Here is a 53,500-nt window from a genome sequence, read left to right as displayed (position 1 = left end):
GAATTTGATATAGCTCTTGAAAATGACGAAGCTTGCGCTTCATTCAAAAATTGTAAAACTTTTTTTGCCTCATCGTTCAGTTTTCAAAGACCAATTCGTTGTCGTGTTAGCGACTTTTTAATAATAGCGATTTGATTTTTAAAAGTCAATCACTTTTTATTATTTTTTTCACTCACTTTCTGTTGTCCCGAATGGAACAGCAGCGACGTTTATTAATATATCAGCGCCTCTAATATTCGTCAACTGTTTTTCTAAAAAAACTTTATTGTTTTTTGAATTTCTTCCGCTCGGCCATTTCTGTAGCAAAAAAAAGGAAACCGTCCAATTGGACGTTCCCTTTTTCGTTAAGACGATTTCGATGCTACACGTTTTTTTGTTTTGTTCGAACCTTTTTGCTGCCGCTCTTCGACCGGAGTCTCAACAGGCGCCTGGAATCGATGAAGCATTAACACTTGATATGCATTCGCGAACACAAGCGTCGCTAAGGCCGGCCAAAGAAGCGCGACCTCATCTGTCGTTTGAAGTGCAGGAATCCATTCAATCAACGTGATGACAATCATTAAGAAAAGTGTCGGGATAAACGCACTCGCATTCGTTTGTCTCGCCTTGCTCGTCGCGACAACCCAAGAGACGATGACCAATACGACCATCTCTCCGATATACCGCCACATATGATCGTTACTAAACGCGAGCATACGAAGATAGACAGCATCAAATAACGCAAACGCGATTAAGAGCACTTGGACACGATTCCAAAGTCTCGGGCCGCGAAACAAGTCAAGTCCGACCCGGTGCACAATTAAATAAGCAAAGAACCCCATCATGCTGATCCCCGTCCATGTGCTTGAATAACTGAGCGCCGTCACAATGGCGGCCCATGACTGACTTACTAAATAGCCCGGATTCGCTAATAAGTTCATTACGAACCCAAATAACGTCCCGAAGACGAGTGTCGTCCAAAATAACCGTAAAAAACCTTGTACTTTCATCTGTTAACCATTCACCCTTCTATTTGTTCAATCACCGCTTGTGCCAATTCATCGTAAGTTGCTTCAAACGGGTGGCCATCACGGTAAACCGACGGCGCAAAGTCTTCTTCGTTCGCGTACGGTTGACCGAGTGGGATTTGGGCGAGCAATTTACTCTTCAACGCTTCAGACAGTTTCTCGCCACCGCCATAACCGAAGACGTATTCTTTCTCCCCTGTTACCTTACTCTCAAAGTAAGCCATGTTCTCGATGATCCCAAGTACTTTATGGTTTGTCTTGATCGCCATCGCACCAGCACGAGCTGCGACGAACGCTGCCGTAGCGTGAGGCGTCGTCACGATCAACTCCTGACAGGCCGGAAGCATCGAGTGGATATCAAGCGCGACGTCCCCTGTTCCTGGTGGTAAGTCGAGGAGCAAGTAATCGAGGTCGCCCCACTCGACGTCGTTAAAGAAGTTATTAAGCATCTTTCCAAGCATTGGTCCCCGCCAAATGACCGGCGCATTGTCCTCGACGAAGAAGCCCATCGAAATGACTTTGACACCAAACCGCTCGACCGGAATAATCTTCTCGCCACGGACGACCGGACGCTCTTCGATCCCAAGCATGTCTGGCACACTGAACCCATAAATATCCGCGTCAATGAGCCCAACTTTTTTACCCGCTCGCGCGAGTGCGACAGCCAAGTTGACGGATACGGTCGATTTACCAACGCCGCCTTTACCTGAGGCGATGGCGATAAACGTCGTTCCTGAGTTTTCACGCAAGATAGCCGGTTTCGTCGCTTCTTTCAAACTCTCGTCATTGAGCGCCTCAAAGCGAAGGCCGACCGTCTTGAAGCCTTTCCCTTTTAAGAGTGTCACAATCTCTTGCTGCAATTGCAACTGTTCGCCGCTCCCGGTTTGACCGAGCGCCACTTTCACACTCACGTAATCTTCTTTGATTCGGATGTCTCTCACACCAGCTGTATCTCCAAGCGTACGGTTAATTGTCGGATCGACTAACCCCGCCAATTCTTCACGAACTTGTTCGACTGTAAGCATGTCATTTCCCCCTAATTTCTGTCTCGCTAACAGTATATCAAAAAAAGCGTTTTCTTGAGGGGACAGAAATCGGCGAATTTGTATACAAAAAAACTCTCCCCCAAAAGGAGGAGAGGAAAGACCAACTTGCCCGAAGATTAACGCTTCGAGAATTGTGGTGCGCGACGTGCTGCTTTAAGACCGTATTTTTTACGCTCTTTCATACGTGCGTCACGAGTCAAGAAGCCTTTTTCTTTGAGGCCTGGACGGAATTCTGGGTCCGCTTGAAGAAGCGCACGTGATACGCCGTGGCGAATCGCTCCAGCTTGTCCAGTGTATCCACCACCGTTAACGTTAACGATTACATCGTATTTACCTTCTGTTTCAGTCAATACGAGTGGTGATTTAGCCATCATGATCAAAGTCTCATGACCGAAGTATTCTGAGATATCACGGCCATTTACAACAACTTTACCGTCACCTGCAACGAGGTGAACGCGAGCCACCGAGTGTTTGCGGCGGCCTGTTCCGTAGTAACGTACATCTGCCATCGTTTAGTTCCTCCCTGTGTCCCGATTAACCGCGAAGTTCGTAAACTTCTGGTTTTTGTGCTTCGTGCTTGTGCTCAGCTCCAGCGTAAACGTGGAGTTTGTTGAATGATTGACGACCGAGTGATCCTTTTGGAAGCATCCCTTTGATCGCGAGTTCAAGCATACGCTCTGGACGTTTTGCAAGAAGCTCTTTTGCAGTTTGTGATTTCAAACCGCCTGGATGACCTGAATGACGGTAGTAGATCTTGTCATTCAACTTGTTACCAGTTAAGTGGATTTTCTCAGCGTTGATGATGATGACGTGGTCTCCGCAATCAACGTGTGGTGTGAAAGTCGGCTTGTGCTTACCGCGAAGAAGTGATGCTACTTCACTAGTCAAACGACCAAGTGTTTTGCCTTCTGCGTCGATAAGGAGCCATTTGCGTTCTACTTCAGATGCTTTTGCCATGAATGTCGTGCGCATGTGGAATACCTCCTAAAATGTCTGTTCGCTTAATTTTTTACTGCTTGGGTGATGCTTTATCATAATCCTAGTTTACGGGGCTAAGATTGTGGTTCATCTCTCAATATTGAAAATGAAATGCCAATGAATATAATACGATTTTATAAGGGGAATGTCAATCTACTTTTTCATAATTCACATTCCATAAGTAAAGGCCATGCGGCGGAGCTGTAATTCCAGCAACGCGACGGTCTTTTTCCACTAACATCCGCTCGATGTCGGAGGGCTCATACTTTCCTCGGCCCACTTCCAACACGGTTCCGACCATGATGCGGACCTGATTGTATAGAAAACCTGATCCGATGAATCGGAAGTACATCTCTTCTCCGCTTTTAATAAGCTCCGCCTCATAGATGGTCCGGACACGATCCTCGACTTCCGCCTTCGTCACTGAGAACGAGGTGAAGTCATGCGTCCCAACCAAATGAGCGAGTGCTTGTCGCATCCGTTCGACGTCAAGCGGATATGTCACCGTCACGGCATGGTGCCGACGGAACGGGTCCACGTCTTGACGGATGACGTACCGATATTCCTTACGCTTCGCTCCGTAACGAGCATGAAAGGATGAATCCGTCTCTACAGCCGAACAAGCATGGATGTCGTCCGGTAGCATCGCGTTCAACGCTTTGACGAACCGGTCGGCAGGCATTTGTAAATGCGTGTCAAAATGGATCACTTGTCCTTTAGCGTGAACACGCGCGTCGGTGCGGCCTGAGGCCACGACTTTCACAGGTCGCCCATGCATCCGCGCTAGTACGGCCTCGACCTCGGCTTGAATCGTGTTCCCGTTCGGTTGCACTTGATAGCCCGCATAGTTCGTCCCATCATATGCGAGCGTCAATTTAATCCGTCTCATCCAATCCCTCGCAATCCTAGTAAGATGAGTGTCAACACGACGAACGCAACGAGTAATCCTGTATCACGGCGATGCCACGTCATCTCACGCCATCTCGTCCGTCCTTCCCCCCCACGGTACCCGCGAGCCTCCATCGCCGTAGCGAGGTCCTCAGCCCGTTTAAACGCCGAAACGAATAACGGAATCATAAGTGGGACGACCGCCTTTAACCGATCTTTAACCGGTCCGCTCTTTAAGTCGACCCCTCGTGCTTGCTGGGCTTTCATGATGCGATCGGTCTCGTCGGCGAGCGTCGGCAAGAAACGAAGCGAGATGGATAACATGAGGGCAATCTCATGGGCTGGCACTTTGAACCGTTCGAGCGGACGGAGTCCGGCCTCGATTGAGTCGGTCAGTTCCATCGGTGTCGTCGTGAGCGTCACAAGCGTCGTCAGCATAACGAGATAGAAGAAACGGAGCGAGACGATCATGCCCATCCGAATCCCTTCGGAGTAAATCGAAAACGGACCGAACGCAACGAGCAATTCTCCATCTCGATTAAAAAATAGTTGGAGGAATAACGTAAAGATAATTAAAAAGAGAATCATCTTTAAACCGTTCCATAAGAACCGCCATGACAATTGCGATAGCTTGACGGCGAATAACGTGAACGTAAGCAAAAACATGTTCGTCCATAAATTATCCGCCAAGAAGACGATCGGGATAAAGAGTAGGACGAATAACGTCTTCGCTCGGGCATCGAGCGAATGAAGCCACGAGTGCCCCGGGATATATTGTCCGATAATCAATTAGTCCCCCTCCTTCCGAAGGTTCATCGCAATCCAGTCAGCGAGTTCCGTCTCGGTGCGAAGCGCAGGAGGAATCGGTCCGAACGTCGACTCGAACGCTTGGGCCATCCGAAGCACGTTCGGGACGTCGAGTTGTAACGACGTGACGAGTGCTTCATCGCGGAATAAATCGAACGGGTCGCCATCAAAAGCTACAGCACCGCGTTCCATGACGACGACACGCTCGGCATACGTCAACACGTCATCCATATCATGCGACACGAGGATGAGCGTCAAGTCGAGTTCTTGCTTTAAGCGTTTAAACAAACTGAGCATGTCGCGACGTCCAAGCGGATCGAGTCCTGCTGTCGGTTCATCGACGACAAGGACGTCTGGACGGCTTGCAAGTACGCCTGCAATCGCCACACGGCGCATTTGGCCTCCCGACAAGTCGAATGGCGAACGCGTCCACAGCGCCTCGTCTAGCCCGACGAGACGTAAGGCAGCATGGGCTCGCTCTTTCGCTTCGGCCTCGGTCGCGCCAAAATTGCGCGGCCCAAACATGACGTCGCGTTCGACCGTCTCTTCGAACAGCTGATGTTCGGGATATTGAAAGACGAGCCCAACGCGGCGCCGAAGCGGCAATAAGCTTTCTTTTTTGTCACGACGTTTCGTAATGGGACGGACTTCGATGTCATCGACGACGACACGCCCTTTTGTCGGACGCAACAGGCCGTTTAAGTGTTGAACGAGTGTCGACTTCCCTGAGCCGGTATGTCCAAGAAACGCAACAAGCGCTCCCGACGGAATGGATACATTCACATCGCGCAGCGCGGTTCGTTCAAACGGAGTATTCAATTGGTAAAGATACGTCACTTCTTCAATGCTAATCGGCATAGATGATTCACCAACTCCGAATGTTGTAGCATCAGACGATCGAGTGGAATGCCTCGTTCCTTCAGTTCGAGTTGCATCCTGACGATGAACGGCACATCCAGCTGAATGGCTCGTAATGCGTCCGGACGTTGAAACACGTCTTCAGGAGTGCCTGTCATGGCGATTTCACCTTTAGACAAGGCAATAATACGGTCGGCAAACAACACTTCGTCGAGCTCGTGGGTAATGGCGACAACGGTCATCCCTTCTGAGACGAGCTGTCGTACCGTTTGTAACACCTCTTTGCGCCCAATCGGGTCAAGCATCGAGGTCGCTTCATCGAGCACGAGGACATGCGGGCGCATTGCAAGAGCCGAAGCAATTGCAACGCGCTGCTTTTGTCCACCGGATAACTGATGCGGTTCACGGTCCGCTAGTTCCGATAATCCAACGCGCGCTAGACTGTCATCAATTCGACGAACCATTTCTTGACGTGGAAGTCCCATGTTTTCGAGAGAGAATGCCACATCATCGCGCACGGTCGCCCCGACAAACTGGTTGTCAGGATTTTGGAAGACGACACCGACCCGCTTCCGGACGTCCCACACGTCTGTGGCGTCCGTCGGATCGAGTGTCTCTACCCGGACTTCTCCTTCTTGAGGAAGCAAAAGCCCGTTCCACAATTTCGTTAAAGTCGACTTGCCCGAACCGTTATGGCCGACGATGGCGAGCCATTCCCCTTTGTATACATCGAGCGACAACCCGTTAAGGGCGGGCTCGGTTTGTCCCGGGTAACGAAACACGATATCGCGTACCATAATTTGAGGTTCCATGGGCCGACTCCTTTCGATGTGGAAACAGGGCAATACGTCACCGCATGCCCTGTTGACTGCCTAATGAATTAGACGAGTTCGATGATTACAACTTCTGCTCCATCACCGCGGCGTGGGCCGACTTTCATGATGCGCGTGTATCCACCTTGACGTTCAGCGTAGCGTGGTGCCACGTCTTCGAACAATTTTTGGATTGCGTCTTTTTCTCCAGCGTTCTCTTTGCGAACGAATGAAGCGACTTGACGACGGGCGTGAAGATCGCCACGTTTCCCAAGAGTGATCAATTTTTCAACGACTGGGCGAAGTTCTTTCGCTTTTTGTTCAGTTGTTTGAATGCGCTCGTTGATAATAAGGTCAGTTGCAAGATCACGCAAGAGTGCCTTACGTTGCGAGCTTGTACGGCCAAGTTTCGAATAAGCCATTACATTTCCCTCCTTCGGTTGAACTTAGTCTTCTTTACGCAAGCCCAAACCGAGCTCGTCCAACTTGAGTTGAACTTCTTCGAGTGATTTCCGTCCGAGGTTACGAACTTTCATCATCTCTTCCTCTGATTTGTTTGCGAGTTCTTGAACAGTGTTGATGCCAGCGCGCTTCAAGCAGTTGTACGAGCGAACTGAGAGATCGAGTTCTTCAATCGTCATTTCGAGTACTTTTTCTTTTTGGTCTTCTTCTTTCTCGACCATGATTTCTGCATTGAGAGCTTCGTCAGTCAAGCCAACAAAAATGTTCAAGTGTTCTGTCAAAATTTTCGCCCCGAGCGATACCGCTTCTTCCGGACGGATTGAACCATCTGTCCACACGTCTAATAGAAGCTTATCGAAGCTAGCGTCTTGACCGACACGTGTTTTGTCTACTTCGTAGTTTACACGTTGAATCGGCGTGTAGATCGAATCGATTGGAATGACCCCAATCGGCATATCATCACGTTTGTTGTCTTCTGCCTGGACGTAACCACGACCACGGCGAGCAGTCAAACGCATGCGAAGCGTCGCGTTGTCAGCGAGAGTCGCGATGTGGAGCTCAGGATTCAAGATTTCAACGTCGCTATCATGGGTAATGTCTGCCGCAGTGACAGCACCGGCACTTGAAACATTAATCTCAAGCGTCTTCTCTTCGTCCGAGTACACTTTGAGCGCTAACTTCTTCAGGTTTAATACGATTTGTGTGACGTCTTCGACGACACCGTCAATCGTAGAGAACTCGTGAAGCACGCCATCGATTTGAACTGCCGTTACCGCTGCACCAGGAAGCGATGACAATAAAATCCGACGTAGTGAGTTACCGAGAGTCGTGCCATATCCACGTTCAAGCGGTTCGACTACGAATTTACCAAACGTAGCATCCTCGCTGATTTCGACCGTTTCGATCTTTGGTTTTTCAATCTCGATCATCTGAACCCCTCCTTGAGTGTATCCTGCCATGCAGCTTGCACTGCATTGTATATGCTGTCCGTGCTAGGAATGCCCATCACACGCTCAAGCGATTATACGCGGCGACGTTTTGGAGGGCGGCAACCGTTGTGCGGAACTGGTGTTACGTCACGGATTGCAGTTACTTCAAGACCAGTAGCTTGGAGGGCACGGATAGCCGCTTCACGTCCAGCACCAGGACCTTTAACGTTAACTTCTACTGTGCGCATACCGTTGTCCATTGCAACTTTCGCTGCAGTTTCAGCAGCCAATTGTGCTGCGAACGGAGTCGATTTACGTGATCCTTTAAATCCAAGGTTACCAGAAGTAGCCCATGAGATCGCGTTACCTTGCGTATCAGTGATTGTGATGATTGTGTTGTTGAATGTAGAACGGATGTGGACCACACCAGATTCAACATGTTTTTTAACTTTACGTTTAGAACGTACGTTTTGCTTACGTTTCGCCATTGTTCAATTCCCTCCTTTACTTCTTCTTGTTCGCTACTGTACGGCGTGGGCCTTTACGAGTACGCGAGTTGTTCTTCGTGTTTTGACCGCGAACAGGGAGACTACGACGGTGACGAACACCGCGATATGCGCCGATTTCGATCAAACGCTTAATGTTGAGTGAAACTTCACGACGAAGGTCACCTTCAACTTTGATTCCGTCAATTGCTTCACGGATGCGGTTGATTTCGTCCTCTGTCAAATCACGTGTGCGTGAATCTTCAGATACGTTTGCAGCCTTCAAAATTTCTTGTGCTCTTGTTTTACCAATACCAAAGATGTATGTGAGCGAAATAACGATACGTTTTTCGCGTGGAATATCTACACCAGCAATACGTGCCATGTGTGCACCTCCTCTTAGATTAACCTTGTTTTTGTTTGTGTTTCGGGTTTTCGCAAATTACCATTACTTTACCCTTACGGCGAATAACTTTACATTTTTCGCAAATCGGTTTTACCGACGGTCTTACTTTCATGATTATACCCTCCTCCTGGAAAAATCGGAGTTACTTGTAACGGTACGTAATCCGCCCGCGAGTCAAGTCATACGGAGACAACTCGACAGTTACGCGGTCACCTGGAAGGATTCGAATGTAGTGCATCCGAATTTTCCCTGAGACGTGCGCGAGCACCGTGTGGCCGTTTTCTAACTCCACTTTAAACATTGCGTTTGGAAGTGGTTCGACAACAGTGCCTTCCACTTCAATGACATCTTGTTTCGCCATCATTTATTCCCCTTTCTATATGAAGATATTTAGGAGCACAGACGATCTATCGCATTGTACTGTGAGAGAAGGATCCATTATGGATCAGCACGAAGCAATAGAGCCTCATTCACCGGAATCGAGTTTCGTTAAAATCTCGTATCCATCGTCTGTGATGGCGATGGTGTGCTCAAAGTGGGCGCACATGCTACCGTCCACTGTCACAACTGTCCAGTTGTCAGCCAGTGTTCGAACATAGCGTTGACCAGCGTTCACCATCGGTTCGATAGCTAACGTCATTCCAGTCTTCAGGCGTGGCCCTTTCCCCGGTGGACCATAGTGCGGGATTTGCGGTTCTTCATGCAAATTTTGACCGACACCATGACCGACGTATTCGCGGACGACAGAAAAATCGTGTGCTTCCACATACGTTTGAATCGCATGGGAGATATCCGTTAATCGCTGTCCAGCCTTGGCGTGCTCCAATCCTTTATACAGACTTTCTTCGGTTACGTCAAGTAACCGCTGCGTCTCGTCCGAGATTGTTCCGACTGGATAAGTCCAGGCAGAGTCTCCATGGTATCCGTTAAAGTGAGCACCGATGTCGATAGAGATGATATCTCCGTCGTTCAATACCCGTTCTCCCGGAATGCCATGAACAAGCTCTTCATTCACCGACGCACAAACGCTACCGGTAAACCCGTTGTAGCCTTTGAACGAAGGTGTGGCACCTTGGCTGCGAATGTATTCTTCCGCAATCCGGTCGAGCTCAAGCGTCGTAATTCCTGGTTTGATGTGCTGTTTAAGCACCTGGTGTGTTCGAGCAACAATTTGCCCAGCCTCACGCATAATCGCAATTTCACGAGGCGTCTTCGTGATGATCATTCAGTATCACCGAGTAACGCTTTGACATCGGCATAAACGACATCGATTGGACGATCTCCATCCAATGTACGAAGATACCCTTTTTCAGCGTAAAAGTCAATGAGTGGTTTTGATTGCTCGATGTTGACGTCAAGGCGACGGCGAACCGTTTTCTCTTTATCGTCTTCACGTTGCATAAGCGCCGACCCATCCACATCACAAATTCCTTCCACTTTTGGTGGGTTGAAGATTACGTGGTATGTCGCACCGCACGTCGGGCAGATCCAACGACCTGTCAAACGCGGGACGAGAATTTCCGCATCCACATCGATGTTCACGACATGGTCAATCTGTTTTCCCAAATCTTTAAGCAAACTTTCGAGTGCCTCTGCTTGAGCAACAGTACGCGGGAATCCATCGAGTAGGAAGCCGTTTTTCGTGTCATCTTGACTTAAGCGTTCCCGTACGATTCCGATTGTTACCTCATCCGGTACGAGTTCACCTTTGTCCATGAACGATTTTGCTTCTTTTCCGAGTGGCGTTCCGCCTTTGATTGCCGCACGAAACATGTCGCCTGTCGAAATGTGTGGGATTTGGTACTCTTCGACGATTTTAGCCGCTTGAGTCCCTTTCCCTGCACCCGGTAAGCCCATGAGTACTAGATTCATCTCAGTTAGCCTCCAGTTTTGTTTTTCACGAACTAGTCGTAACACGACAGGAAGGAAGGGTTTACCCTTCCTTCCGCTTTAACGGATAAAGCCTTTGTAGTGTCGTTTTACGAGTTGGCTTTCGATTTGTTTCATCGTTTCGAGGGCTACCCCGATGACGATCAACAAGCTCGTTCCTCCGATTTGCACCGAAGTTGGGAGACCGGCAAGCTTAATGAAGATTGTCGGCATGATCGCGACGACCGATAAGAAGATCGCCCCGAAGAATGTCAATCGATAAAGCAACTTCGTGATGTACTGTTCTGTTTGCGCCCCAGGACGAATCCCAGGGATATAACCACCTTGCTTCTGCAAGTTTTCTGCCATCTGTTCTGGGTTGACCTGAACAAATGTATAGAAGTAAGCGAACGCGATGATGAGCGCAACATAGATGGACATTCCGATTGGAGCTGTCGTATCGAAGTACGTCTGCAACTTTTGCGTCGTTTCAGGAGAAGCAATGAAGCTTGCAACAGTTGGCGGTGTCACCATGAAGGAAATCGCGAAGATAACCGGGATAACACCAGCCGCGTTTAGCTTGATTGGCAAGTGCGTTGACTGACCGCCCACAGGGGTGCGGTTCGCCGTGCGCTTCGCATATTGAATCGGGATTTTGCGTGCCGCTTGTTGAACATAAATGATCCCAACCGTCACAGCCAAAATAACGAGTGCCAATACAACCAAGTAAACAATGTTAATGAATAACGCGTCTCCAGCATTTTGGAGCTTCGTCTCATAAATCTGCGTGAAGATTCTTGGGAACCCAGCGACGATACCAGCGAAGATGATGATGGAAATACCATTTCCAACACCTCTCTCCGTTGTCATCTCACCTAAGAACATCAAGAACGCTGTACCTGCAGTGAGTACAATCGCGATCACAAAGTAGGTAGCCGTTCCCCACGTCTCATTGACGAGACCTGGGTAGAGGCGGTTGAATCCAAACGACAACGATGTCGCTTGAATGAATCCTAAGATGATCGTTCCATAGCGCGTGACCGTCGCTAACTTCTTACGGCCCGCCTCTCCTTGTTTCGCCCATTCGGCAAACTTCGGAACGACGTCCATTTGTAAGAGTTGCACGACGATCGATGCCGTGATGTACGGCATGATCCCCATTGCGAACAGGGAGAAGTTCTGTAAAGCATTTCCTCCAAACAAGTTCAAGAAGTCAAGCAGACCTCCTGAGTCAAAACGCAACACATCCGTATTCACCATCGGCACCGGGATATGGGCCCCGATGCGGAAAATGATGATGATTGCGAGTGTGAAGAGAATACGCTGTCGAATATCTTTCACGCGCCACATATTGGAGATCGTCTGAAACATCAGATCACCTCAACTGAACCGCCAGCTGCTTCGATCGCTTCTTTCGCTGCACCCGAGAATTTGTTGGCTTTTACAGTCAATTTCGTTTCAAGCTTGCCGTTAGCAAGTACTTTGATCCCGTCTTTAGCAGAGCTGACAACACCAGTCTCGATTAAGAGTTCTGGAGTTACTTCAGTACCTGCCTCGAAACGGTTAAGCGTGTCTAGGGATACAACTGCGTACTCTTTACGAGTCGGGTTGTTGAAACCGCGTTTTGGAAGACGACGGTAGAGTGGGTTTTGCCCACCTTCAAATCCTGGACGAACGCCACCGCCCGAACGAGCTTTTTGACCTTTGTGTCCACGGCCAGAAGTTTTACCGTTACCAGTCGCCATACCGCGACCGACACGGTTGCGTTCGTGACGTGAACCTGGAGTTGGCTTCAATTCATGGAGTTTCATAGTGGCACCTCCTTATTTAATAAGATCTTTGATTATTCGTTGATTTCTTTTACAGTCACAAGGTGCGACACTTTTTTAGCCATTCCGCGCATCGCGACGTTGTCAGGGACAACGACTGTCTGATGCATTTTGCGAAGACCAAGTGTACGCACTGTTACACGCTGATCCTCAGGACGGCCAATAATGCTGCGTGTGAGGGTGATTGCGAGTTTCGCCATGTCTAGTTCCCTCCCTTATTTAAGAAGTTCTTCTACGCTTTTACCGCGTAGTTTAGCAACTTCCTCTGCTTTTTTGAGCTCTGTCAAGCCTTGTACCGTCGCGCGGACGATGTTGATTGGTGTGTTTGAACCTAACGATTTCGAAAGGATGTCACCTACACCTGCAAGTTCGAGTACGGCACGAACCGGACCACCTGCGATAACCCCAGTACCTTCAGAAGCTGGTTTCATGAATACACGACCTGCTCCGAATACTCCTGTGATTTCGTGTGGAATTGTTGTACCGACCATTGGTACTTGAACCATGTTTTTCTTAGCGGCTTCAATAGCCTTACGGATCGCTTCTGGCACCTCTTGTGCCTTACCTGTACCGAAACCGACGTGACCATTTTTGTCACCTACGACGACGAGAGCGGCGAAACGGAAGCGACGGCCACCTTTCACGACTTTCGCGACGCGGTTTACGGTAACAACGCGTTCTTCGAGTTGTTCCAAGTTAACGTCTAACTGGCGCATCGAGTGTCCCCTCCTTTTTCTTAGAATTTAAGACCTGCTTCACGAGCTGCTTCAGCAACAGCTTTGACGCGGCCATGATAGAGGTATCCACCACGGTCGAACACAACTGTGTCGATACCTTTCTCGAGTGCACGTTCAGCAGCAAGTTTACCAACAGCTTTCGCTGCTTCAACGTTACCACCGTTTGTAAGATCGAGAGCTTTATCTTTCGAAGATGCTGACACAAGCGTTGTTTGTGCCGCGTCATCGATGAGTTGTACGTAAATGTGTTTGCTTGAGCGGAAGACGTTCAAACGTGGACGAGCTGCTGTCCCCGTGATCGTACGACGTACACGAGCATGACGCTTTTTACGAACTGCATTTTTATCTGCTTTTGTGATCATTTATGCCACTCCTTTCCGTTCATTTCGTGACGAATTACTTACCAGTCTTACCTTCTTTACGGCGAATACGTTCATCAGAGTAACGAACACCTTTACCTTTGTAAGGTTCTGGAGCACGGTACGAGCGGATTTGAGCAGCAACGTGACCGACGCGCTCTTTGTTAATCCCTTTTACGATGATTTGCGTGTTTGAAGGCACTTCGATCTCGATACCTTCTTCAGCAACGTACTCGATTGGGTGCGAGTAGCCGAGGCTGAGGACGAGTTTGTTCCCTTGCTTAGCAGCACGGTAACCAACCCCTGAGATCTCAAGTGTTTTCTGGAATCCGTTAGACACACCTTCCACCATGTTGGCGATAAGGGCACGTGTCGTACCGTGGATCGTACGGTTCTCTTTCGAGTCATCCGGACGAACGACAGTCAATTCGTTCTCTTCAACTTTGATTTCCAATGCTGGGTTAGCTGAAAGCGAAAGTTCACCTTTAGCACCTTTTACTGTGACCGTGTTGTCTTCTGCAACCGTGACAGTAACGCCAGCTGGAATCGTAACTGGTTTTTTACCAATACGTGACATTGATTACACCTCCGTTCTTGTTAGAAAAGTGACTTACCAGATGTAGGCGATCACTTCGCCGCCGACTTGTTGTTGGCGAGCTTCTTTATCAGTCATAAGACCTTTTGATGTCGAAAGAACTGCGATACCGAGTCCTCCGAGTACTTTTGGTACTTCATCTGCTTTTGCATATACGCGAAGACCTGGTTTCGAAATACGTTTGAGACCAGTGATAACACGTTCGTTGCTTGCTCCATACTTAAGGAAAAGACGAAGTGTACCTTGTTTAGCGTCCTCGATATATTCAACATCGCGAATGAAACCTTCACGCTTGAGGATCTCTGCAACCTCACGTTTGATGTTCGAAGCTGGAAGCTCCAATTTTTCATGGCGAACCATGTTAGCGTTACGGATACGTGTAAGCATATCTGCAATTGGGTCTGTCATTACCATGCGATGTACCTCCTTTCACACTTTAGTGGATTACCAGCTTGCTTTTTTAACACCAGGGATTTGACCTTTGTATGCAAGGTCACGGAACATGATACGGCTGATTCCGAATTTACCCATGTAACCATGCGGACGACCTGTGATGCTGCAACGGTTGTGCAAGCGAACAGGTGACGAGTTACGTGGCAATTTGCTGAGGCCGATGTAGTCGCCTTCAGCTTTTAGTTGTGCACGTTTCTCAGCGTACTGGGCAACGAGTTTCTCGCGTTTGATTTCGCGATTCACCATTGACTTTTTAGCCATGTTGTTTACCTCCCTTTAGATTATTTTTGGAATGGCATTCCGAGAAGTGTGAGCAATTCACGAGCTTCTTCGTCTGTGTTCGCTGTTGTAACAACAACGATATCCATACCGCGTACTTTAGATACTTTATCGTAATCGATCTCAGGGAAAATAAGTTGCTCTTTCACGCCAAGCGTGTAGTTACCGCGTCCGTCGAATGCTTTCTTCGATACACCGCGGAAGTCACGTACACGTGGAAGTGAAACAGTTACCAATTTGTCGAGGAAATCGTACATGCGCTCGCCGCGAAGTGTTACTTTCGCTCCGATTGGCATGCCTTCACGAAGTTTGAAACCAGCGATTGATTTCTTAGCCTTCGTTACGAGTGGTTTTTGACCAGAAAGAATTGATAATTCTTCCACTGCCATATCAAGTGCTTTCGAGTTCGAAACAGCGTCACCTACACCCATGTTGATGACGATCTTGTCGACCTTCGGTACTTGCATGACTGAGTCATAATTGAATTTATCCATCATCGCTTTCACGATGTCGCTTTTATACTTCTCTTGCAAACGGTTCATAGTCGAATGGACCTCCTTTCGTCACGTTCTTCTTATTTATCGAGTACTTCGCCCGATTTCGCGACACGAACTTTTTTACCATCGACTACTTTGAAACCAACGCGAGTTGGTTTGCCCGTTTTCGGGTCGAGTGGCATGACGTTCGAGACGTGAATTGGTGCTTCGATTTCAAGGATACCGCCTTGTGGATTCGCTTGTGATGGTTTCGCGTGCTTTTTCATCACGTTAACCCCTTCAACGACTACGCGGTTCTTGCTTGGCATCGCTTTGAGGATGACCCCTTGCTTGCCTTTATCTTTACCAGACATTACCTGGACTGTATCGCCTTTTTTAACATGCATCGTTTGCGCACCTCCTTATAGGATTGAAATTGGAAATTAAAGTACTTCCGGTGCCAACGAAACGATCTTCATGAATTCTTTTTCACGAAGTTCACGTGCAACTGGCCCGAAGATCCGTGTGCCGCGTGGGCTCTTGTCATCTTTGATGATGACTGCTGCGTTCTCATCGAAACGGATGTACGAACCATCTTTACGACGAGCGCCGCGTTTTGTACGAACGACAACTGCTCTGACAACGTCACCTTTTTTAACAACGCCACCTGGTGTTGCTTGTTTTACCGTCGCGACGATGATGTCACCGATGTTAGCAGTCTTACGACCTGAACCACCGAGGACTTTAATTGTCAACAGTTCACGCGCGCCAGAGTTGTCTGCTACTTTCAAGCGAGATTCTTGTTGAATCATGCGAGTGTACCTCCCTCCGGATGTTTATAGATCCGAACTGTTATTAGATGATTACTGATTCTTCAATTACTGATACGAGACGGAAACGTTTGTCTTTCGAAAGTGGACGTGTTTCCGCGATGCGTACGATATCGCCGATTTTAGCGACATTGTTTTCATCATGTGCTTTAAATTTCTTCGTGTAGTTTACACGTTTGCCATAAAGCTTATGACGTACTTTTGTTTCAACTGCAACGACGATCGTTTTGTCCATTTTGTCAGACACGACGCGTCCAGTGAATACTTTACGCTGATTGCGTTCCATGAGTGTTACCTCCTCTTCAAGAATCCGATTAGATTAGCCGTTGTTGATGCCGAGTTCGCGTTCACGAAGAATCGTTTTAGCACGCGCAATCGACTTGCGTACTTCACGGATACGAGCAGGATTCTCAAGCTGACCTGTAGCTAATTGGAAACGAAGGTTAAAGAGTTCTTCTTTCCACTCGCCGACTTTACCGTTGAGCTCTTCAGTTGTTGATTGACGGAGATCAGTTGCTTTCATTCGTATCACCACCATTTTCTTCACGTTTCACGAACTTACATTTAACTGGAAGTTTGTGCGATGCAAGACGAAGTGCCTCACGTGCCACTTCCTCAGATACACCTGCGATTTCGAACATTACTTTGCCAGGCTTAACTACAGCTACCCAGCCTTCTGGAGCACCTTTACCCGAACCCATTCGGACTTCGAGAGGCTTTTTCGTGTATGGCTTGTGTGGGAAGATCTTGATCCACACTTTACCGCCACGTTTCATATAACGTGTCATTGCGATACGTGCTGATTCGATTTGACGGTTTGTGATCCAGCTCGCTTCGAGAGCTTGGAGACCGAATTCACCGAAATGTACTGTTGTGCCGCGTTTTGCATTCCCGCGCATTTTACCACGGTGTACACGACGATATTTCACGCGTTTAGGTAACAACATAGTGTGTTGCCTCCTTCCTGAAAGAGTGTTTATTATTCAGCGTTTTTCGCTGTGTTGTTTTTTGTTGGAAGAACTTCACCATGGTATAACCAGACTTTAACTCCGATTTTACCGTAAGTTGTGTCTGCTTCAGCTGTTCCGTAGTCGATGTCGGCACGGAGTGTGTGAAGTGGAACTGTTCCTTCCGAGTACTTCTCTGAACGAGCGATATCAGCGCCACCAAGACGACCAGAAACTTCTGTTTTGATCCCTTTGATGCCAGTGCGCATCGAACGTTGAATTGATTGCTTCATTGCACGACGGAAAGATACGCGACCTTCCAATTGACGAGCGATGTTTTCAGCAACGAGTTTTGCAACAGCGTCCGCGTTTTTCACTTCAACAACGTTGATGTGAACACGTTTGCCTTCTGCAAGTTTCGTGATGTTTTTACGGAGTGACTCGATTTCCGAACCACCTTTACCGATAACCATACCTGGTTTCGCAGTGTGAAGCGAAATGTTTACGCGGTTTGCAGCGCGCTCGATTTCTACTTTAGAAACACTAGCATCCTTCATTTTGTTTTCGATATATTCACGAATAACGAAGTCTTCATGAAGGAGATCTGCGTAGTCTTTCTCAGCGTACCAACGCGAATCCCAGTCTTTGATAATACCAACGCGAAGACCGTGCGGATTTACCTTTTGACCCACTACATATCCCTCCTTATTTTTCAGTTACCACGATGTGGATGTGGCTTGTGCGTTTGTTAATACGGCTTGCGCGACCCATCGCACGTGGGCGGAAGCGTTTGAGTGTTGGACCTTCGTTAACAAATGCTTCTGTAACGACAAGGTTCTCAATGTTCATATCGTAGTTGTGCTCTGCGTTTGCAATCGCTGACTTCAATACTTTTTCAACGACTGGCGACGCTGCCTTGTTCGTGTGAGCAAGGACAGAGAGCGCTTCGCCGACTTGTTTCCCGCGAATTAAGTCTACAACGAGACGTGCTTTGCGAGGAGCAAGACGGACCATATTAGCTGATGCTTTAGCTTGCATGGATTTGACCTCCCCTCAAATTACCGTTTCGTTTTCTTGTCTGATCCGTGACCTTTGTACGTGCGTGTTGGAGCGAACTCACCAAGTTTGTGACCAACCATGTCTTCTGTCACGAATACTGGTACGTGTTTGCGACCATCGTGTACACCGAACGTGTGACCCATGAATTCTGGGAAGATCGTCGAGCGACGTGACCAAGTTTTAATAACCTGCTTCTCACCAGATTCGTTGAGTTTGTCAACTTTAGCGAGCAAGTGGTGATCTGCGAATGGACCTTTTTTCAAGCTGCGACCCATGATAGAACCTCCCTTTGGAATGATTCGGGAACGGCCCTTTCGAACCGCCCGAGAATCATGTAGTGATTATTTCTTGCGACGACGAAGAATGTACATGTCGCTCGATTTGTTTTTCTTACGAGTTTTAAGACCAAGAGCTGGTTTACCCCAAGGAGTAAGTGGGCCCGAACGACCGATTGGCGCACGACCTTCACCACCACCGTGTGGGTGATCAACCGGGTTCATAACAGAACCACGTACTGTTGGGCGCTTGCCTAACCAACGTGAACGTCCTGCTTTACCGATGTTAACGAGTTCGTGTTCTTCGTTACCAACTGAACCGACTGTCGCGCGGCAAGTGCCGAGGAACAAGCGTGATTCACCTGATTGAAGACGAACGATGACGTACTTGCCGTCACGTCCTTGGATTTGTGCCGATGCACCAGCCGCACGAACAAGCTGACCGCCTTTACCAGGCTTAAGCTCGATGTTGTGGATAGTAGTACCGACAGGGATGTTTGCGAGTGGCAACGCGTTCCCTACTTTGATGTCCGCTTCTGGGCCAGCCATGATTTCCATGCCGACTTTGATGCCTTTAGGAGCGAGGATGTAACGCTTCTCACCATCTGCATAGTTGATGAGGGCGATGTTCGCTGAACGGTTTGGATCGTATTCGATCGTTGCTACGCGTCCGACGATGCCATCTTTGTTACGTTTGAAATCGATGATACGGTATTTACGTTTGTGACCGCCACCTTGGTGACGAACAGTCAAACGACCTTGGTTGTTACGACCGCCTTTTTTCGAAAGCTTTTCAGTTAACGATTTTTCAGGGCGATTCGTTGTGATCTCTGCGAAATCGAGAGATGTCATGTTACGACGACCGTTAGTGGTCGGCTTAAACTTTTTGATTGCCATCGAGGATTCCCTCCTTTTCTTGTAAAGTAGTCAATTAACCGAGGAAGTCGATTGTGTTGCCTTCAGCAAGAGTTACGATCGCTTTTTTACGGCGAGCTGTGTAACCAGAGTGACGACCGACACGTTTCGCTTTCGGTTTCATGTTCATTGTGTTTACCGAAGCAACTTTCACGTTGAAGATTGTTTCGATAGCGTGTTTCACTTGCGATTTAGTCGCTTTAACGTCGATTTCGAAAACGTATTTGTTAGCTTCCATGAGGCTAACTGAACGTTCAGTGATGATCGGGCGTTTGATGATATCGTATGCTTGTGCCATTATGCAAGCACCTCCTCTACCTTCGCAACCGCATCTTTAGTGAAGATGACTTTGTCGTTAGCAACGAGGTCAAGAACGTTCACGCCTGCTGCGTCGATCACAGTCACTCCTGGGATGTTACGAGCTGCGAGAGCGATAGTCTCATTGTAGTCCGCTGTGACTACAAGAGCCTTACGTTCTACTGAAAGGCTGTTAAGTACAGCAGCCATATCTTTTGTTTTTGGTGCATCGAAAGCAAGGCCTTCGAGGACGATCATTTCGTTGTTTTGTACTTTAGTCGACAAAGCCGAAAGAAGTGCAAGACGACGAACTTTTTTAGGAAGCTTGTAAGAGTATGAACGTGGAGTTGGACCGAAGACTGTTCCACCACCAACCCATTGTGGTGAGCGGATCGAACCTTGGCGCGCACGACCAGTTCCCTTTTGTTTCCATGGTTTACGGCCGCCACCGCGTACTTCCGAGCGACCTTTCGTATCGTGAGTACCTTGACGGCGTGATGCTTGTTGCATGACGATCGCGTCATAAAGTACTGAATCGTTTGGCTCGATACCGAAGATGGCTTCTGCCAATTCGATTTCGCCAACTTGTGAACCTGTTTGGTTAAGCAAAGCTACTTTAGGCATTCGTAATTCCTCCTTTCCGTGCAGTTAATTAGTTACCTTTTACCGCTGTTTTGATGATGACGTTCGACTTGCGAGCGCCTGGGATTGCGCCTTTAACGAGTACAAGGCCACGTTCCACGTCAACTTTAACAACTTCAAGGTTTTGAATCGTTTTACGCTCTCCGCCCATTTGACCAGGAAGAAGTTTCCCTTTGAATACGCGGTTAGGAGCTACAGGACCCATCGAACCAGGACGACGGTGGTAGCGCGAACCGTGAGCCATTGGTCCACGTGATTGTCCGTGACGCTTGATCGCACCTTGGAATCCTTTACCTTTTGAAGTACCTGTAACGTCTACTAATTCACCTGCAGCGAAAATGTCCGCCTTGATCTCTTGACCGATTTCGTATCCTTCTACTGAAGTACGAATCTCTTTGATGAAGCGCTTAGGTGTCGCGTTTGCTTTCGCAGCGTGACCTTTTGCCGGTTTGTTTTGACGTGATTCTTTCACGTCGCTGAAACCGAGTTGAACTGCTTCGTAACCGTCTGTTTCAACTGTTTTAAGTTGAAGCACAACGTTTCCTTCGACAGCAACTACTGTTACTGGTACGACTTCGCCTGCTTCGTTGAAGATTTGAGTCATACCGAGTTTTGTTCCTAAGATTCCTTTAGCCATGAGATACACCTCCTGTTTAATAATTATTGTCTCTTCTGGCTAGTATCTACTATATGAAGAATTAAAGTTTGATTTCGATGTCAACACCTGATGGTAATTCGAGGCGCATAAGCGCATCAACCGTTTTTGGTGTTGGGTTGACGATGTCGATCAAGCGTTTGTGTGTACGCATCTCGAACTGCTCACGAGCATCTTTGTACTTGTGAACCGCACGAAGGATCGTGTAGATCGATTTGTCAGTTGGAAGCGGGATTGGTCCCGAAACCTTTGCACCTGAACGCTTCGCCGTTTCAACGATTTTCTCAGCTGATTGATCGAGAACGCGATGGTCGTATGCTTTTAAACGAATACGGATTTTTTCATTTGCCATGTAAGTTTCCCTCCTTTGTCGCCTATTTTAAAAATAGACAGTTCTCCGCGGAAATTTCCACACCGGCCATGGCAAAGCTGCCTGGCGTGTCATAACCTCCCGCTTCATCGCAGCGTGCTTGTGTCAGCAGAGGCATCCGATCATTGCAAATCAACGATTGGACCCATTTTCTGCTGTAAAGTCTCTCACCACTCGCACAAACACTTAATCATTATATCGAATCCCCAAATGAATTGCAAGATTTGATTTTTTGAACGTGCCGGATGTCTGATGAGTTATTCAACGTTCACTAATGTAACAAGATTCCGAGGCATTTGCAAGCTATTTTCTTTCTTTTGTTGAACTATTTTTCAATTGAACTCCCGTGTCAACTCGACCTAGCGTTTCATAACGTCTTGAAACTGTGTCATTACCTGCCCGATGACTGAATCCGGAGCCCGTAACAGACACGTTCGAACAATTTCTTCATTAAAAGAATGGTTAAGGAAATAGGCTTTGATGTGCTCAACCTTTTCACGACGTTGCATGACGGTATAGAGGACGGCCCACTCCTCGAGATGCATCCAACCGTCGACCGGCTCGATGTACGGATGTGTGTAAATGCCGTCTGTGCACTTCATCCGAAACGACGCCATCACATCGACCTCCACCCCTTCTACTTCATACTCACCAAAGTACGTTGTTAAATAATCGGTATGCGGTTTTGTGTCGTGCTTCTCTCCGACGCGACTCAGGACGTTGTCGAGTCGTTCGAATTGATCCGGTTCCACGAAAACGTCTAAGTCATTCGCTGTCTCTATGAGTCCATGATGTTTCAGTAACGTCGAACCTCCGATTCGGCATTCGATTCCGTTCAATCGGCACAGCGTCTCCAGTTTCTCTTTCATCATCATCTCTCCTTTGACTTCATATGTGCTATCTTACCATGACGCCACGTAAACAAAAAAAGCGATCCGCAAACGCGGACCGCTTTGAACATCGATTACTCGATGATTTGTGTTACAGAACCAGCACCTACAGTACGGCCACCCTCACGGATTGAGAAACGTGTTCCGTCTTCGATCGCGATTGTAGAAATCAATTCGATCGTCAACTCGATGTTGTCTCCTGGCATTACCATTTCAGTACCTTCTGGAAGGTGAACGATACCTGTTACGTCAGTTGTACGGAAGTAGAACTGCGGACGGTAGTTCGCGAAGAATGGCGTGTGACGGCCACCCTCTTCTTTAGAAAGAACGTAGATTGAAGCTTTGAACTTCGAGTGTGGTGTGATTGAACCTGGCTTAGCAAGTACTTGTCCACGCTCGATATCGTCGCGTGATACACCACGGAGAAGTGCACCGATGTTGTCGCCAGCTTCAGCGTAGTCGAGAAGCTTACGGAACATCTCTACACCAGTACATACAGTTTTCTTCGTTTCTTCTGTAAGACCAACGATTTCAACTTCGTCGTTGACGCGGAGAACACCACGCTCAACACGACCAGTCGCTACAGTACCGCGACCAGTGATTGAGAATACGTCCTCAACTGGCATCATGAAGTCTTTGTCCGTGTCACGAACTGGCTCAGGGATGTACTCATCAACAGCGTTCATGAGTTCCATGATTTTTTCTTCCCACTGAGCTTCGCCGTTAAGCGCGCCAAGTGCTGAACCTTTGATTACTGGAAGGTCGTCGCCTGGGAAGTCGTATTCAGAAAGAAGTTCACGGATTTCCATTTCAACGAGCTCAAGGAGTTCTTCGTCGTCAACCATGTCAACTTTGTTCATGAATACAACGATGAAAGGAACACCTACTTGACGTGAAAGAAGGATGTGCTCACGCGTTTGTGGCATTGGGCCATCTGTTGCAGAAACAACGAGGATCGCGCCGTCCATTTGTGCAGCACCAGTGATCATGTTTTTAACATAGTCAGCGTGACCTGGGCAGTCAACGTGTGCATAGTGGCGTTTCTCAGTTTCGTACTCGATGTGAGCTGTTGCGATTGTGATACCGCGCTCGCGCTCTTCTGGAGCACCATCGATTTGGTCGAACTTAGTAGCAGCCTTACCTTGTGCTTTTGAAAGTACAGCTGAGATCGCTGCAGTCAAAGTTGTTTTACCGTGGTCGACGTGGCCGATTGTCCCAACGTTAACGTGCGGTTTAGAACGGTCGAATTTTTCTTTACCCATTCTAGATTCCTCCTCTATAAACAATAAGTTTTTATTTAACTAGGAAGACGTAGGCTACTTTTAACATACGTCCTCCTTAGCTTACAACAATCAATTCAGCGTTACAACCGTTATTAGCCGTTCGCTTTTTTGATGATTTCTTCAGCAATTGACTTCGGTACTTCTTCGTAGTGGTCGAAGTGCATCGAGTACGTTCCACGTCCTTGCGTACGTGAACGAAGCGACGTTGCATATCCGAACATTTCCGAAAGTGGAACCATTGCTTTAACGACTTGCGCGTTACCGCGTGCTTCCATACCTTCTACGCGTCCACGGCGTGACGTGACGTCACCCATGATGTCTCCCAAGTATTCTTCTGGGATGACAACTTCAACACGCATCATTGGCTCAAGGATTACAGCTTTCGCTTGATCCTTAAGTTGTTTAACCGCCATCGAAGCAGCAACTTTAAACGCCATCTCGTTCGAGTCGACATCGTGGTACGATCCGAAGACGAGGGCAGCTTTAACGTCAACTACTGGGTAGCCAGCGAGGATACCGTTTTCGAGAGCTTCTTCAATCCCGTTTTGAACAGCTGGGACGTATTCACGTGGGACAACACCACCGACGATCTTGTTCTCGAATGCGAATCCAGCGCCTTCTTCGTTCGGCTCGAATTCTACGACAACGTGACCGTACTGACCGCGTCCACCTGATTGACGTACGAATTTCGAATCGATCTTCGCAGCGCCACGGATTGTTTCACGGTAAGCAACTTGTGGTGCACCAACGTTTGCTTCTACTTTGAATTCGCGACGCATACGGTCAACGAGGATATCAAGGTGAAGCTCACCCATACCAGAGATGATCGTTTGACCTGTCTCTTGGTTTGTTTCAGTGCGGAATGTTGGATCCTCTTCTGCGAGTTTCGCGAGGGCTTGACCCATTTTGTCTTGGTCAGCTTTCGATTTAGGCTCGATCGCGACCGAGATAACCGGTTCTGGGAATGTCATTGACTCGAGAACGACGTTGTCTTTCTCTGAGCAAAGCGTATCACCAGTCGTTGTATCTTTAAGACCAACAGCTGCGGCGATGTCACCAGCGTATACCATTGGAATTTCTTCACGGCTGTTCGCGTGCATTTGAAGGATACGACCGAGACGCTCACGCTTCCCTTTAGTCGAGTTCTTCACATACGAACCAGCTTGTGCTGTACCAGAGTACACACGGAAGAATGTCAATTTACCGACGTAAGGGTCAGTCATGACTTTGAATGCGAGTGCCGAGAACGGCGCTTCATCCGAAGGTTCACGCGTGATTTCTTCTTCTGTATCGAGGTTAACCCCTTTGATTGACTCAACATCAACTGGTGATGGGAGGTAATCAACAACTGCGTCCAACATCAATTGAACACCTTTGTTTTTGAAGGCCGAACCAACGAGTACAGGGTAGAATTCTACGCTGAGTGTTGCTTTACGAATACCAGCTTTGAGTTCTTCAATTGAGATCTCTTCGCCTTCGAGGTATTTCATCATCAACTCTTCGTTGTAGTCCGCGACCGCTTCGATCAATTGACCGCGAAGTTCTTCAGCTTGGTCAGCCATGTCAGCTGGGAAGCCTTCGATTACTTCGATGTCTGTACCGAGGTCGTTCGAGTACATGTACGTCTTCATTTCGACGAGGTCAACGATTCCTTTGAATTCGTCTTCCGCACCGATTGGAAGTTGGATTGGGTGTGCATTGGCTTGAAGACGCTCGTGAAGTGTTTTCACCGAGTACAAGAAGTCCGCACCGATCTTATCCATCTTGTTGACGAATACGACACGTGGAACACCGTAAGTCGTCGCTTGACGCCATACAGTTTCTGTTTGTGGTTCAACACCTGATTGTGCATCAAGTACTGCTACTGCGCCATCAAGTACACGAAGTGAACGCTCAACTTCAACTGTGAAGTCTACGTGTCCAGGTGTATCGATGATGTTTACACGGTGGCCATTCCACTGTGCAGTTGTCGCTGCAGAAGTGATCGTGATTCCACGCTCTTGCTCCTGCTCCATCCAGTCCATTTGTGAAGCTCCTTCATGAGTTTCACCAATTTTGTGGATACGACCTGTGTAATAAAGAATACGTTCAGTCGTTGTCGTTTTACCGGCATCGATGTGAGCCATGATCCCGATGTTACGAGTATTCTTTAGGGAGAATTCTCTTGCCATACTGGGTATTCTCCTTCCGCATGTGTTTTTCGTGTGCTGGCACACGATATGATTATACCCGAAAGCCACTCCATTAAGCCACCGCTTGGTGACGTGGAGTGGACTTTACGTTTAAATTACCAACGATAGTGAGCAAACGCTTTGTTCGCTTCTGCCATCTTATGCATGTCTTCGCGTTTCTTAACTGAAGCACCAGTGTTATTGGCTGCATCCATGATTTCGTTCGCGATACGTTGCTCCATCGTCTTCTCGTTGCGGAGACGAGCGTAGTTCACGAGGTAACGAAGACCAAGTGTCGTACGGCGCTCTGGACGAACTTCAACAGGAACTTGGTAGTTTGCTCCACCAACACGGCGAGCTTTAACTTCAAGAACAGGCATGATGTTGTTCATTGCTTCTTCGAACACTTCCATAGGCTCTTTGCCTGAGCGTTCAGCGATGAGACCAAATGCGTTGTAAATGATAGTTTGAGCTGTACCTTTTTTACCGTCTAACATGACACGGTTAATGAGGCGAGTTACCAATTTCGAGTTGTAGATCGGATCTGCGATAACGTCACGACGTTCTGCACGGTTTTTACGCATCCGAGTACCCTCCTTTCAAAATTTCAGTAGTTGTAGTTTTAGTAAGCGAGAATTACTTCTTCGCAGCTTTCGGACGTTTCGTACCGTATTTCGAACGGCCTTGCATACGTCCGTCAACACCTGCAGTGTCAAGCGCACCACGAACGATGTGGTAACGTACCCCTGGTAAGTCTTTTACACGTCCTCCACGGATAAGAACAACGCTGTGCTCTTGAAGGTTGTGGCCAATACCTGGAATGTACGCAGTCACTTCGATTTGGTTCGTCAAACGAACACGAGCATACTTACGTAACGCCGAGTTCGGTTTCTTCGGAGTCATTGTACCAACACGTGTACAAACACCACGCTTTTGTGGTGAGCTCACGTTTGTTTGTGACTTGATGAAACTGTTGTAACCTTTGTTAAGTGCTGGAGAGTCAGATTTAACGACTTTCGATTTACGTCCCTTACGGACTAACTGGTTGATAGTAGGCATCTTTGAAGATCCTCCCTTCCTGAATTGTGCTATTTTCTAGACCCACCGACCCGGGTGGTTCATTTAAGGTCATAACGAAACGCTTTTACGAGGCGTAGGCATTCCATGACCTCGCAAAAACGTGAGTTATACCTTGAAAGTGGCAAAGATAGCAGCCAAATCTTTCCGAAGAAAGATCGGGTGACGTCCAAGTAGCTTGCCGACTGCTGGACATCGTTGTCTACGACAACAACCGATTGGCGGCACTAAATCATAGTAGCACCGCCAATCCATGCTGTCAAGACGTTTTTATTCTACTGTCGTGTCTTCGAGAGCGACTTCCACCTTGTCTTCTTTGAGCTCGACATCGCGGTAAACCGGCATCCCTGTACCAGCAGGAACGAGCTTACCGATGATGACGTTCTCTTTAAGACCGAGGAGGTAGTCACGCTTGCCTTTAATGGCAGCGTCTGTCAACACGCGAGTCGTTTCTTGGAACGAAGCGGCCGAGAGGAACGAGTCTGTCTCAAGCGATGCTTTCGTGATTCCGAGAAGGACCGGTTTGGCTGTCGCCGGGCTCTTGCCATCGCGGAGAGCATCTTTACATGCCTCTTTGAAGACGCTGATATCGACGAGCGAACCTGGGAGAAGTGGCGTGTCACCTGATTCGATGACTTTGACGCGACGAAGCATTTGGCGAACCATGACTTCGACGTGCTTATCGCCGATTTCTACCCCTTGCATCCGGTATACTTTTTGAACTTCTTGGAGAAGATAGTTCTGAACACCCGATACACCACGGACGGTGAGCAACTCTTTCGGATCGATCGAACCTTCCGTGAAGACTTCCCCAGCTTCAACCGTATCACCGATTTGGACACGGAGACGTGCTCCGAACGGAATCGTGTATGAACGTGTTTCGCTGAGTCCTTCGACTGTGAGTTCACGCTTGTCGCGCGACTCTGTGAAGTCGATGACTGTACCCGGGATTTCCGAGATGACCGCTTGACCTTTCGGGTTACGGGCCTCGAATACCTCTTGGATACGTGGAAGACCTTGTGTGATATCATCTCCGGCTACCCCACCTGTGTGGAAGGTACGCATCGTAAGCTGCGTTCCTGGCTCACCGATTGATTGCGCGGCGATGATTCCGACTGCTTCCCCGACTTCGACATTCGATCCAGTCGCCAAGTTGCGTCCGTAACACTTCTTACATACGCCGTGTGACGTGTTACATGTAAAGGCAGTACGAATTTCGACGCGTTCGACGCCAGCATCGACGATTTCACGGGCAAGCTCTTCTGTGATGAGTTGGTTCTTCTCGACCATGACTTCTCCCGTTTCCGGATGTGCCACTGTCTCGAACGCTGTACGGCCGACGAGGCGGTCATACAAGCTTTCGATTTCTTCCGTGCCTTCGCGGAGGGCGGCGACGCGAATTCCGCGGTCCGTTCCACAATCTTCTTCACGGATGATGACATCTTGGGCAACGTCGACGAGACGACGCGTCAAGTAACCTGAGTCAGCCGTCTTAAGGGCTGTATCGGCAAGACCTTTACGCGCACCGTGTGTCGAGATGAAGTACTCTTGAACCGTCAGTCCTTCACGGAACGACGATTTGATCGGAAGTTCGATGATACGGCCAGATGGAGCGGCCATCAAACCACGCATCCCTGCGAGCTGCGTGAAGTTGGACGCGTTACCACGGGCACCAGAATCAGACATCATGAAGATCGGGTTCAAGCGGTTGAGGGATTTCATCAAGCGTGACTGAATCTCATCTTTCGCTTCGTTCCACGACCGGACGACACGCTCGTAGCGCTCATCTTCAGTGATGAGACCACGGCGGAACGATTTCATGATTTGGTCGACTTGTTTCTGTGCTTCATCGAGAATTTCTTGTTTATCCGGAAGAACGATGATATCCGAGATCCCGACCGTCACACCCGCTTTTGTCGAGTGCTTGAAGCCGAGGTCTTTCATCCGGTCAAGCATGCGGCTTGTCTCAGTCGTTTCAAACTTCTGGAACACTTCCGCGATGACTTTTCCAAGGAATCCTTTTTTGAACGGTTCGACGAGTGGACGTGCGGCGATTTCTTCCGCAACGTTCGCTCCTTTGTCGATGAAGTACTTATCAGGCGTTGCTTCCTGCAAGTTTTCCATCGTCGGCTCGTTCAAGTATGGGAACGTGTTCGGCAAGATTTCGTTGAAGATCATCTTCCCGACCGTCGTGATTAACAATTTGTCATTTTGTTCGTCTGTGAACGTCGGGTTGTTGAGTGTCCGCGCCGGAACCGCCACACGCGAGTGCAAGTGGACGTAACCGTTTTGGTACGCGATGAGTGCTTCGTTGACGTTCGACATGACTTTCCCTTGACCGATGGCATCGTCGCGCTCAAGCGAGATGTAGTAGTTACCGAGGACCATATCCTGCGATGGTGTAACGACTGGTTTTCCATCTTTCGGGTTCAAAATGTTTTGTGCTGCGAGCATGAGAAGACGAGCTTCCGCTTGCGCTTCTGCAGAAAGTGGAACGTGAACCGCCATTTGGTCACCATCGAAGTCGGCGTTGTAAGCCGTACATACGAGCGGGTGAAGGCGAATCGCGCGACCTTCTACGAGAATCGGTTCAAACGCCTGGATTCCGAGACGGTGAAGTGTCGGGGCACGGTTCAAGAGAACCGGATGCTCACGGATGACTTCTTCAAGGACGCCCCAGATTTCAGGTTGCATCTTCTCAATCTTGCGTTTGGCGTTCTTGATGTTCGACGCGATACCGCGACCGACGAGTTCTTTCATCACGAACGGTTTGAAGAGTTCGAGTGCCATCTCTTTCGGGAGACCACACTGGTACATCTTCAAGTTTGGTCCAACGACGATAACCGAACGTCCTGAGTAGTCGACCCGTTTACCGAGAAGGTTTTGACGGAAACGACCTTGTTTCCCTTTCAACATGTGTGAAAGTGATTTGAGCGGACGGTTACCAGGACCTGTGACCGGACGTCCACGACGACCGTTGTCAATCAAAGCGTCAACCGCTTCTTGAAGCATACGCTTCTCGTTTTGCACGATGATGTTCGGCGCGCCGAGATCGAGCAAACGCTTGAGACGGTTGTTGCGGTTGATGACGCGACGGTACAAATCGTTCAAGTCCGATGTCGCGAAGCGTCCACCGTCGAGCTGCACCATCGGGCGAAGCTCTGGTGGGATGACAGGGAGTACTTCAAGGATCATCCAGTCTGGATTGTTCCCTGATGTGAAGAATGCATCGAGTACTTCAAGGCGTTTGATCGCACGTGTACGACGCTGTCCTTGAACCGTCTTCAATTCTTCGCGGAGTTCTCCGACTTCCTTCTCGAGTTGAACGTCTTGAAGGAGTGTCCGAATCGCTTCCGCACCCATGTCTGCTTTGAAGTCGCTACCGTATTTCTCGCGGTAGAGACGGAATTCTTTTTCCGAGAGGAGTTGCTTCTTCTCGAGCGGCGTGTCACCTGGCTCGGTCACAACGTACGACGCGAAGTAAATCACTTCTTCGAGCGCACGTGGTGACATGTCGAGCACAAGCCCCATCCGGCTTGGAATTCCTTTGAAGTACCAGATGTGCGAAACCGGTGCCGCGAGCTCGATATGGCCCATACGCTCGCGACGCACTTTCGCTTTCGTCACTTCAACGCCACAACGGTCACAAATGACTCCTTTATAACGGATTCGTTTGTATTTCCCGCAGTAACATTCCCAGTCTTTCGTCGGACCGAAGATTCGTTCACAGAACAATCCGTCCTTCTCTGGTTTAAGTGTACGATAGTTGATTGTTTCCGGCTTTTTGACTTCCCCGTAAGACCACGAACGGATCTTCTCCGGTGAAGCCAAGCCGATTTTCATATATTCAAATCGATTAACATCTACCAAGGGGCCGACCTCCCTTTTCGCCTTATTCCTCTTCCGTAACAGTCGGTTGAACGACTTGTTCTAACGCCGATGTTGCGTTCGGGATGTTGTCGTCATCTTCATCTTTCATTTCGACTTCTTCATCGTCCGCAGACATCATCTTGACTTCCATACCGAGTGCTTGAAGCTCTTTAATCAAGACGCGGAACGATTCAGGAACGCCCGCTTTCGGAACGCTTTCGCCTTTCACGATCGCTTCGTATGCTTTCACACGACCGACCGTGTCATCCGACTTGATTGTCAAGATCTCTTGGAGCGTATAGGCTGCGCCGTACGCTTCAAGTGCCCAAACTTCCATCTCACCGAAGCGCTGTCCACCGAACTGTGCTTTACCACCGAGCGGTTGTTGCGTGACGAGTGAGTATGGTCCAGTCGAACGAGCGTGAAGTTTATCGTCAACCATGTGCGCGAGTTTGATCATGTACATGACACCGACCGAGACGCGGTTATCGAACGGTTCACCAGTGCGACCGTCGTAGAGACGAGTCTTGGCATCCTTGTCCATTCCTGCTTCTTCAATCGTTGCCCATACGTCTTCCTCACGCGCACCATCGAATACAGGTGTCGCCACTTTGATGCCGAGCTTCTTCGCTGCCATCCCAAGGTGGAGTTCGAGTACCTGACCGATGTTCATACGCGATGGTACACCAAGTGGGTTAAGCATGATGTCAATTGGTGTGCCGTCTGGCATGTATGGCATATCTTCTTCTGGGAGAATGCGCGAGATAACACCTTTGTTACCGTGACGTCCCGCCATCTTATCCCCTTCGTGAATCTTACGTTTTTGAACGATGTAGACACGAACCATTTGGTTTACGCCTGGTGAGAGCTCGTCACCGTTTTCACGGTCGAACACTTTGACGTCCAAGATGATGCCGTCGCCGCCGTTAGGTACACGGAGTGACGTATCACGGACTTCACGTGCCTTCTCACCGAAGATCGCGTGCAAGAGACGCTCTTCCGCCGTCAATTCCGTCACACCTTTAGGCGTCACTTTACCGACGAGGATATCGCCATCCTTGACTTCCGCACCGATGCGGATGATCCCACGATCGTCCAAATTGCGAAGTGCGTCATCCCCGACGTTTGGAATATCACGTGTGATTTCCTCAGGTCCGAGTTTCGTGTCGCGTGACTCTGATTCGTACTCTTCGATATGAATCGACGTGTACACATCATCTTTCACGAGACGCTCACTCATGATGATTGCATCCTCATAGTTGTAACCGTCCCATGTCATGAAGGCGACGACGACGTTACGGCCGAGCGCGAGCTCACCCATATCCATCGACGGACCGTCAGCAAGGATTTCTCCTTTTTCGACACGGTCGCCAGCAGCGATGATCGGCTTCTGGTTGTAACATGTCCCTTGGTTCGAACGGACATATTTTTGAAGTTTGTAGCGGTCGAGGTCACCTGAAACTTCAGACCCGTTCACGTCAGACGTGCGACGGACCAAGATTTCACGTGCTGTGACACGCTCGACGACACCTGGGAACTTGGCGATAATCGCGGCTCCAGAGTCTTTCGCTGACACGTACTCCATACCAGTCCCGATAATCGGTGAATCCGGTTGGAGAAGCGGTACAGCCTGACGTTGCATGTTCGCTCCCATGAGGGCACGGTTCGAGTCATCATTCTCAAGGAACGGGATACATGCCGTCGCTGCAGAAACAACCTGTTTCGGCGAAACGTCCATGTAATCGACTCGGCTTGGCTCAACTGACAAGTTTTGTCCGCGGAAGCGGCAAAGGACTTGTGCATCGGCAAAGTGACCGTCTGCTGTGAGCGGCATGTTCGCCTGTGCGACGACGTAGAGATCTTCTTCATCCGCCGTCATATATTGAATCTCGCCTGTGACGAGACCAGTTTCCGGGTCAACGCGACGGTACGGTGCTTCGATGAAGCCGTACTCGTTTACTTTCGCATAAGACGAAAGTGAGTTGATGAGACCGATGTTCGGTCCTTCTGGTGTTTCGATTGGACACATCCGACCGTAGTGCGAATAGTGAACGTCTCGAACTTCGAAGCCGGCACGCTCACGTGTCAAACCACCCGGTCCAAGTGCAGAGAGACGACGTTTGTGCGTCAATTCTGCGAGCGGGTTCGTTTGGTCCATGAACTGCGACAACTGCGAGCTACCGAAGAACTCTTTCAGTGATGCAATCACTGGGCGGATGTTGATGAGCGCCTGTGGTGTGATCGCGTTTTGATCTTGAATCGACATCCGTTCTTTTACGACACGTTCCATCCGCGAAAGACCGATGCGGAATTGGTTTTGGAGAAGTTCTCCGACTGAACGAAGACGACGGTTTCCTAAGTGGTCGATGTCATCTGTTGTTCCGACTTCGTGAAGTAAGTTAAAGAAGTAGTTAATCGATGCGATGATATCAGCCGGTGTGATATGTTTCACGCTCCGGTCGATATTGCCGTTACCGATAATGTTCAAAATACGCTCTCCATCTGGGTCATCCGGTGAGATGACTTTAATCGACTGAAGACCGAACGGTTCACCTTCCGCGACGCCGCCAGTCGGCTCTGCGTCCATGTAGCCAAGACCGTTCTCCAAGTGTGGAAGAACACGATCTAAGTTACGACGGTCAAGTACCGTGCCAGCTTCCGCGATCACTTCGCCTGTTTCCGGGTCAACGAGCGTTTCCGCCAACTTCTGTCCGAACAAGCGATTCTTTAGATGAAGCTTTTTGTTCATCTTATAGCGACCAACGTTTGCGAGGTCATAGCGTTTCGGGTCGAAGAAACGTGAGACGAGAAGTGATTTCGCGTTCTCAACCGTTGGTGGCTCACCAGGGCGGAGACGCTCATAAATCTCAATCAACGCTTTCTCTGTCGACTCGGTGTTATCTTTTTCAAGGGTGTTACGAAGATATTCGTCGTCGCCTAAAAGGTCGATAATTTCTTGGTCCGTGCCGAATCCGAGCGCACGCAACAACACCGTTACCGGGATTTTACGGGTACGGTCGATACGGACATACACGATATCTTTGGCATCTGTTTCGAGTTCGAGCCATGCACCACGGTTCGGGATGACTGTCGCACCGAAACCACGCTTACCATTTTTATCGAGTTTCGAGTTGTAGTAAACGCTCGGTGAACGAACAAGCTGAGAAACGATGACGCGCTCGGCGCCGTTAATGATAAACGTTCCTGATTCTGTCATGAGCGGGAAATCACCCATGAACACTTCTTGCTCTTTCAATTCACCTGTTTCTTTGTTTTGCAGACGTACTTTTACGCGAAGTGGCGCAGAGTAAGTAACGTCTCGCTCCTTCGACTCATCGATCGAGTACTTCGGCTCGCTGAGCGAGTAATCGATGAACTCGAGTACGAGGTTTCCTGTGAAGTCAGAGATTGGCGAAATGTCCGTAAACATCTCTTTCAATCCTTCACGCAAGAACCACTCATACGAAGCAGTTTGAATTTCAATCAAATTCGGAAGCTCTAATACCTCACTGATACGGGCAAAGCTTCTTCTCTGACGGTGACGACCGTACTGAACAAGTTGACCAGTCAACTGATTCACCTCGCAGACCCCCAATTCTTTAGCGAATTTTTCGGGCGTAATAATCGAACATTGTCATTGAATGTCGCTCGTTTTCCGCGTCTAAAAAGCGGCAAACGCGGCAGTTTCAAGCGAATTCCATTCCAATGGCATTTTATAATGTTAGCATATACGTTATAGCGAGTCAACAAGACTTCGCCGTTTGTCAAGACCGAATTGCACGGAAAATGAAATAGCCTTTTTCTTTCGCAAGCGTCTCGACGTGACCAAACACGTCTTCAAGCAACTTCTTCGCAGAAGGTGCTCCTTGTTTCTTTTGAATGACGACATAGAGTGCACCACCACTCACAAGATGGTCATACGCGTCCCGAAGGATCGTATGCACGACTTGTTTACCGGCGCGAATCGGAGGATTGGTCACAATTGCGGCGAACCGTTCCTCTCCGACCGCATCGTAAGCGTGACTGAGTCGCGTCTCAATCGTCACTCCGTTTTGGGTGGCGTTTTGTTCAGACAAAGCAAGCGCCCGCTCGTTCACGTCAACGAGGAGTGCTTCACGCCCAGAGGCGTCGGCAAGCGAGATCCCCATTGGACCGTAACCACAGCCGACATCTAAAATACGGCCCGAAACGACAGGCACTTCAAATGACTCGATTAAGAGACGTGACCCAAAATCGACCGATCCTTTCGAGAACACGCCGCGGTCCGAGGTGAAGCGATATGTCTTCCCTCGCAACTCATACGACCACGTCTCAGGGGCACTTTTCGAACTCGGATCGTTCGTATAGTAATGATCTCCCATGCGTTGAACCTCCTAACCCAATCTTCAAGGAAATAAAAGAAGCTCGCCACGGCGAGCTTCTATAGGTTGTGAAGTAAAAGTTAGATTACTTAACTTCGACAGTTGCGCCAGCTTCTTCAAGCTTAGCTTTAACTGCGTCTGCGTCTTCTTTCGAAACGCCTTCTTTGACTGGAGCTGGAGTTCCGTCAACGAGTGCTTTCGCTTCTTTAAGACCGAGGCCAGTAAGTTCACGTACCGCTTTGATGACGTTGATTTTACCAGCGCCAGCGTTTGTGAGGATTACGTCGAATTCAGTTTGCTCTTCAGCTGCTGCTGCGCCTGCACCTGCAACTGCTACTGGAGCTGCTGCTGATACGCCGAATTCTTCTTCGATTGTTTTTACGAGTTCGTTAAGTTCGAGAACCGTCATTGATTTGAGGTCTTCGATGAATTGCTCTTTGTTGAAAGCCATTATGGTTTTCCTCCTTTGATGTTGTGAAAATGTTTGGTTACGCTACGCGACAAAAATTAAGCAGATTGCTCTTCTTTTTGTTCTGCGATTGCGTTTGTTGCGACTGCGAGCCCACGGATTGGAGCTTGAAGTACGCTGAGAAGCATCGAGAGAAGACCTTCGCGCGATGGAAGTTCTGCAAGAGCTTTCACTTCTTCAAGTGAAGTTACTTTGCCTTCGATGATTCCGCCTTTGAGTTCGAGCGCTTTGTGCTCTTTCGAGAAGTCGTTCAAGATCTTCGCTGGAGCGACAACGTCTTCGTTCGAGAACGCGACTGCTGTAGGACCTGTGAAGACTTCGTCAAGACCGTCAAAGCCAGACTGAGTAGCCGCGCGGCGAAGAAGTCCGTTTTTGTATACTTTGAACTCGATTCCAGCGTCACGGAGTGATTTACGGAGTGTAGTCACTTCTTCAACTGTAAGTCCACGGTAGTCAACAACGATCGTTCCAACGCTCGCTTGCATTTTCTCAGCGATTTCATCGACGAGTGCCGATTTCTGAGCTACGATTTTTTCGCTTGCCATGTGTTTGCACCTCCTAGTCATTTCTTGTACCGGACGAGAGGCTGCTCTTCAAAAAGAAATCCCTCGTATGAAGACATACGAGGGCGTAATTGTTTGAAAGTAAACCTGTGACAACAGGCTCAAGTTCGAGCAAAGACACCTCGGAAGGGTTTACGGACCGATGTCCACCTTCTGTCTGCGGTAATCCAACATATTCGGTTGAACGTGTCTTACTTTAACAGCGGTATCACACGTTGTCAACAGTTTATTTCAAGTAGATTACTTGATGAAGTCGGCAGTCGCAACACGGATTCCAGGACCCATTGTTGACGAAAGCGCGATGTTTTTGAGGTAAGTTCCTTTTGCAGTAGCAGGCTTCACTTTCATGAGTGTCTCGATGATTGTCTCGATGTTCTCAGAGAGTTTTGTTGCTTCAAACGATTTCTTACCAACTGGTACGTGGATGTTACCGGCTTTATCAACACGGTACTCTACTTTACCAGCTTTGATGTCAGCGATTGCTTTCTCGACATCAAACGTAACTGTGCCTGTTTTCGGGTTAGGCATGAGGCCTTTTGGTCCGAGAACGCGACCGAGTTTACCAACTTCGCCCATCATGTCAGGTGTCGCAACGATTACATCGAAGTCGAACCATCCTTGTTGGATTTTCGTGATGAACTCAGAGTCACCGACATAGTCAGCGCCAGCTGCTTCAGCTTCTTTAACTTTTTCGCCTTTTGCGAAGACGAGAACTTTTTGTGTTTTACCAGTACCGTGTGGAAGTACAACGGCACCGCGGATTTGTTGGTCTGCTTTCTTTGGATCTACGCCGAGACGTACAGCCACTTCGATTGTTTCATCGAACTTAGCAGTAGCAGTTTTTTGAACGAGTTCGACCGCTTCAGCGAGGTCGTAAGACTTCGTGCGATCAACAAGCTTCGCTGCTTCTTGGTGTTTTTTACCCATGATTCTTTTCCTCCTTGTGGTTAGCGGAATTTCCTCCCACATAATGAAGGGATTGAGGGTGAGTACAATATTCACCGTCAATCCCAGAGACTAAGCAATTAGTCTTCGATTACAATACCCATACTGCGCGCAGTACCTTCAACCATAAGCATCGCTGTTTCTACAGACGACGCGTTAAGGTCAGGCATTTTAAGTTCAGCGATTTCGCGAACTTTATCACGCTTAACCGTTGCTACTTTCTTACGGTTCGGTTCACCAGAACCGCTCTCGATACCAGCAGCTTTCTTCAAAAGAACTGCAGCTGGTGGAGTTTTCGTAATGAATGTAAACGAACGATCTTCGTATACCGTAATGACTACAGGAATAATCAATCCGGCTTGGTCTTGTGTACGAGCGTTGAACTCTTTACAGAATCCCATGATGTTAACACCTGCTTGACCAAGTGCTGGTCCTACTGGTGGTGCTGGGTTAGCTTTACCAGCTGGGATTTGAAGTTTAACGAGTTTAGTAACTTTTTTCGCCACGAGACACACCTCCTTAAGTCTAAAATGTGGTTTCTTGGACGTTGTGCGCCCTCCCACTCAATCTATTAGGTCGAGTTTGTACCGAAATAAAGCACAACATCAAACATTTCCGATTGTACCATCCGTTTCCGAAGATGGCAAGTGGGTTTAGTTAATTTTCTGAACTTGTTCGAAATCAAGCTCGATTTTTGTTTCGCGGCCGAACATGTCGACGACGACTTTGAGCTTCTCTTTGTCGGCTTCGATTTCATCAATCGTTCCTTCAAAGTTCTCGAACGCACCTTCTTTGACGCGAACGAGATCGCCGAGCTCGTAGTTGTAACGGTCTTTCTTCTCGATGAGGCCCATCTGTGAAAGCACGTTCGTCACTTCATCCGGTTGAAGCGGGATCGGCTTGGCGCCCCCACCTGTCGAACCGAGGAAGCCTGTCACGTTCGGTGTATTTCGAACGACGTACCATGAATCGTCCGTCATGATCATCTCGACGAACACATAGCCCGGGAAGTTTTTCACTTCACGTTCTTTGATCTTTTTCTCGCCACTTTTCAATGTGACTTCTTCTTGCGTTGTTTCAGTCGGAACGAGGACGCGGAAAATTTTATCTTCCATGTTCATCGAACCGATTCGACGTTCTAGGTTTTCTTTGACGTTGTTTTCAAAGCCAGAATACGTCTGGACAACAAACCATTGTTTCTCCACGGCTTTCACCTCTTTCCTTAGTTAATCAATAAGTTGACGAGATAGCTGACACCAGTATCCACGCCAAACACGAACAAGCCAATCACGACGACGGTCGCGATGACTGTGATGGTATATTTCGTGAGCTCTTTACGAGTCGGCCAACTCGTTTTCTTTAGCTCTTTCCATACATCACGCAAAAAGTTCATGGTAGCTTCCTCCTACATTGAATGCCAATTGACGTTACTTTGATTCTCGATGCACCGTATGCGCATTGCAACGACGGCAAAACTTGTTCAGCTCGAGGCGTGTCGCGACGTCATCGCGTTTCGTCGTCGAGTACTCACGTGATCCGCATTGTGCACAGGCGAGACTTACTTTCTTTGCCATTCATAAGCGCCCCTTTCGACGGCTCTCATTAAAAAAGAGCGAAAAAAAAACGCCTCCTGTAAAATGGCGTCTACGGACAAGGCGCTGCCTTAAAAGTATCACATAGGAGGCGTGGGGTCAATATCGGTTAACTCGTCAGCATCTTCACATCGACGTGACGTTCAAACTTCTTCTTCACCCGCTGTAAGGCGTTATCAATCGATTTGACATGGCGGTCCAAATCGTCTGAAATCTCTTGATACGAACGACCGTCTAAGTAAAGCCGGAGCACTTTTCGTTCTAAATCACTCAGCAGCTCGTCCATCTTTTCTTCCATGAACAACTGGTCTTCCCGAGTGACGAGCAGGTCTTGCGGGTCGGTTGGATGCGGGGGCAAGATGACGTCAAGCAACGTGCGGTCTGACTCATCGTCAAAAATCGGTTTATCAAGTGACACGTATGAATTGAGCGGAATGTGCTTTTGCCGCGTCGCCGTCTTGATTGCGGTAATCATTTGGCGCGTGATGCACATCTCAGCAAAACTTTTGAACGAGGCGAGCCGCTCGTCGCGATAATCACGAACCCCTTTATAAAGACCAATCATTCCTTCTTGGACGATGTCTTCGTGATCGGCTCCGATTAAGAAGTACGATCTCGCTTTTGCCCGCACGAAATATCGATAGCGCTCGATAAGAAACTCTAACGCATCGCTATCCCCTTCATTGCGCGCGAGTAAGACGAGCTCTTCATCTGACATTTTTTCGAACTGTTCATATGGCCATCCGTTCATGTTTCATACCCCCCGGCAATTGATGATGAACTATGTAAGTTTGTGACCTCATTATAGACAGCAGAGAAAACAACCGTCAAACAAAATTCTAAAAATTCCGTCAATTACAATTCGTGTAACGCATACATCTATTAGTATACAACATTTGCTTTCAAAAAAATGTCAAATTAAAAACAAAGACGAGTTCATTTGATGAACTCGTCCGTGATGTGCGTCACCGTCTCATTTACGTCGACGCATTTCTTCCAATCGGGCCCGCACTTCCGGCGTGAGATCGATCGTTTTTCGGTTGGACCGGTCTTGTTTGAGTGCCGACCGCTCTTGTTCGATTACGAGCTGGGCTTGTTTCCAATCTTTCAACAGTTCGGTCGCCGGGACGCGAAGCGCTCCTTGACCGAAGATGACCCATTGCTCCGTAAAGTCGTTCGTCGCCACGAACAGTGTGACGAGACGGTTGTCGACGAGCTCATGCGCCCGACGCTCAATCCATTCATCTGCCGTCTCGTTCTCTTTCGTATAGATGATCGCGACCCGGCTCTGCGTCGCTTTCGATTCACGCCCATACCGCATATGGGCATCAAAGACGATGGTCACCTCTCGGCCCGTGACCGCTTGATACTCGGCCATTGCTTCAATGAGGTCGTTTCTTGCCTGATCGAAGTCGATTTCGCGTAACTTCCGAAGATGTGGCCACGCCCCGATAATGTTATAGCCGTCAACAAGTAGGAGTTCCCGCTTTTTTACACTCATGACAACGGATGACGGGTACGGTGCACTTCATACAAGAGAAGCGCAGCCGCGACCGAAGCGTTGAGCGACGTGACATGACCGACCATCGGCATGTGGACGAGGAAGTCACACGTCTCACGCACGAGACGACTCATTCCTTTCCCTTCACTTCCGATGACGACGACGAGCGGCATGTCACCGTCGAGGCGGCGATAATCTTGGCTCTCGCTCGCATCCGTGCCCACGACCCATAATCCTTTTTCTTTCAACTCTTCGAGTGTCCGGGTCAAATTCGTGACGCGTGCGACCGGGATGTATTCAATCGCACCTGTCGACGCTTTCGCGACGGTTTGCGTCAAGCCGACCGAGCGACGTTTCGGGATGATAATCCCATGGGCACCGACAGCATCCGCTGTCCGCAAAATCGAGCCTAAGTTGTGTGGGTCCTCAAGCTCATCGAGCAAGATGAAGAGTGGTGTCTCCCCTTTTGATTCAGCGAGCGCGAACATGTCATCAATCGACTTATATTCATAGGCGGCGACGGCGGCGACGACACCTTGGTGGTGCTCACTGCCGGCCATCTTCTCGAGCTTCGTCTTCGGGACGAAAGAGACTTGCACCGACGCTTCGTTTGCCATCGAGATGATTTGCGCGAGTGGTCCTTTTTGTTGACCTTCCATAATGAAGACTTTATTCATGTCGCGCCCGCTCCGGAGTGCCTCCATGACCGGGTTACGTCCGTACAAGAAATCGATGCCTTCTTCCATCACATCGACTTCTTGATAATCTGGGCGTTCGAGTTTTTGTCGTTTCGGCCGGTCGTCCTCGCGCGAACGATCGAATGAACGTTTGTCGCGCGATTTACCTCCTTCATGTCGTTTCGGATTGCTCGGTTTCGAGCCAAATGAACGCTTGTTCGATGAGTTCTTCAAGACGATCCCTTCTTTCTATAAGATAAATATAACCAATCAATGCCTCAAACGCCGTCGAGTACCGATACGTATGGACGTCGGTCCGCTTTGGAATCGAGCCGGACTTGGCGTTTCGTCCTCGCCTTACGACGGCCTGTTCCTCTTCCGAGAGCGCATTCGTCTCGAGCCAATGGGTGACAATGCCTGCTTGTGACGCCGCATTGACATAACGGACCGCCCCACGGTGTAAGTCATTCGGTCGTGTCAAGCCCCGCTCGAGCAATCGTTTCCGGACCGCCATCTCATAGACGACGTCACCCATATAAGCAAGCGCGAGTGCGTTCAGCTGGGCCGGATTCACACTCATAGACGCTTCCACCGGACACCTTGTGCCGTATCTTCAAGTTGAATCTGTTGTTGTTTCAGAAGGTCACGAATCTCGTCCGCACGGGCAAAGTTTCGTTCCGCACGGGCTGTGTCACGTTCTTGAATCAATTGATCGATTTCAGCATCTAACAACTCTTTCTCTTCCGACAACGTCAAACCGAGGACACCCGTCAACTCGTCAAACAAGTTGATGACGTGCTCTAGCGTCTCTTTTGAGACGTGGTTCGCTTTGGCGTAAATGTTCGCTTCTCTCGCCAAGTCGAACAATACCGTGACGGCGTTGGCTGAATTGATGTCATCATCCATCGCTTCAATGAATGCCGATTTAATGCCAGCAAGTTTTCGTTCCATCGCCTCGCTCGGCTCGTCTAAGCCAGCTGTTACAGACAATCGGTGCTCGACGTTGTGATACGCCTCCTTGATCCGGTCCCACCCGTTCGCTGCTTGTTCGATTAGCTCCCGGCTATAGTTGATTGGATGACGATAATGCACCGATAGCATAAAGAAGCGGAGCACCATCGCATCGACTTCCTTGAGCGCCTCATGGACGAGCAAAAAGTTCCCGAGCGATTTTGACATCTTCTCGTTCTCGATATTGATGAACCCGTTGTGAAGCCAATAGTTAGCGAATTTCGTGTGATTGCACGCCTCAGACTGTGCGATTTCGTTTTCATGGTGTGGGAATTTCAAATCGTGGCCGCCGGCATGAATATCGATCGTCTTGCCAAGATGCTTTTTCGCCATCGCCGAGCATTCGATATGCCAGCCCGGACGTCCTTGCCCCCATGGGCTCTCCCATGCCGGTTCACCTGGTTTCGCCGCTTTCCATAAGACGAAGTCGAGCGGGTCTTCTTTCTTCTCCCCGACGTCGACGCGCGAACCGGCCCGTAAGTCTTCAATCGATTGTTGACTGAGCTTGCCGTACTCATCGAATTTTCGGGTGCGGAAGTAGACGTCGCCTTCGGATGCATACGCGTACCCTTCTGTCTCTAACGTCCGGATGAAGTCGATGATTTCTTGCATCGTATCAGTGACGCGCGGGTGCACGTCGGCTGGTTGCACGTTTAACGCCCCGGTATCGGCCAGGTATGCCTCGATATAGCGGTTCGTCAGCGTCGAGACGTCTTCCCCGAGCTCGTTTGCGGCCCGAATGATTTTATCGTCGACATCCGTGAAGTTCAATACGTACTTCACATCATACCCGCGATACGTCAAATAGCGGCGCACCGTGTCAAACGCAATCGCCGGACGGGCGTTTCCGACGTGGATATAGTTGTAGACGGTCGGCCCACATACGTACATCGACACTTTCCCAGGTACGATCGGGACGAACGGTTCTTTCTTATTCGTGAGGCTGTTGTAAAACTGAATCATGTGTCTTCTCCTCCATCCGCTTTTCTAAGGAAGCTAATTTTTTCTCTAACTGTTCGACCGCGTTCTCCAGTCGTTCTTGGCATTCCCGATCCGGATCCGGGAAGCGATGGTCGAGGTCGTGTGGTTTCACCCGCTCGCCGTTTCGGATGACGACGCGACCAGGAATCCCAACAACCGTCGAGTCAGACGGTACATCTTTTAAGACGACGGAACTCGCCCCGATTTTAGCGCAATCACCAATCGTGATATTGCCGAGTACTTTCGCACCGGCCGAAATCAACACGTCGTTCCCAATTGTCGGGTGACGCTTTCCTTTCTCTTTTCCCGTTCCGCCGAGTGTCACGCCTTGATAGATGGTGACATCATTGCCAATAATTGCGGTCTCCCCGATCACGATGCCAAACCCGTGGTCGATGAACAATCGCTCGCCGATGACCGCTCCCGGGTGAATTTCTACCCCTGTGAACCAACGGCTCGTTTGGGCAATCAGTTTCGCCAACAGCTTCACATTTCGTTTCCATAGGCCATGCGCGAGCCGATGTGCCCAAAGGGCGTGCAATCCTGGATACGTTAAAACCACTTCCGCTTTTGAGCGAGCGGCCGGGTCAAGTTCGAGCACATTTTGAATGTCGGCCCGTACACTTTTCCAAAATCCCATAATTGTTCTCCTTTTCTTTATAAAAAAACAAAGACGCCCCTGTGCCAAGGCACAGAGACGCCATAAGCGCGGTTCCACTCTGTTTGGGAAACTTCCCCTCTCAAGTCTCGTTAACGCCGAGTCGCGGTCCCGACTACATATCGCCGGAACGGCTCCGAGGTGCACTTCGACGGGGGACGCTTCTAGAACTTCCAGCCTTGGTTCTAGTCTCTGTTAAGTGTCAATCCGCTTACTTTCCTCATCATTGCCTTTATGCTAATAACGTTGTTAAACGCGCGAGGACGCGCTCTTTTCCAATCAATGAGATGGCGTTTGGAAGCTCTGGTCCGTGTGTCTGCCCTGTCGTGGCGACACGAATCGGCATGAACAAGTTCTTTCCTTTTTGACCGGTCGCTTTTTGTGTCGCTTTCGTCGCAGCTTTAATGGCTTCCGGTGTGAAATCTTCGATCTGTTCGAGTTGCGCCTTGAACTCAGCCAAGACACTCGGTACTGCTTCGCCGGCAAGCACCGCGTTCGCTTCTTCGTCATACTCGACTTCATCTTTAAAGAACAAGTCCGTCAACGCGACGATTTCAGCCCCGTGTGTCATCTGTTCTTTATAGAGTGCGATGAGCGCTGTCGCCCAATCCGCTTCTTCCATCGATAACGCTTCTGGCAAACGACCCGCTTCTTGTAAGAATGGTAAACTGAGTGCCACCACTTCGTCAAGCGAAGCCTGTTTCATATAAACGCTGTTGATCCATGCAAGCTTTTGTTGATCAAAGACGGCCGGGCTCTTCGAGAGGCGACCCGCGTCGAACATCTCGATGAACTCTTTTTTCGTAAAGATCTCTTCCTCACCGACCGGCGACCAACCGAGAAGCGAAATAAAGTTAAAGAGCGCTTCCGGGATGTAGCCGAGATCGGCATATTGCTCGATGAACTGAATGATCGACTCATCACGCTTCGATAGTTTTTTATGGTTCTCGTTGAAGATGAGCGTCATATGACCGAACGTCGGGTAGTCCCATCCGAGTGCGTCATAGACCATCATCTGTTTCGGCGTGTTGGCGATGTGGTCGTCTCCACGCAAGACGTGACTGATCTTCATCAAGTAGTCATCGACGACGACAGCAAAGTTGTATGTCGGGATCCCGTCTTGTTTGACGATGACCCAGTCGCCGAAGTCTTTCGCTTCAAATGAAACGTCGCCTTTTACGACATCGTTCCATTTGTACGTCACACCTTCAGGGACGCGGATACGAATCGATGGCTTGCGGCCCTCGGCTTCAAACGCCGCTCGTTCTTCGTCGCTCAAGTTGCGATGGGCACCTGAGTAGCGTGGCGCTTCCCCGCGTGCGATTTGAGCCTCGCGTTCAGCTTCGAGTTCTTCGGACGTCATATAGCACTTATAGGCGAGTCCTTTTTCCATCAGCTCATTCACGTGTTTGTTGTAGAGATCGAGTCGTTCCATTTGGAAGTAAGGGCCATAGTCACCACCGCGACCCGGGCCTTCATCCCAATCGATTCCGAGCCACTCGAGATACTTCATCTGACTTTCGACGCCGTTCTCGACGTTGCGTTTTTGATCGGTATCTTCGATGCGTAGAATCATTTTGCCGCCAGCGTGGCGGGCGTATAAATAGTTGAATAGCGCTGTCCGGGCATTCCCGATATGAAGGTGACCCGTCGGACTTGGCGCATAGCGTACACGCACTTCACTCATAATATTTCCACCTTTCTTCTCTTCTGCCCAAATAGTATACCACTTTTGTCAAGCACGGTTGAGCAGGATGACCGCTTGGGCGGCAATTCCTTCTTCTCGTCCGGTGAAACCGAGCTGTTCCGTCGTCGTCGCCTTCACGTTCACTTGGCTGATGTCGGCCTCAAGCAACTCCGCAATGACCGCTCGCATGTCATCGATATACGGGCGAAGTTTTGGCCGCTGTGCCATGACTGTCGCATCGACGTTGCCAAGGACGTACCCTTCTGCTTTCACGAGTTGCCAGACGTGTTGAAGTAACACTTTCGAGTCGGCATCTTTAAAGGCCGGGTCCGTGTCCGGAAAATGCTTCCCGATATCTCCGGCTGCGATCGCACCGAGAGCCGCATCGGCAATCGTATGTAGCAACACGTCTGCGTCGGAATGGCCAAGCAGACCGCGGTCGTGTGGAATCTCGATTCCCCCTAAAATGAGCGGGCGCCCTTCTGCAAATGCATGTACATCAAATCCTTGTCCGATTCTCATCGATACTCCTCCTTTGTCAAAATCGCTTCCCCGAACAATAAATCTTCAGGTGTCGTGATTTTTATGTTGTGATAGTCACCCGGGATGACCGTGACGTCATGGCCTGCCCATTCGAACAGACTCGCGTCATCGGTACCCGTAAACGCTTGCTTCGCCGCTTCGTCGTGAATACGCCGAATTCGCTCGATTGGAAACGCCTGTGGGGTCTGGGCGAGCCAAAGCGTCTCACGCGGCACGGTGCGGGTAATTTGTCCCGTATCCACTTGCTTCACCGTGTCTTTCACGGGAACAGCTAAAATCGCACCGACCGTTTGTCCTGCTTTAGCCACTTGTCGTAATTGGTCGACTCGAATGAACGGACGCGCTCCGTCATGAATCAAGACGACACCGTCTAGCGTCACGGCATGCAGGCCGGCGCGGACGCTTTCTTGTCGTTCTTTCCCACCGGCTACATACGTGATGGGCGTCAGGATATGGCCGAGCATCGAGCGGAACCACAGCTCTTCTTCCGGACGAATCGCCAAGATGATCTCGTGACACCATGTATCACGAGCGAACGCCTCGACCGTCCACACGATAATCGGCTTTCCTTGAAGCTGTAACATTAATTTATTCTCGTTCGCCCCCATACGCTTGCCTTGACCGGCTGCTGGGATGACGACTGCATATCGCATCACATATTCCCCTCACTTCGTGAAAAAAGAGAGCGCGAAGCGCGTCTCTTTTTCACAGTTATTCAGGACGAGCAAAAATCATTCGACCTGCCGAGGTCTGGAGCACGCTCGTCACGACGACGGGTAACGTCTTCGAGATGAGTTTACGTCCCCCTTCGACAACGACCATCGTCCCGTCTTCGAGGTAGGCGACTCCTTGATTTTGTTCTTTTCCTTCTTTGATGACCGTAACGACCATCTCTTCACCCGGGATGACAATCTGTTTCACCGAGTTGGCTAAGTCGTTAATGTTTAACACTGGGACGTTTCGAACTTCACACACTTTGTTCAAGTTATAATCGTTCGTCACGACAATCCCGTTCTTCACTTCAGCGAGTTTGATCAACTTAATGTCGACTTCCGCTACATCTTCAAAGTCTCCATCATAAATCTCGACTTCGATGCGATCGTTGTCTTGGAGCTCTTTTAAAATATCAAGTCCACGTCGACCGCGATTTCGTTTCAACGTATCCGATGAATCGGCAATGTATTGAAGTTCACCGATGACAAACTGCGGAACGATGAGCGTCCCTTCGATGAAGCCTGTCTTTGCGATGTCGGCGATTCGCCCATCGATGATGACGCTCGTATCTAAAATCTTATCGTTTGAACGGCGTACCGGTTCGGCCGGTTGCTTGTCACGTTCACTTTTCACGAACAATTTAATCCATTCGTTGCGTTTCCGGTACCCGACGGCAAAGCCGAAGTATCCGAACAAGGCGGTCACGAAAATCGGCACGATTTTGCTGAGTAAGAAAATGTTCGTCACTTCAAGCGAGACGCTAATCAAAAAGGCAATCAACAACCCGATAATTAACCCGATTGAACCGAACAAAATATCCCCAACCGGTAAACGGACGAGCCGTTCTTCAACAAAGCGGATAAATTTAACGACCATGTCGGTCAAGAATAAACTGAGAATGAAGAAGATAAGTCCACCAATCAAACTAGCTACGTATGGAATCGTCAACCAAGCCGGCACGTTCATACCGAGATCGTTAAAAAGAGCTACTAATTCGATAATCCCGAACCATCCGACGACAAGACCAATCAAAATAAATCCGATTCGCACTGCAATCTTCACTCATTCCACCTCCTTCATCTGAATTTAAATTTCATTAAAACAGCACTTTTATTGTAACACGGTTCGTTTGAAAGCGTTCGTTACAAACCGTTAAAACCTGTCGGAGGCGCCCATCAGAACGGAATGGTCAGTTGTAGCGCCTCATCGACAGTGCTGACACCGACGACGTCGATCCCCCCTGGTGCTGTCCAGCCACCAAGGTTGTTTTTTGGAATGATGGCACGTGTGAAACCGAGCTTAGCCGCCTCGGCGACACGTTGCTCGATTCGGGACACACGGCGCACTTCACCAGTCAAGCCAACTTCTCCAATACAGACGTCGGTCGGACGTGTCGGACGGTCACGGAAGCTAGAAGCGATAGAGACGCAAATCGCCAAATCGATGGCCGGCTCGTCTAGTTTAACGCCACCCGCCGCCTTCAAATACGCATCTTGCGTCTGGAGCAAGAGACCTGACCGTTTCTCAAGTACGGCCATAAGTAGCGCGACTCGGTTTTGGTCAATTCCCGTGGCCATGCGACGTGGGTTCCCGAATGACGTCGGTGAGATGAGCGCTTGGAGTTCAACGAGTACCGTTCGCGTCCCTTCCATCGAAGCGACGACCGTTGAGCCGGATACACCTGCTGTCCGTTCTTCGAGGAAAATCTCAGACGGGTTCAGCACTTCTTCGAGCCCACTCTCTTTCATCTCAAAAATACCAATCTCATTCGTCGAGCCAAATCGATTCTTCACGGCCCGTAAAATCCGAAACGTATGATGACGCTCACCTTCGAAATACAACACCGCATCCACCATATGCTCGAGTAGACGTGGTCCCGCAATTGAACCTTGTTTCGTAACGTGCCCGACGATAAAGACGGCCACACCCCGCGTTTTAGCAATCTTCATGAGCGCTGCCGTACATTCCCGTACTTGGGCGACACTACCCGGCGCCGATTGAATCTCATCCATATATACTGTTTGAATCGAGTCAATGATAACAAATCCCGGCTTTTCTTCATCGATGACCCGTTCGATCATCAACATATCGGTCTCGGCGAGGACATACAAATCCTGTGTCGGCAAACCGAGTCGTTCCGCACGAAGCTTCGTCTGTTTGAGCGATTCCTCACCAGAAATGTAGAGCACTTTCCGACCGCTATGAGCAAGGTGCGCACTCACTTGAAGGAGAATCGTCGACTTCCCGATCCCCGGGTCACCCCCGACAAGAACGAGTGATCCCGGGACGATTCCTCCGCCAAGCACACGGTCGAACTCTTGACTGTTCGTGTGAACCCGCGTCTCCTCCTGTGAGACGACGTCGGCGAGGCGCTCCGGTTTCAACTGTCGCGATGAACTGTGAACGAACGCGGCCCCACGCTTCGCTTTCTTCTCTTCGACAAACTCTTCGACGAGCGTGTTCCATTCATTACACCCGGGGCAACGTCCCATCCACTTCGCGGACTCATAGCCGCACGATTGACACACGTACTTTGTTTTTAGTTTAGCCATACTTAATCCTCTCTGTTTAAAAAAGCTCCCTCACTTGAGAGAGGGAGCTTCGCATTATTGAACGACACCTTCGCTACGGACGATGAACTCTCCGTCCTGCACGTCAAGAGCGACTTTACTGCCTTTGGTGATGTCTCCACTGAGCATCGCTTCTGAGAGTCGGTCCTCCACCTCACGTTGGAGCGCCCGGCGGAGCGGTCGAGCTCCGTACTCTGGGTCGTATCCAACTTCAGCAATCTTCTCAAGCGCCGATTCCGTCAATGTGAAATCGATGCCTTGTTCACCAAGACGTTTCGTGAGTGTCTCAGCCATGAGCTTGACGATTTGTTGGATATGCTCTTTTTGGAGCGAGTGGAATACCGTGATCTCATCGATCCGGTTCAAAAACTCAGGACGGAACGCTTTTTTGAGCTCTTCCATTACTTTGTCCTTCATCTCTGTATATTCACGCTTCACATCATCTTCAACCGTGAAGCCGACGTATTTGTTGCGTTTCAGTGCTGCGGCTCCGACGTTTGACGTCATGATGATCACCGTGTTGCGGAAGTCGACCGTGCGGCCTTTCGAATCCGTCAAGCGACCGTCATCGAGCACTTGGAGCAAGATATTGAACACTTCTGGGTGGGCCTTCTCAATCTCATCAAGCAAGATGACCGAATACGGTTTGCGACGAACTTTTTCTGTCAATTGGCCGCCCTCTTCATAACCGACATATCCTGGAGGAGAACCGACGAGTCGGCTCGTCGCATGTTTCTCCATGTACTCAGACATATCGATGCGGATAATCGCATCCTCATCACCGAAGAGCGCTTCGGCGACGGCACGAGCCAATTCGGTCTTCCCGACACCGGTCGGTCCGAGGAAGACGAACGAGCCAATCGGACGTTTCGGATCTTTCAACCCGGCACGAGCGCGGCGAATCGCCCGCGAAATCGACTTGACCGCTTCGTCTTGTCCGATGACGCGGTTATGCAAAATCGACTCGAGTTTTAAGAGACGATCTGTTTCTTCTTCGGCAATTTTTGTGACCGGCACACCGGTCCAGTTCGCAACGACTTGTGCGATATCTTCTTTCGTCACTTCAAGTTTTTCGTTACCTTGTTTGTTCTGCCATTCTGATTTCAACTGTTCGAGTTCTTCGCGTACTTTTTGTTCCGTATCACGAAGCGAGGCCGCCTTCTCAAACTCCTGACTTTGCACAGCTGAATCTTTTTCTTTCCGAATCGTTTCAAGGCGCGCTTCGAGTTCTTTTAAGTTCGGTGGCGCCGTGAACGAACGGAGACGCACTTTTGACGCCGCTTCATCGACAAGGTCAATCGCTTTATCTGGAAGGAAACGGTCTGAAATATAGCGGTCTGAAAGGACAACAGCTTCATGGACCGCTTCATCCGTGATGGTCACGCGGTGATGCGCTTCATAGCGATCGCGCAAACCGAGTAGGATTTGCTCTGCTTCTTCGGTCGTCGGTTCATTCACTTGAATCGGTTGGAAGCGACGCTCGAGCGCGGCATCTTTTTCGATATACTTCCGATACTCATCTAACGTCGTCGCACCGATACATTGAAGTTCACCACGGGCGAGTGATGGTTTCAAGATGTTCGAGGCATCGATTGCCCCTTCCGCCCCACCAGCGCCGATTAACGTGTGCAATTCGTCAATGAAGAGAATGACGTTCCCCGCCTGACGAATCTCATCCATCACTTTTTTCAATCGATCTTCAAATTCACCGCGGTATTTTGTACCCGCGACGAGTGTTCCCATATCAAGGACCATCACTCGTTTGTTACGAAGCGTCTCTGGCACTTCATTATTGATGATTTGTTGAGCTAATCCTTCGACGACAGCCGTCTTCCCGACACCTGGCTCACCGATGAGAACCGGGTTGTTTTTCGTCCGGCGTGATAAGACTTCGATGACCCGTTGAATCTCACCAGCGCGCCCGATCACCGGATCAAGACGTGACTCACGAGCTTGTTGCGTCAAGTCGCGAGCTAATCCGTCGAGTGTCGGTGTCGCAGCGCTCGTTCCAGGTTGTGAGGCGTTAGCTGACGATTCTGTGTTACCGAGCAACTGAAGCACTTGTTGACGTGCTTTTGTCAAACTGATGCCGAGGTTGTTCATGACGCGCGCCGCCACACCCTCGCCTTCTCGAATCAAGCCGAGCAAGATGTGCTCTGTCCCAACGTATGAGTGACCGAGTTTACGGGCCTCGTCCATCGAAAGTTCAATCACTTTTTTCGCACGCGGCGTGTAATGAATCGTTGACCCGTTCTCTGACCCGCGTCCAATGAGCGCCTCTACTTCTTGTTGAATCTTCTCAGACGTCATACCGAGGGCGAAAAGTGCTTTTGCAGCAATCCCTTCGCCTTCTCGAATCAAGCCGAGTAAAATATGTTCCGTACCAATATTATGATGGCCAAGCCGTACCGCTTCTTCTTGTGCTAAAGCTAATACGCGCTGAGCTCGTTCTGTGAATCGACCAAACATCATGGACAAAACCTCCTTGAGAGTTAAATCAAACTAAACCGTGATCTAGCATGCGACGAACGAGCGTCGCTCGTTCCCGATCTCGTTCTTTCGTAGATAATGTTTTCCCGAAATGTTTTTGTAGGAAACCTGATTGCAACCTTACAATCAGTTCATGAAACTGTGGCGGGCTCCAATCTGACAATAGGCCAAGATCGCTCGCTAAATGTAAGTCAGACAGACGCTCAATTGCTTCTGTCGAAGACAGTAACTTCGCATAACGCAACACCCCATAAGAGCGATAAAACTGATCTTCTAACTCGTCTTCCTTGTTTTTGAGCAAATCCTCACGAGCTTGGCGTTCGGCCTGAATGAGTTGTTCCGTTATTTCCATAAAGTCCGATAAGAGTTGGGATTCATGGCTCCCAAGTGTACGTTGATTCGACAACTGGAATAAACGTCCCGCTGCGTCACTACCTTCCCCGTACCGGCCACGAATTGTGTAACCTAGTTTGCGAAGTTCTTTTAGTATAGGAGTAATTCGACCTGTCAATACCAAGCCTGGTAAGTGAAGCATGACCGAGGCGCGAAGACCTGTCCCGATGTTGCTCGGGCACGTCGTCAAGTACCCTAATGTTTCATCGAAGGCGTAAGGAAGTGATTCTTCACACAAAGCATCGACGCGTTTAGCGAGTTCAAATGCCTCAATCACCTGAAACCCTGGAAGTAACGTTTGAATTCGTAAATGATCTTCCTCGTTGATTAACACACTAATCGTCTCATCTTCACTTAAAAAGACGGCACTTTCATCTTTTGTAGCAATGGTTGGACTGATTAGATGCTTCTCAACAAGCGCTTGGCGGGTCACGTAATCATAGGAACCCATATGAATATACTTAAATCCTTGCAAACCACCAAGAGAAGATTCGACACGTTCACATAAATATCGTTGTCCTTCTTCTGAAAGTACTGGGGAGAAGACCGTGTCCTTCAAGTTGCGAGCCAGTCGGATTCGCGTTGAGATGACAAGGTCGTCAAGTTTCGCTCGTTCACGCATTTTCGGACCGAGCGGTTGTTCGAGGAATGTCTCCATCACGCCTCACCTTGTCCTTTCAATTGAATCATTTCTTTTTTGATACGGGCTGCACGTTCATAATCTTCTTGTTCGACAGCTTGCTCCAACTCCCCTGCCAGCTTGACGAGTCGTTCTTCAATTCGTTCGTCAGGCGTACGTAACAAGTTCGGAATTGAACCGACGTGATGATCATGCCCTTGTTGATATTGACGCGTTATTTTTAATAAATCATCTCGAAACACGGTGTAACACATTGTACAGCCGGCTTTTCTCGTTTGTTGTAACGCATGTTGCGTCATTTGACACGTCGGACACCGCTTCACGACCGGGACGTAACCTGTCATGACTTCAAACGCGCAATTCCGACACAGTTTACGTGTGACAGATACCCCGTTCTCATTAATGACCATTTCATTGACGGCAGGTCGCCGTTTACATCGTTCGCATAGCATGTTATCCCGCCTCCGTCAGCGATAACTTAACAATTTCATAAGCGCTAATAATTGTTGTCGGCGAATCAAGTGACGATCGGTTGCGTGGAGACCGAGTGATTCATCAGACAATACGTGAAAAAGAAGTCGAACTTCCCGTTCACTTAACAATCCTTCTTCAAATAGACGAATTAATATGTTTTCGACGACTTGTTCATTCAAATTAGGTTGATTATGCAAGAAGTCGATGAGACTAGCTAATAAATCTTGCTTCTCATGTAAGATGACGCGGCGAATGCGAATATATCCGCCTCCCCCTCGTTTGCTTTCAACAAGATAGCCTTTTTCGACGGTAAATCGTGTGTTGATGACATAGTTGATTTGAGACGGGACACACTCGAAACGTTTCGCAATATCTTGTCGTTTAATTTCAATTGCATTGGCCTGACTTTCTTTGAGTACTTGCTTCAAATACTGTTCGATTACATCAGATATGTTTCTCATCTCCACCACCCTCTGACCATCTTTGACTTTTGACTATATTTTATCATTGATTCAAAAAAAGGCAAACGAAAAGCGACGATGCAGCGCATCGTCGCACAAAAAAGACGACCAAGCAGATGCTTGATCGTCTCATGTTGCCTGGCAACGTCCTATCCTCACAGGGGGAGACCCCCAACTACTTTCGGCGCTGAAGCGCTTAACTTCCGTGTTCGGC

At 49.1% G+C, this 53,500-nt stretch carries 68 protein-coding genes, 1 rRNA gene and 2 other annotated features; all 69 genes read right to left on the bottom strand.

Features of this window, described 5'->3' with window-relative positions:
• Positions 1-344 precede the first annotated feature (344 nt).
• Positions 345-989: a KinB-signaling pathway activation protein gene (locus KNP92_RS14980; protein WP_214841888.1), complete on the bottom strand. Its 645-nt coding sequence runs from the start codon at positions 987-989 to the stop codon at positions 345-347.
• Positions 990-1,000: 11 nt separating this feature from the next.
• A complete protein-coding gene (locus KNP92_RS14975; RefSeq protein ID WP_214841886.1) occupies positions 1,001-2,032 on the bottom strand; it encodes an Mrp/NBP35 family ATP-binding protein in 1,032 nt (343 codons plus the stop codon).
• A gap of 137 nt (positions 2,033-2,169) precedes the next feature.
• Positions 2,170-2,562: a 30S ribosomal protein S9 gene (gene rpsI / locus KNP92_RS14970; protein ID WP_034807525.1), complete on the bottom strand. Its 393-nt coding sequence runs from the start codon at positions 2,560-2,562 to the stop codon at positions 2,170-2,172.
• A 25-nt stretch (positions 2,563-2,587) separates the two neighbouring features.
• Positions 2,588-3,025 carry a 50S ribosomal protein L13 gene (gene rplM, locus KNP92_RS14965; protein WP_024372202.1) on the bottom strand — a complete coding sequence of 146 codons (438 nt, stop codon included), beginning with the start codon at positions 3,023-3,025 and terminating at the stop codon, positions 2,588-2,590.
• Positions 3,026-3,179: 154 nt separating this feature from the next.
• Complete coding sequence (truA, locus tag KNP92_RS14960; protein ID WP_214841884.1) at positions 3,180-3,920, bottom strand: tRNA pseudouridine(38-40) synthase TruA; 741 nt, start codon at positions 3,918-3,920, stop codon at positions 3,180-3,182.
• Positions 3,917-4,708 (bottom strand): energy-coupling factor transporter transmembrane component T family protein, encoded by a 792-nt coding sequence (locus tag KNP92_RS14955; RefSeq protein ID WP_214841875.1) that lies wholly within the window; start codon positions 4,706-4,708, stop codon positions 3,917-3,919. Before KNP92_RS14955 ends, truA begins: the two co-directional genes overlap by 4 nt.
• Positions 4,709-5,584 carry an energy-coupling factor transporter ATPase gene (locus KNP92_RS14950; protein ID WP_214841872.1) on the bottom strand — a complete coding sequence of 292 codons (876 nt, stop codon included), beginning with the start codon at positions 5,582-5,584 and terminating at the stop codon, positions 4,709-4,711.
• Positions 5,560-6,396, bottom strand: coding sequence for an energy-coupling factor transporter ATPase (locus KNP92_RS14945; RefSeq protein ID WP_214841870.1), 837 nt, complete (start codon positions 6,394-6,396; stop codon positions 5,560-5,562). The genes KNP92_RS14950 and KNP92_RS14945 overlap by 25 nt, the downstream gene beginning before the upstream one ends.
• Before the next feature lie 68 nt (positions 6,397-6,464).
• Positions 6,465-6,818 carry a 50S ribosomal protein L17 gene (rplQ, locus tag KNP92_RS14940; protein ID WP_012727650.1) on the bottom strand — a complete coding sequence of 118 codons (354 nt, stop codon included), beginning with the start codon at positions 6,816-6,818 and terminating at the stop codon, positions 6,465-6,467.
• 24 nt (positions 6,819-6,842) lie between these two features.
• Entirely contained in the window at positions 6,843-7,787 is a 945-nt protein-coding gene (locus KNP92_RS14935) for a DNA-directed RNA polymerase subunit alpha (protein ID WP_021066625.1), read from the bottom strand.
• A 92-nt stretch (positions 7,788-7,879) separates the two neighbouring features.
• Positions 7,880-8,275, bottom strand: a complete 396-nt coding sequence (gene rpsK / locus KNP92_RS14930; RefSeq protein ID WP_034804056.1) for a 30S ribosomal protein S11 — start codon at positions 8,273-8,275, stop codon at positions 7,880-7,882.
• Between the two features lie 16 nt (positions 8,276-8,291).
• Positions 8,292-8,657, bottom strand: coding sequence for a 30S ribosomal protein S13 (gene rpsM / locus KNP92_RS14925; RefSeq protein ID WP_024372197.1), 366 nt, complete (start codon positions 8,655-8,657; stop codon positions 8,292-8,294).
• A gap of 19 nt (positions 8,658-8,676) precedes the next feature.
• On the bottom strand, positions 8,677-8,790 hold the full coding sequence (gene rpmJ / locus KNP92_RS14920; protein ID WP_003156543.1) for a 50S ribosomal protein L36: 114 nt from the start codon (positions 8,788-8,790) through the stop codon (positions 8,677-8,679).
• 30 nt (positions 8,791-8,820) lie between these two features.
• A complete protein-coding gene (gene infA, locus KNP92_RS14915) occupies positions 8,821-9,039 on the bottom strand; it encodes a translation initiation factor IF-1 (protein WP_021066622.1) in 219 nt (72 codons plus the stop codon).
• A 105-nt stretch (positions 9,040-9,144) separates the two neighbouring features.
• Positions 9,145-9,903, bottom strand: coding sequence for a type I methionyl aminopeptidase (gene map, locus KNP92_RS14910; protein WP_214841868.1), 759 nt, complete (start codon positions 9,901-9,903; stop codon positions 9,145-9,147).
• Positions 9,900-10,550 carry an adenylate kinase gene (locus tag KNP92_RS14905; protein WP_214841866.1) on the bottom strand — a complete coding sequence of 217 codons (651 nt, stop codon included), beginning with the start codon at positions 10,548-10,550 and terminating at the stop codon, positions 9,900-9,902. The genes map and KNP92_RS14905 overlap by 4 nt, the downstream gene beginning before the upstream one ends.
• A 78-nt stretch (positions 10,551-10,628) precedes the next feature.
• Positions 10,629-11,918 (bottom strand): preprotein translocase subunit SecY, encoded by a 1,290-nt coding sequence (gene secY / locus KNP92_RS14900; protein WP_211780274.1) that lies wholly within the window; start codon positions 11,916-11,918, stop codon positions 10,629-10,631.
• On the bottom strand, positions 11,918-12,358 hold the full coding sequence (gene rplO, locus KNP92_RS14895) for a 50S ribosomal protein L15 (protein ID WP_021066618.1): 441 nt from the start codon (positions 12,356-12,358) through the stop codon (positions 11,918-11,920). Before rplO ends, secY begins: the two co-directional genes overlap by 1 nt.
• A gap of 32 nt (positions 12,359-12,390) precedes the next feature.
• Positions 12,391-12,576 carry a 50S ribosomal protein L30 gene (gene rpmD, locus KNP92_RS14890; RefSeq protein ID WP_214841864.1) on the bottom strand — a complete coding sequence of 62 codons (186 nt, stop codon included), beginning with the start codon at positions 12,574-12,576 and terminating at the stop codon, positions 12,391-12,393.
• Between the two features lie 15 nt (positions 12,577-12,591).
• Positions 12,592-13,092 (bottom strand): 30S ribosomal protein S5, encoded by a 501-nt coding sequence (rpsE, locus tag KNP92_RS14885; RefSeq protein WP_214841862.1) that lies wholly within the window; start codon positions 13,090-13,092, stop codon positions 12,592-12,594.
• A 20-nt stretch (positions 13,093-13,112) separates the two neighbouring features.
• Positions 13,113-13,475, bottom strand: a complete 363-nt coding sequence (gene rplR, locus KNP92_RS14880) for a 50S ribosomal protein L18 (protein WP_012727661.1) — start codon at positions 13,473-13,475, stop codon at positions 13,113-13,115.
• Between the two features lie 34 nt (positions 13,476-13,509).
• Complete coding sequence (gene rplF / locus KNP92_RS14875) at positions 13,510-14,049, bottom strand: 50S ribosomal protein L6 (RefSeq protein ID WP_024372191.1); 540 nt, start codon at positions 14,047-14,049, stop codon at positions 13,510-13,512.
• Between the two features lie 33 nt (positions 14,050-14,082).
• Complete coding sequence (rpsH, locus tag KNP92_RS14870; RefSeq protein WP_034804038.1) at positions 14,083-14,481, bottom strand: 30S ribosomal protein S8; 399 nt, start codon at positions 14,479-14,481, stop codon at positions 14,083-14,085.
• Positions 14,482-14,511: 30 nt separating this feature from the next.
• Positions 14,512-14,781 carry a 30S ribosomal protein S14 gene (rpsN, locus tag KNP92_RS14865; protein ID WP_214841853.1) on the bottom strand — a complete coding sequence of 90 codons (270 nt, stop codon included), beginning with the start codon at positions 14,779-14,781 and terminating at the stop codon, positions 14,512-14,514.
• Positions 14,782-14,801: 20 nt separating this feature from the next.
• Positions 14,802-15,341, bottom strand: a complete 540-nt coding sequence (gene rplE / locus KNP92_RS14860; RefSeq protein WP_024372189.1) for a 50S ribosomal protein L5 — start codon at positions 15,339-15,341, stop codon at positions 14,802-14,804.
• Positions 15,342-15,373: 32 nt separating this feature from the next.
• Positions 15,374-15,682, bottom strand: coding sequence for a 50S ribosomal protein L24 (gene rplX, locus KNP92_RS14855; protein ID WP_214841851.1), 309 nt, complete (start codon positions 15,680-15,682; stop codon positions 15,374-15,376).
• Positions 15,683-15,718: 36 nt separating this feature from the next.
• A complete protein-coding gene (gene rplN, locus KNP92_RS14850; protein WP_012727667.1) occupies positions 15,719-16,087 on the bottom strand; it encodes a 50S ribosomal protein L14 in 369 nt (122 codons plus the stop codon).
• Positions 16,088-16,130: 43 nt separating this feature from the next.
• On the bottom strand, positions 16,131-16,391 hold the full coding sequence (gene rpsQ, locus KNP92_RS14845; RefSeq protein ID WP_214841849.1) for a 30S ribosomal protein S17: 261 nt from the start codon (positions 16,389-16,391) through the stop codon (positions 16,131-16,133).
• A 33-nt stretch (positions 16,392-16,424) separates the two neighbouring features.
• Entirely contained in the window at positions 16,425-16,628 is a 204-nt protein-coding gene (rpmC, locus tag KNP92_RS14840; RefSeq protein ID WP_012727669.1) for a 50S ribosomal protein L29, read from the bottom strand.
• The gene (gene rplP / locus KNP92_RS14835) at positions 16,615-17,052 is read right to left on the bottom strand and encodes a 50S ribosomal protein L16 (RefSeq protein ID WP_012727670.1); all 438 of its coding nucleotides are present in this window, start codon (positions 17,050-17,052) and stop codon (positions 16,615-16,617) included. The genes rpmC and rplP overlap by 14 nt, the downstream gene beginning before the upstream one ends.
• A gap of 32 nt (positions 17,053-17,084) precedes the next feature.
• A complete protein-coding gene (gene rpsC, locus KNP92_RS14830) occupies positions 17,085-17,744 on the bottom strand; it encodes a 30S ribosomal protein S3 (RefSeq protein ID WP_211780272.1) in 660 nt (219 codons plus the stop codon).
• A 13-nt stretch (positions 17,745-17,757) separates the two neighbouring features.
• A complete protein-coding gene (gene rplV, locus KNP92_RS14825) occupies positions 17,758-18,090 on the bottom strand; it encodes a 50S ribosomal protein L22 (RefSeq protein ID WP_024372186.1) in 333 nt (110 codons plus the stop codon).
• A 20-nt stretch (positions 18,091-18,110) separates the two neighbouring features.
• Entirely contained in the window at positions 18,111-18,386 is a 276-nt protein-coding gene (gene rpsS, locus KNP92_RS14820) for a 30S ribosomal protein S19 (protein WP_012727673.1), read from the bottom strand.
• A 66-nt stretch (positions 18,387-18,452) separates the two neighbouring features.
• Positions 18,453-19,283 carry a 50S ribosomal protein L2 gene (gene rplB / locus KNP92_RS14815; protein WP_034817133.1) on the bottom strand — a complete coding sequence of 277 codons (831 nt, stop codon included), beginning with the start codon at positions 19,281-19,283 and terminating at the stop codon, positions 18,453-18,455.
• A 34-nt stretch (positions 19,284-19,317) separates the two neighbouring features.
• Positions 19,318-19,599, bottom strand: a complete 282-nt coding sequence (gene rplW / locus KNP92_RS14810; RefSeq protein ID WP_214841841.1) for a 50S ribosomal protein L23 — start codon at positions 19,597-19,599, stop codon at positions 19,318-19,320.
• Positions 19,599-20,222, bottom strand: coding sequence for a 50S ribosomal protein L4 (gene rplD / locus KNP92_RS14805; protein ID WP_214841839.1), 624 nt, complete (start codon positions 20,220-20,222; stop codon positions 19,599-19,601). The genes rplW and rplD overlap by 1 nt, the downstream gene beginning before the upstream one ends.
• A 28-nt stretch (positions 20,223-20,250) precedes the next feature.
• Positions 20,251-20,877: a 50S ribosomal protein L3 gene (gene rplC / locus KNP92_RS14800; RefSeq protein ID WP_024372182.1), complete on the bottom strand. Its 627-nt coding sequence runs from the start codon at positions 20,875-20,877 to the stop codon at positions 20,251-20,253.
• 61 nt (positions 20,878-20,938) lie between these two features.
• Positions 20,939-21,247 carry a 30S ribosomal protein S10 gene (rpsJ, locus tag KNP92_RS14795; protein WP_016508894.1) on the bottom strand — a complete coding sequence of 103 codons (309 nt, stop codon included), beginning with the start codon at positions 21,245-21,247 and terminating at the stop codon, positions 20,939-20,941.
• 377 nt (positions 21,248-21,624) lie between these two features.
• The gene (locus KNP92_RS14790) at positions 21,625-22,134 is read right to left on the bottom strand and encodes a nucleotidyltransferase family protein (protein ID WP_214841837.1); all 510 of its coding nucleotides are present in this window, start codon (positions 22,132-22,134) and stop codon (positions 21,625-21,627) included.
• 95 nt (positions 22,135-22,229) lie between these two features.
• The gene (tuf, locus tag KNP92_RS14785) at positions 22,230-23,417 is read right to left on the bottom strand and encodes an elongation factor Tu (RefSeq protein ID WP_034817130.1); all 1,188 of its coding nucleotides are present in this window, start codon (positions 23,415-23,417) and stop codon (positions 22,230-22,232) included.
• Between the two features lie 113 nt (positions 23,418-23,530).
• The gene (gene fusA, locus KNP92_RS14780) at positions 23,531-25,609 is read right to left on the bottom strand and encodes an elongation factor G (protein WP_211780269.1); all 2,079 of its coding nucleotides are present in this window, start codon (positions 25,607-25,609) and stop codon (positions 23,531-23,533) included.
• A gap of 116 nt (positions 25,610-25,725) precedes the next feature.
• Entirely contained in the window at positions 25,726-26,193 is a 468-nt protein-coding gene (gene rpsG / locus KNP92_RS14775; protein ID WP_021066600.1) for a 30S ribosomal protein S7, read from the bottom strand.
• 52 nt (positions 26,194-26,245) lie between these two features.
• Positions 26,246-26,668: a 30S ribosomal protein S12 gene (gene rpsL, locus KNP92_RS14770; RefSeq protein ID WP_012727683.1), complete on the bottom strand. Its 423-nt coding sequence runs from the start codon at positions 26,666-26,668 to the stop codon at positions 26,246-26,248.
• A gap of 288 nt (positions 26,669-26,956) precedes the next feature.
• Positions 26,957-30,556, bottom strand: a complete 3,600-nt coding sequence (gene rpoC, locus KNP92_RS14765; RefSeq protein ID WP_214841835.1) for a DNA-directed RNA polymerase subunit beta' — start codon at positions 30,554-30,556, stop codon at positions 26,957-26,959.
• Between the two features lie 22 nt (positions 30,557-30,578).
• A complete protein-coding gene (gene rpoB / locus KNP92_RS14760; RefSeq protein ID WP_214841893.1) occupies positions 30,579-34,127 on the bottom strand; it encodes a DNA-directed RNA polymerase subunit beta in 3,549 nt (1,182 codons plus the stop codon).
• Positions 34,128-34,320: 193 nt separating this feature from the next.
• Positions 34,321-34,917: a class I SAM-dependent methyltransferase gene (locus tag KNP92_RS14755; protein ID WP_034806374.1), complete on the bottom strand. Its 597-nt coding sequence runs from the start codon at positions 34,915-34,917 to the stop codon at positions 34,321-34,323.
• An 85-nt stretch (positions 34,918-35,002) separates the two neighbouring features.
• Positions 35,003-35,368: a 50S ribosomal protein L7/L12 gene (gene rplL / locus KNP92_RS14750; protein ID WP_024372175.1), complete on the bottom strand. Its 366-nt coding sequence runs from the start codon at positions 35,366-35,368 to the stop codon at positions 35,003-35,005.
• 56 nt (positions 35,369-35,424) lie between these two features.
• The gene (gene rplJ, locus KNP92_RS14745) at positions 35,425-35,931 is read right to left on the bottom strand and encodes a 50S ribosomal protein L10 (RefSeq protein WP_214841833.1); all 507 of its coding nucleotides are present in this window, start codon (positions 35,929-35,931) and stop codon (positions 35,425-35,427) included.
• Positions 35,932-35,976: 45 nt separating this feature from the next.
• Positions 35,977-36,130: a sequence feature (ribosomal protein L10 leader region), on the bottom strand.
• Positions 36,131-36,189: 59 nt separating this feature from the next.
• On the bottom strand, positions 36,190-36,876 hold the full coding sequence (rplA, locus tag KNP92_RS14740; RefSeq protein WP_214841831.1) for a 50S ribosomal protein L1: 687 nt from the start codon (positions 36,874-36,876) through the stop codon (positions 36,190-36,192).
• Positions 36,877-36,974: 98 nt separating this feature from the next.
• Positions 36,975-37,400 (bottom strand): 50S ribosomal protein L11, encoded by a 426-nt coding sequence (gene rplK, locus KNP92_RS14735; protein ID WP_021066593.1) that lies wholly within the window; start codon positions 37,398-37,400, stop codon positions 36,975-36,977.
• A gap of 147 nt (positions 37,401-37,547) precedes the next feature.
• Positions 37,548-38,099 (bottom strand): transcription termination/antitermination protein NusG, encoded by a 552-nt coding sequence (gene nusG / locus KNP92_RS14730; RefSeq protein WP_024372172.1) that lies wholly within the window; start codon positions 38,097-38,099, stop codon positions 37,548-37,550.
• 17 nt (positions 38,100-38,116) lie between these two features.
• Positions 38,117-38,287, bottom strand: a complete 171-nt coding sequence (gene secE / locus KNP92_RS14725) for a preprotein translocase subunit SecE (RefSeq protein ID WP_012727692.1) — start codon at positions 38,285-38,287, stop codon at positions 38,117-38,119.
• A gap of 34 nt (positions 38,288-38,321) precedes the next feature.
• Positions 38,322-38,468: a 50S ribosomal protein L33 gene (gene rpmG / locus KNP92_RS14720; protein WP_214841829.1), complete on the bottom strand. Its 147-nt coding sequence runs from the start codon at positions 38,466-38,468 to the stop codon at positions 38,322-38,324.
• 127 nt (positions 38,469-38,595) lie between these two features.
• On the bottom strand, positions 38,596-39,237 hold the full coding sequence (sigH, locus tag KNP92_RS14715; protein WP_214841827.1) for an RNA polymerase sporulation sigma factor SigH: 642 nt from the start codon (positions 39,235-39,237) through the stop codon (positions 38,596-38,598).
• A 222-nt stretch (positions 39,238-39,459) separates the two neighbouring features.
• Entirely contained in the window at positions 39,460-39,987 is a 528-nt protein-coding gene (locus KNP92_RS14710; RefSeq protein WP_214841825.1) for an NYN domain-containing protein, read from the bottom strand.
• Positions 39,984-40,733, bottom strand: a complete 750-nt coding sequence (rlmB, locus tag KNP92_RS14705; protein WP_214841892.1) for a 23S rRNA (guanosine(2251)-2'-O)-methyltransferase RlmB — start codon at positions 40,731-40,733, stop codon at positions 39,984-39,986. Before rlmB ends, KNP92_RS14710 begins: the two co-directional genes overlap by 4 nt.
• 103 nt (positions 40,734-40,836) lie before the next feature.
• Complete coding sequence (locus KNP92_RS14700) at positions 40,837-41,244, bottom strand: Mini-ribonuclease 3 (RefSeq protein WP_214841823.1); 408 nt, start codon at positions 41,242-41,244, stop codon at positions 40,837-40,839.
• On the bottom strand, positions 41,241-42,638 hold the full coding sequence (gene cysS / locus KNP92_RS14695; RefSeq protein ID WP_214841821.1) for a cysteine--tRNA ligase: 1,398 nt from the start codon (positions 42,636-42,638) through the stop codon (positions 41,241-41,243). The genes KNP92_RS14700 and cysS overlap by 4 nt, the downstream gene beginning before the upstream one ends.
• Complete coding sequence (cysE, locus tag KNP92_RS14690; protein ID WP_214841819.1) at positions 42,607-43,296, bottom strand: serine O-acetyltransferase; 690 nt, start codon at positions 43,294-43,296, stop codon at positions 42,607-42,609. The genes cysS and cysE overlap by 32 nt, the downstream gene beginning before the upstream one ends.
• Positions 43,297-43,346: 50 nt before the next feature.
• Positions 43,347-43,550 (bottom strand) — a binding site (T-box leader).
• A complete protein-coding gene (gene gltX, locus KNP92_RS14685) occupies positions 43,547-45,004 on the bottom strand; it encodes a glutamate--tRNA ligase (protein WP_214841890.1) in 1,458 nt (485 codons plus the stop codon). (Overlaps the previous feature by 4 nt.)
• 45 nt (positions 45,005-45,049) lie before the next feature.
• On the bottom strand, positions 45,050-45,523 hold the full coding sequence (ispF, locus tag KNP92_RS14680) for a 2-C-methyl-D-erythritol 2,4-cyclodiphosphate synthase (RefSeq protein WP_034817112.1): 474 nt from the start codon (positions 45,521-45,523) through the stop codon (positions 45,050-45,052).
• Positions 45,520-46,197 carry a 2-C-methyl-D-erythritol 4-phosphate cytidylyltransferase gene (ispD, locus tag KNP92_RS14675; protein WP_214841817.1) on the bottom strand — a complete coding sequence of 226 codons (678 nt, stop codon included), beginning with the start codon at positions 46,195-46,197 and terminating at the stop codon, positions 45,520-45,522. Before ispD ends, ispF begins: the two co-directional genes overlap by 4 nt.
• 58 nt (positions 46,198-46,255) lie before the next feature.
• Positions 46,256-47,320: a PIN/TRAM domain-containing protein gene (locus KNP92_RS14670; RefSeq protein WP_214841810.1), complete on the bottom strand. Its 1,065-nt coding sequence runs from the start codon at positions 47,318-47,320 to the stop codon at positions 46,256-46,258.
• Between the two features lie 113 nt (positions 47,321-47,433).
• On the bottom strand, positions 47,434-48,810 hold the full coding sequence (radA, locus tag KNP92_RS14665; RefSeq protein WP_214841808.1) for a DNA repair protein RadA: 1,377 nt from the start codon (positions 48,808-48,810) through the stop codon (positions 47,434-47,436).
• Positions 48,811-48,864: 54 nt separating this feature from the next.
• Complete coding sequence (locus KNP92_RS14660) at positions 48,865-51,300, bottom strand: ATP-dependent Clp protease ATP-binding subunit (RefSeq protein ID WP_211780261.1); 2,436 nt, start codon at positions 51,298-51,300, stop codon at positions 48,865-48,867.
• A 25-nt stretch (positions 51,301-51,325) separates the two neighbouring features.
• Entirely contained in the window at positions 51,326-52,369 is a 1,044-nt protein-coding gene (locus tag KNP92_RS14655) for a protein arginine kinase (protein WP_081825823.1), read from the bottom strand.
• Complete coding sequence (locus tag KNP92_RS14650) at positions 52,369-52,803, bottom strand: UvrB/UvrC motif-containing protein (RefSeq protein WP_034806332.1); 435 nt, start codon at positions 52,801-52,803, stop codon at positions 52,369-52,371. The genes KNP92_RS14655 and KNP92_RS14650 overlap by 1 nt, the downstream gene beginning before the upstream one ends.
• Before the next feature lie 15 nt (positions 52,804-52,818).
• On the bottom strand, positions 52,819-53,286 hold the full coding sequence (locus KNP92_RS14645; protein ID WP_214841799.1) for a CtsR family transcriptional regulator: 468 nt from the start codon (positions 53,284-53,286) through the stop codon (positions 52,819-52,821).
• A 136-nt stretch (positions 53,287-53,422) separates the two neighbouring features.
• Positions 53,423-53,500, bottom strand: a 5S ribosomal RNA gene (gene rrf / locus KNP92_RS15960); the annotation flags it as partial.

The sequence above is a fragment of the Exiguobacterium sp. s122 genome, assembly GCF_018618475.1.
Lineage (GTDB): Bacteria > Bacillota > Bacilli > Exiguobacteriales > Exiguobacteriaceae > Exiguobacterium > Exiguobacterium himgiriensis.
This window is presented reverse-complemented; position numbering and strand designations above follow the sequence as displayed.

What these genes read in the sequence shown, in the direction of transcription:
- KNP92_RS14980 (WP_214841888.1), bottom strand. Translation starts at nt 989, where the DNA reads ATGAAAGTACAAGGTTTTTTACGGTTATTTTGGACGACACTCGTCTTC.
- KNP92_RS14975 (WP_214841886.1), bottom strand. Translation starts at nt 2,032, where the DNA reads ATGCTTACAGTCGAACAAGTTCGTGAAGAATTGGCGGGGTTAGTCGAT.
- rpsI (WP_034807525.1), bottom strand. Translation starts at nt 2,562, where the DNA reads ATGGCAGATGTACGTTACTACGGAACAGGCCGCCGCAAACACTCGGTG.
- rplM (WP_024372202.1), bottom strand. Translation starts at nt 3,025, where the DNA reads ATGCGCACGACATTCATGGCAAAAGCATCTGAAGTAGAACGCAAATGG.
- truA (WP_214841884.1), bottom strand. Translation starts at nt 3,920, where the DNA reads ATGAGACGGATTAAATTGACGCTCGCATATGATGGGACGAACTATGCG.
- KNP92_RS14950 (WP_214841872.1), bottom strand. Translation starts at nt 5,584, where the DNA reads ATGCCGATTAGCATTGAAGAAGTGACGTATCTTTACCAATTGAATACT.
- KNP92_RS14945 (WP_214841870.1), bottom strand. Translation starts at nt 6,396, where the DNA reads ATGGAACCTCAAATTATGGTACGCGATATCGTGTTTCGTTACCCGGGA.
- rplQ (WP_012727650.1), bottom strand. Translation starts at nt 6,818, where the DNA reads ATGGCTTATTCGAAACTTGGCCGTACAAGCTCGCAACGTAAGGCACTC.
- KNP92_RS14935 (WP_021066625.1), bottom strand. Translation starts at nt 7,787, where the DNA reads ATGATCGAGATTGAAAAACCAAAGATCGAAACGGTCGAAATCAGCGAG.
- rpsK (WP_034804056.1), bottom strand. Translation starts at nt 8,275, where the DNA reads ATGGCGAAACGTAAGCAAAACGTACGTTCTAAACGTAAAGTTAAAAAA.
- rpsM (WP_024372197.1), bottom strand. Translation starts at nt 8,657, where the DNA reads ATGGCACGTATTGCTGGTGTAGATATTCCACGCGAAAAACGTATCGTT.
- rpmJ (WP_003156543.1), bottom strand. Translation starts at nt 8,790, where the DNA reads ATGAAAGTAAGACCGTCGGTAAAACCGATTTGCGAAAAATGTAAAGTT.
- infA (WP_021066622.1), bottom strand. Translation starts at nt 9,039, where the DNA reads ATGGCGAAACAAGATGTCATTGAAGTGGAAGGCACTGTTGTCGAACCA.
- map (WP_214841868.1), bottom strand. Translation starts at nt 9,903, where the DNA reads ATGATCATCACGAAGACGCCTCGTGAAATTGCGATTATGCGTGAGGCT.
- KNP92_RS14905 (WP_214841866.1), bottom strand. Translation starts at nt 10,550, where the DNA reads ATGAATCTAGTACTCATGGGCTTACCGGGTGCAGGGAAAGGGACTCAA.
- secY (WP_211780274.1), bottom strand. Translation starts at nt 11,918, where the DNA reads ATGTTTCAGACGATCTCCAATATGTGGCGCGTGAAAGATATTCGACAG.
- rplO (WP_021066618.1), bottom strand. Translation starts at nt 12,358, where the DNA reads ATGAAACTCCATGAATTGAAGCCAACTCCAGGTTCACGTCACGAACGC.
- rpmD (WP_214841864.1), bottom strand. Translation starts at nt 12,576, where the DNA reads ATGGCGAAACTCGCAATCACCCTCACACGCAGCATTATTGGCCGTCCT.
- rpsE (WP_214841862.1), bottom strand. Translation starts at nt 13,092, where the DNA reads ATGCGCCAGTTAGACGTTAACTTGGAACAACTCGAAGAACGCGTTGTT.
- rplR (WP_012727661.1), bottom strand. Translation starts at nt 13,475, where the DNA reads ATGATCACAAAAGCAGATAAAAATGCAGTTCGTAAAAAGCGTCATGCT.
- rplF (WP_024372191.1), bottom strand. Translation starts at nt 14,049, where the DNA reads ATGTCACGTATTGGTAAAAAACCAGTTACGATTCCAGCTGGCGTTACT.
- rpsH (WP_034804038.1), bottom strand. Translation starts at nt 14,481, where the DNA reads ATGGTAATGACAGACCCAATTGCAGATATGCTTACACGTATCCGTAAC.
- rpsN (WP_214841853.1), bottom strand. Translation starts at nt 14,781, where the DNA reads ATGGCTAAAAAGTCAATGGTGAATCGCGAAATCAAACGCGAGAAACTC.
- rplE (WP_024372189.1), bottom strand. Translation starts at nt 15,341, where the DNA reads ATGAACCGTTTGCAAGAGAAGTATAAAAGCGACATCGTGAAAGCGATG.
- rplX (WP_214841851.1), bottom strand. Translation starts at nt 15,682, where the DNA reads ATGCATGTTAAAAAAGGCGATACAGTCCAGGTAATGTCTGGTAAAGAT.
- rplN (WP_012727667.1), bottom strand. Translation starts at nt 16,087, where the DNA reads ATGATTCAACAAGAATCTCGCTTGAAAGTAGCAGACAACTCTGGCGCG.
- rpsQ (WP_214841849.1), bottom strand. Translation starts at nt 16,391, where the DNA reads ATGGAACGCAATCAGCGTAAAGTATTCACTGGACGCGTCGTGTCTGAC.
- rpmC (WP_012727669.1), bottom strand. Translation starts at nt 16,628, where the DNA reads ATGAAAGCAACTGATCTCCGTCAATCAACAACTGAAGAGCTCAACGGT.
- rplP (WP_012727670.1), bottom strand. Translation starts at nt 17,052, where the DNA reads ATGTTGTTACCTAAACGCGTGAAATATCGTCGTGTACACCGTGGTAAA.
- rplV (WP_024372186.1), bottom strand. Translation starts at nt 18,090, where the DNA reads ATGCAAGCTAAAGCATCAGCTAATATGGTCCGTCTTGCTCCTCGCAAA.
- rpsS (WP_012727673.1), bottom strand. Translation starts at nt 18,386, where the DNA reads ATGGGTCGCAGCTTGAAAAAAGGTCCATTCGCAGATCACCACTTGCTC.
- rplB (WP_034817133.1), bottom strand. Translation starts at nt 19,283, where the DNA reads ATGGCAATCAAAAAGTTTAAGCCGACCACTAACGGTCGTCGTAACATG.
- rplW (WP_214841841.1), bottom strand. Translation starts at nt 19,599, where the DNA reads ATGGCACAAGCATACGATATCATCAAACGCCCGATCATCACTGAACGT.
- rplD (WP_214841839.1), bottom strand. Translation starts at nt 20,222, where the DNA reads ATGCCTAAAGTAGCTTTGCTTAACCAAACAGGTTCACAAGTTGGCGAA.
- rplC (WP_024372182.1), bottom strand. Translation starts at nt 20,877, where the DNA reads ATGGCTAAAGGAATCTTAGGAACAAAACTCGGTATGACTCAAATCTTC.
- rpsJ (WP_016508894.1), bottom strand. Translation starts at nt 21,247, where the DNA reads ATGGCAAATGAAAAAATCCGTATTCGTTTAAAAGCATACGACCATCGC.
- KNP92_RS14790 (WP_214841837.1), bottom strand. Translation starts at nt 22,134, where the DNA reads ATGAAAGAGAAACTGGAGACGCTGTGCCGATTGAACGGAATCGAATGC.
- tuf (WP_034817130.1), bottom strand. Translation starts at nt 23,417, where the DNA reads ATGGGTAAAGAAAAATTCGACCGTTCTAAACCGCACGTTAACGTTGGG.
- fusA (WP_211780269.1), bottom strand. Translation starts at nt 25,609, where the DNA reads ATGGCAAGAGAATTCTCCCTAAAGAATACTCGTAACATCGGGATCATG.
- rpsG (WP_021066600.1), bottom strand. Translation starts at nt 26,193, where the DNA reads ATGCGTAAAAACCGTGCAGAACGTCGTGACGTTATCGCAGATCCGATC.
- rpsL (WP_012727683.1), bottom strand. Translation starts at nt 26,668, where the DNA reads ATGCCTACTATCAACCAGTTAGTCCGTAAGGGACGTAAATCGAAAGTC.
- KNP92_RS14755 (WP_034806374.1), bottom strand. Translation starts at nt 34,917, where the DNA reads ATGGGAGATCATTACTATACGAACGATCCGAGTTCGAAAAGTGCCCCT.
- rplL (WP_024372175.1), bottom strand. Translation starts at nt 35,368, where the DNA reads ATGGCTTTCAACAAAGAGCAATTCATCGAAGACCTCAAATCAATGACG.
- rplJ (WP_214841833.1), bottom strand. Translation starts at nt 35,931, where the DNA reads ATGGCAAGCGAAAAAATCGTAGCTCAGAAATCGGCACTCGTCGATGAA.
- rplA (WP_214841831.1), bottom strand. Translation starts at nt 36,876, where the DNA reads ATGGGTAAAAAACACCAAGAAGCAGCGAAGCTTGTTGATCGCACGAAG.
- secE (WP_012727692.1), bottom strand. Translation starts at nt 38,287, where the DNA reads ATGAACTTTTTGCGTGATGTATGGAAAGAGCTAAAGAAAACGAGTTGG.
- rpmG (WP_214841829.1), bottom strand. Translation starts at nt 38,468, where the DNA reads ATGGCAAAGAAAGTAAGTCTCGCCTGTGCACAATGCGGATCACGTGAG.
- sigH (WP_214841827.1), bottom strand. Translation starts at nt 39,237, where the DNA reads ATGAACGGATGGCCATATGAACAGTTCGAAAAAATGTCAGATGAAGAG.
- KNP92_RS14710 (WP_214841825.1), bottom strand. Translation starts at nt 39,987, where the DNA reads ATGAGTGTAAAAAAGCGGGAACTCCTACTTGTTGACGGCTATAACATT.
- rlmB (WP_214841892.1), bottom strand. Translation starts at nt 40,733, where the DNA reads ATGGAAGAAGGCATCGATTTCTTGTACGGACGTAACCCGGTCATGGAG.
- KNP92_RS14700 (WP_214841823.1), bottom strand. Translation starts at nt 41,244, where the DNA reads ATGAGTGTGAATCCGGCCCAGCTGAACGCACTCGCGCTTGCTTATATG.
- cysS (WP_214841821.1), bottom strand. Translation starts at nt 42,638, where the DNA reads ATGATTCAGTTTTACAACAGCCTCACGAATAAGAAAGAACCGTTCGTC.
- cysE (WP_214841819.1), bottom strand. Translation starts at nt 43,296, where the DNA reads ATGGGATTTTGGAAAAGTGTACGGGCCGACATTCAAAATGTGCTCGAA.
- ispF (WP_034817112.1), bottom strand. Translation starts at nt 45,523, where the DNA reads ATGAGAATCGGACAAGGATTTGATGTACATGCATTTGCAGAAGGGCGC.
- ispD (WP_214841817.1), bottom strand. Translation starts at nt 46,197, where the DNA reads ATGCGATATGCAGTCGTCATCCCAGCAGCCGGTCAAGGCAAGCGTATG.
- radA (WP_214841808.1), bottom strand. Translation starts at nt 48,810, where the DNA reads ATGGCTAAACTAAAAACAAAGTACGTGTGTCAATCGTGCGGCTATGAG.
- KNP92_RS14660 (WP_211780261.1), bottom strand. Translation starts at nt 51,300, where the DNA reads ATGATGTTTGGTCGATTCACAGAACGAGCTCAGCGCGTATTAGCTTTA.
- KNP92_RS14655 (WP_081825823.1), bottom strand. Translation starts at nt 52,369, where the DNA reads ATGGAGACATTCCTCGAACAACCGCTCGGTCCGAAAATGCGTGAACGA.
- KNP92_RS14650 (WP_034806332.1), bottom strand. Translation starts at nt 52,803, where the DNA reads ATGCTATGCGAACGATGTAAACGGCGACCTGCCGTCAATGAAATGGTC.
- KNP92_RS14645 (WP_214841799.1), bottom strand. Translation starts at nt 53,286, where the DNA reads ATGAGAAACATATCTGATGTAATCGAACAGTATTTGAAGCAAGTACTC.